The organism is Flavobacterium sp. HJJ, assembly GCF_015351475.1.
In the GTDB taxonomy this organism is placed as follows: Bacteria; Bacteroidota; Bacteroidia; order Flavobacteriales; family Flavobacteriaceae; genus Flavobacterium; species Flavobacterium marginilacus.
Map to the genome: position 1 here is coordinate 1 of NZ_JADKPR010000012.1, position 57,671 is coordinate 57,671.

The 57,671-nt window shown below is 35.6% G+C and carries 56 protein-coding genes and 1 tRNA gene (1 of these 57 running past the window's edge); 15 read left to right on the top strand and 42 right to left on the bottom strand.

What is annotated here, in order from left to right; translation table 11 throughout:
• Positions 1–78 precede the first annotated feature (78 nt).
• Both IRZ80_RS10845 and IRZ80_RS10850 read left to right on the top strand, forming a co-directional pair.
• Positions 79–1,257, top strand: coding sequence for an acyl-CoA dehydrogenase family protein (locus IRZ80_RS10845; RefSeq protein ID WP_194641588.1), 1,179 nt, complete (start codon positions 79–81; stop codon positions 1,255–1,257).
• A gap of 95 nt (positions 1,258–1,352) precedes the next feature.
• Positions 1,353–2,135, top strand: coding sequence for a DUF3050 domain-containing protein (locus IRZ80_RS10850; RefSeq protein WP_194641589.1), 783 nt, complete (start codon positions 1,353–1,355; stop codon positions 2,133–2,135).
• Between the two features lie 133 nt (positions 2,136–2,268).
• Here the strand turns inward: IRZ80_RS10850 and pth are convergent, their stop codons facing one another.
• The 3 genes from pth to IRZ80_RS10865 all read right to left on the bottom strand — a co-directional run bounded on the left by pth (position 2,269) and on the right by IRZ80_RS10865 (position 4,850).
• Entirely contained in the window at positions 2,269–2,895 is a 627-nt protein-coding gene (gene pth / locus IRZ80_RS10855; RefSeq protein WP_194641590.1) for an aminoacyl-tRNA hydrolase, read from the bottom strand.
• A gap of 281 nt (positions 2,896–3,176) precedes the next feature.
• Entirely contained in the window at positions 3,177–3,785 is a 609-nt protein-coding gene (locus IRZ80_RS10860) for a 50S ribosomal protein L25/general stress protein Ctc (RefSeq protein ID WP_194641591.1), read from the bottom strand.
• Between the two features lie 123 nt (positions 3,786–3,908).
• Positions 3,909–4,850, bottom strand: coding sequence for a ribose-phosphate pyrophosphokinase (locus IRZ80_RS10865; protein WP_194641592.1), 942 nt, complete (start codon positions 4,848–4,850; stop codon positions 3,909–3,911).
• Between the two features lie 218 nt (positions 4,851–5,068).
• Between IRZ80_RS10865 and IRZ80_RS10870 the strand changes: the two genes are divergently transcribed.
• Positions 5,069–5,148, top strand: a tRNA-Leu gene (locus IRZ80_RS10870).
• Between the two features lie 227 nt (positions 5,149–5,375).
• Here the strand turns inward: IRZ80_RS10870 and IRZ80_RS10875 are convergent.
• Positions 5,376–5,588, bottom strand: a complete 213-nt coding sequence (locus IRZ80_RS10875) for a hypothetical protein (RefSeq protein ID WP_194641593.1) — start codon at positions 5,586–5,588, stop codon at positions 5,376–5,378.
• Positions 5,589–5,809: 221 nt separating this feature from the next.
• Positions 5,810–7,048: a 3-deoxy-D-manno-octulosonic acid transferase gene (locus IRZ80_RS10880; RefSeq protein ID WP_194641594.1), complete on the bottom strand. Its 1,239-nt coding sequence runs from the start codon at positions 7,046–7,048 to the stop codon at positions 5,810–5,812.
• 263 nt (positions 7,049–7,311) lie between these two features.
• On the opposite strand from IRZ80_RS10880, the gene IRZ80_RS10885 reads away from it, so the two are divergent.
• From IRZ80_RS10885 to IRZ80_RS10895, 3 genes are all read left to right on the top strand, one after another.
• The gene (locus IRZ80_RS10885; RefSeq protein WP_194641595.1) at positions 7,312–8,442 is read left to right on the top strand and encodes a DegT/DnrJ/EryC1/StrS family aminotransferase; all 1,131 of its coding nucleotides are present in this window, start codon (positions 7,312–7,314) and stop codon (positions 8,440–8,442) included.
• Positions 8,443–8,448: 6 nt separating this feature from the next.
• A complete protein-coding gene (locus tag IRZ80_RS10890) occupies positions 8,449–8,892 on the top strand; it encodes a nuclear transport factor 2 family protein (RefSeq protein WP_194641596.1) in 444 nt (147 codons plus the stop codon).
• Between the two features lie 102 nt (positions 8,893–8,994).
• Positions 8,995–9,189: a hypothetical protein gene (locus tag IRZ80_RS10895; RefSeq protein WP_194641597.1), complete on the top strand. Its 195-nt coding sequence runs from the start codon at positions 8,995–8,997 to the stop codon at positions 9,187–9,189.
• A gap of 116 nt (positions 9,190–9,305) precedes the next feature.
• Here the strand turns inward: IRZ80_RS10895 and fabD are convergent, their stop codons facing one another.
• From fabD to IRZ80_RS10925, 6 genes are all read right to left on the bottom strand, one after another.
• On the bottom strand, positions 9,306–10,178 hold the full coding sequence (gene fabD, locus IRZ80_RS10900; protein WP_194641598.1) for an ACP S-malonyltransferase: 873 nt from the start codon (positions 10,176–10,178) through the stop codon (positions 9,306–9,308).
• Positions 10,179–10,350: 172 nt separating this feature from the next.
• Positions 10,351–10,878, bottom strand: coding sequence for a YceI family protein (locus tag IRZ80_RS10905; RefSeq protein WP_194641599.1), 528 nt, complete (start codon positions 10,876–10,878; stop codon positions 10,351–10,353).
• A gap of 367 nt (positions 10,879–11,245) precedes the next feature.
• On the bottom strand, positions 11,246–12,070 hold the full coding sequence (locus IRZ80_RS10910; RefSeq protein ID WP_228520876.1) for a protein-glutamine glutaminase family protein: 825 nt from the start codon (positions 12,068–12,070) through the stop codon (positions 11,246–11,248).
• A gap of 184 nt (positions 12,071–12,254) precedes the next feature.
• Positions 12,255–13,127 (bottom strand): transglutaminase N-terminal domain-containing protein, encoded by an 873-nt coding sequence (locus IRZ80_RS10915; protein ID WP_194641600.1) that lies wholly within the window; start codon positions 13,125–13,127, stop codon positions 12,255–12,257.
• A complete protein-coding gene (locus tag IRZ80_RS10920; RefSeq protein ID WP_194641601.1) occupies positions 13,117–15,702 on the bottom strand; it encodes a circularly permuted type 2 ATP-grasp protein in 2,586 nt (861 codons plus the stop codon). Before IRZ80_RS10920 ends, IRZ80_RS10915 begins: the two co-directional genes overlap by 11 nt.
• A gap of 77 nt (positions 15,703–15,779) precedes the next feature.
• The gene (locus IRZ80_RS10925; protein WP_194641602.1) at positions 15,780–19,196 is read right to left on the bottom strand and encodes a DUF2126 domain-containing protein; all 3,417 of its coding nucleotides are present in this window, start codon (positions 19,194–19,196) and stop codon (positions 15,780–15,782) included.
• Between the two features lie 327 nt (positions 19,197–19,523).
• On the opposite strand from IRZ80_RS10925, the gene IRZ80_RS10930 reads away from it, so the two are divergent.
• The 3 genes from IRZ80_RS10930 (at position 19,524) to IRZ80_RS10940 (ending at position 21,501) form a co-directional block, all read left to right on the top strand.
• Positions 19,524–20,405: a pirin family protein gene (locus IRZ80_RS10930; RefSeq protein ID WP_194641603.1), complete on the top strand. Its 882-nt coding sequence runs from the start codon at positions 19,524–19,526 to the stop codon at positions 20,403–20,405.
• Positions 20,406–20,621: 216 nt separating this feature from the next.
• On the top strand, positions 20,622–20,933 hold the full coding sequence (locus IRZ80_RS10935) for a hypothetical protein (protein WP_228520877.1): 312 nt from the start codon (positions 20,622–20,624) through the stop codon (positions 20,931–20,933).
• A gap of 10 nt (positions 20,934–20,943) precedes the next feature.
• Positions 20,944–21,501, top strand: coding sequence for a sugar O-acetyltransferase (locus IRZ80_RS10940; RefSeq protein ID WP_194641604.1), 558 nt, complete (start codon positions 20,944–20,946; stop codon positions 21,499–21,501).
• Positions 21,502–21,559: 58 nt separating this feature from the next.
• On the opposite strand, the gene IRZ80_RS10945 is transcribed toward IRZ80_RS10940, so the two are convergent.
• The 11 genes from IRZ80_RS10945 to IRZ80_RS10995 form a co-directional block, all read right to left on the bottom strand.
• A complete protein-coding gene (locus tag IRZ80_RS10945) occupies positions 21,560–21,787 on the bottom strand; it encodes a (4Fe-4S)-binding protein (RefSeq protein ID WP_194641605.1) in 228 nt (75 codons plus the stop codon).
• 2 nt (positions 21,788–21,789) lie between these two features.
• Positions 21,790–22,197 (bottom strand): OsmC family protein, encoded by a 408-nt coding sequence (locus IRZ80_RS10950; RefSeq protein ID WP_194641606.1) that lies wholly within the window; start codon positions 22,195–22,197, stop codon positions 21,790–21,792.
• Positions 22,198–22,219: 22 nt separating this feature from the next.
• On the bottom strand, positions 22,220–22,504 hold the full coding sequence (locus IRZ80_RS10955) for a GNAT family N-acetyltransferase (RefSeq protein WP_194641607.1): 285 nt from the start codon (positions 22,502–22,504) through the stop codon (positions 22,220–22,222).
• A 106-nt stretch (positions 22,505–22,610) separates the two neighbouring features.
• Positions 22,611–23,327: a pirin family protein gene (locus tag IRZ80_RS10960; protein ID WP_194641608.1), complete on the bottom strand. Its 717-nt coding sequence runs from the start codon at positions 23,325–23,327 to the stop codon at positions 22,611–22,613.
• Positions 23,328–23,419: 92 nt separating this feature from the next.
• Positions 23,420–24,970, bottom strand: a complete 1,551-nt coding sequence (locus IRZ80_RS10965; protein ID WP_194641609.1) for a vWA domain-containing protein — start codon at positions 24,968–24,970, stop codon at positions 23,420–23,422.
• 181 nt (positions 24,971–25,151) lie between these two features.
• Positions 25,152–25,727, bottom strand: coding sequence for a Crp/Fnr family transcriptional regulator (locus tag IRZ80_RS10970; protein WP_194641610.1), 576 nt, complete (start codon positions 25,725–25,727; stop codon positions 25,152–25,154).
• A 106-nt stretch (positions 25,728–25,833) separates the two neighbouring features.
• Complete coding sequence (locus IRZ80_RS10975) at positions 25,834–26,790, bottom strand: bestrophin family protein (protein WP_194641611.1); 957 nt, start codon at positions 26,788–26,790, stop codon at positions 25,834–25,836.
• Between the two features lie 10 nt (positions 26,791–26,800).
• Positions 26,801–27,523: a hypothetical protein gene (locus tag IRZ80_RS10980; protein ID WP_194641612.1), complete on the bottom strand. Its 723-nt coding sequence runs from the start codon at positions 27,521–27,523 to the stop codon at positions 26,801–26,803.
• A gap of 75 nt (positions 27,524–27,598) precedes the next feature.
• Complete coding sequence (locus tag IRZ80_RS10985; protein WP_194641613.1) at positions 27,599–28,990, bottom strand: sensor histidine kinase; 1,392 nt, start codon at positions 28,988–28,990, stop codon at positions 27,599–27,601.
• Positions 28,983–29,666, bottom strand: coding sequence for a response regulator transcription factor (locus IRZ80_RS10990; RefSeq protein WP_194641614.1), 684 nt, complete (start codon positions 29,664–29,666; stop codon positions 28,983–28,985). The genes IRZ80_RS10985 and IRZ80_RS10990 overlap by 8 nt, the downstream gene beginning before the upstream one ends.
• A gap of 326 nt (positions 29,667–29,992) precedes the next feature.
• Complete coding sequence (locus IRZ80_RS10995) at positions 29,993–30,355, bottom strand: DUF983 domain-containing protein (RefSeq protein WP_194641615.1); 363 nt, start codon at positions 30,353–30,355, stop codon at positions 29,993–29,995.
• Between the two features lie 89 nt (positions 30,356–30,444).
• Between IRZ80_RS10995 and IRZ80_RS11000 the strand changes: the two genes are divergently transcribed.
• Positions 30,445–31,308, top strand: a complete 864-nt coding sequence (locus IRZ80_RS11000; RefSeq protein WP_194641616.1) for a helix-turn-helix domain-containing protein — start codon at positions 30,445–30,447, stop codon at positions 31,306–31,308.
• A 271-nt stretch (positions 31,309–31,579) separates the two neighbouring features.
• On the opposite strand, the gene purT is transcribed toward IRZ80_RS11000, so the two are convergent.
• The 3 genes from purT to IRZ80_RS11015 all read right to left on the bottom strand — a co-directional run bounded on the left by purT (position 31,580) and on the right by IRZ80_RS11015 (position 35,473).
• On the bottom strand, positions 31,580–32,740 hold the full coding sequence (gene purT / locus IRZ80_RS11005; protein WP_194641617.1) for a formate-dependent phosphoribosylglycinamide formyltransferase: 1,161 nt from the start codon (positions 32,738–32,740) through the stop codon (positions 31,580–31,582).
• 394 nt (positions 32,741–33,134) lie between these two features.
• Positions 33,135–34,340 (bottom strand): pyridoxal phosphate-dependent aminotransferase, encoded by a 1,206-nt coding sequence (locus IRZ80_RS11010; protein ID WP_194641618.1) that lies wholly within the window; start codon positions 34,338–34,340, stop codon positions 33,135–33,137.
• A 41-nt stretch (positions 34,341–34,381) separates the two neighbouring features.
• Positions 34,382–35,473 carry a fatty acid desaturase family protein gene (locus IRZ80_RS11015; RefSeq protein WP_194641619.1) on the bottom strand — a complete coding sequence of 364 codons (1,092 nt, stop codon included), beginning with the start codon at positions 35,471–35,473 and terminating at the stop codon, positions 34,382–34,384.
• 107 nt (positions 35,474–35,580) lie between these two features.
• On the opposite strand from IRZ80_RS11015, the gene rsmG reads away from it, so the two are divergent.
• Positions 35,581–36,210 (top strand): 16S rRNA (guanine(527)-N(7))-methyltransferase RsmG, encoded by a 630-nt coding sequence (rsmG, locus tag IRZ80_RS11020; RefSeq protein ID WP_194641620.1) that lies wholly within the window; start codon positions 35,581–35,583, stop codon positions 36,208–36,210.
• Positions 36,211–36,315: 105 nt separating this feature from the next.
• Here the strand turns inward: rsmG and pruA are convergent, their stop codons facing one another.
• From pruA to IRZ80_RS11075, 11 genes are all read right to left on the bottom strand, one after another.
• Positions 36,316–37,944, bottom strand: a complete 1,629-nt coding sequence (gene pruA / locus IRZ80_RS11025) for an L-glutamate gamma-semialdehyde dehydrogenase (RefSeq protein WP_194641621.1) — start codon at positions 37,942–37,944, stop codon at positions 36,316–36,318.
• Between the two features lie 97 nt (positions 37,945–38,041).
• Positions 38,042–38,428 (bottom strand): Co2+/Mg2+ efflux protein ApaG, encoded by a 387-nt coding sequence (apaG, locus tag IRZ80_RS11030; protein ID WP_100842177.1) that lies wholly within the window; start codon positions 38,426–38,428, stop codon positions 38,042–38,044.
• Positions 38,429–38,508: 80 nt separating this feature from the next.
• A complete protein-coding gene (locus IRZ80_RS11035; RefSeq protein ID WP_194641622.1) occupies positions 38,509–39,756 on the bottom strand; it encodes a DUF5103 domain-containing protein in 1,248 nt (415 codons plus the stop codon).
• Between the two features lie 180 nt (positions 39,757–39,936).
• Positions 39,937–42,843 (bottom strand): DEAD/DEAH box helicase, encoded by a 2,907-nt coding sequence (locus IRZ80_RS11040; RefSeq protein WP_194641623.1) that lies wholly within the window; start codon positions 42,841–42,843, stop codon positions 39,937–39,939.
• A gap of 232 nt (positions 42,844–43,075) precedes the next feature.
• The gene (locus IRZ80_RS11045) at positions 43,076–43,840 is read right to left on the bottom strand and encodes a class I SAM-dependent methyltransferase (RefSeq protein ID WP_194641624.1); all 765 of its coding nucleotides are present in this window, start codon (positions 43,838–43,840) and stop codon (positions 43,076–43,078) included.
• 48 nt (positions 43,841–43,888) lie between these two features.
• Positions 43,889–44,302, bottom strand: coding sequence for a GxxExxY protein (locus IRZ80_RS11050; RefSeq protein WP_194641625.1), 414 nt, complete (start codon positions 44,300–44,302; stop codon positions 43,889–43,891).
• Positions 44,303–44,362: 60 nt separating this feature from the next.
• The gene (gene map / locus IRZ80_RS11055) at positions 44,363–45,181 is read right to left on the bottom strand and encodes a type I methionyl aminopeptidase (protein ID WP_194641626.1); all 819 of its coding nucleotides are present in this window, start codon (positions 45,179–45,181) and stop codon (positions 44,363–44,365) included.
• 43 nt (positions 45,182–45,224) lie between these two features.
• The gene (locus IRZ80_RS11060) at positions 45,225–46,613 is read right to left on the bottom strand and encodes a TolC family protein (protein WP_194641627.1); all 1,389 of its coding nucleotides are present in this window, start codon (positions 46,611–46,613) and stop codon (positions 45,225–45,227) included.
• 104 nt (positions 46,614–46,717) lie between these two features.
• Positions 46,718–48,064: an HlyD family secretion protein gene (locus tag IRZ80_RS11065; RefSeq protein ID WP_194641628.1), complete on the bottom strand. Its 1,347-nt coding sequence runs from the start codon at positions 48,062–48,064 to the stop codon at positions 46,718–46,720.
• A gap of 3 nt (positions 48,065–48,067) precedes the next feature.
• Positions 48,068–49,726, bottom strand: coding sequence for a peptidase domain-containing ABC transporter (locus IRZ80_RS11070; protein ID WP_194641629.1), 1,659 nt, complete (start codon positions 49,724–49,726; stop codon positions 48,068–48,070).
• Positions 49,723–50,418 (bottom strand): TetR/AcrR family transcriptional regulator, encoded by a 696-nt coding sequence (locus IRZ80_RS11075; RefSeq protein WP_194641630.1) that lies wholly within the window; start codon positions 50,416–50,418, stop codon positions 49,723–49,725. The genes IRZ80_RS11070 and IRZ80_RS11075 overlap by 4 nt, the downstream gene beginning before the upstream one ends.
• Positions 50,419–50,699: 281 nt before the next feature.
• Here IRZ80_RS11075 and IRZ80_RS21005 point away from each other — a divergent pair, with 281 nt between their 5' ends.
• The 4 genes from IRZ80_RS21005 to IRZ80_RS11090 all read left to right on the top strand — a co-directional run bounded on the left by IRZ80_RS21005 (position 50,700) and on the right by IRZ80_RS11090 (position 52,544).
• Complete coding sequence (locus tag IRZ80_RS21005) at positions 50,700–50,960, top strand: DUF445 family protein (protein ID WP_317174760.1); 261 nt, start codon at positions 50,700–50,702, stop codon at positions 50,958–50,960.
• Entirely contained in the window at positions 50,947–51,159 is a 213-nt protein-coding gene (locus tag IRZ80_RS21010) for a hypothetical protein (RefSeq protein WP_228520878.1), read from the top strand. Before IRZ80_RS21005 ends, IRZ80_RS21010 begins: the two co-directional genes overlap by 14 nt.
• On the top strand, positions 51,135–51,200 hold the full coding sequence (locus tag IRZ80_RS21250; RefSeq protein WP_410504228.1) for a hypothetical protein: 66 nt from the start codon (positions 51,135–51,137) through the stop codon (positions 51,198–51,200). Before IRZ80_RS21010 ends, IRZ80_RS21250 begins: the two co-directional genes overlap by 25 nt.
• A 69-nt stretch (positions 51,201–51,269) precedes the next feature.
• Entirely contained in the window at positions 51,270–52,544 is a 1,275-nt protein-coding gene (locus tag IRZ80_RS11090; protein ID WP_194641631.1) for an acetyl-CoA hydrolase/transferase family protein, read from the top strand.
• Between the two features lie 47 nt (positions 52,545–52,591).
• On the opposite strand, the gene IRZ80_RS11095 is transcribed toward IRZ80_RS11090, so the two are convergent.
• The 6 genes from IRZ80_RS11095 to IRZ80_RS11120 form a co-directional block, all read right to left on the bottom strand.
• On the bottom strand, positions 52,592–53,152 hold the full coding sequence (locus IRZ80_RS11095; RefSeq protein WP_194641632.1) for a phosphatase PAP2 family protein: 561 nt from the start codon (positions 53,150–53,152) through the stop codon (positions 52,592–52,594).
• Positions 53,152–53,550 carry a twin-arginine translocase TatA/TatE family subunit gene (locus IRZ80_RS11100; protein ID WP_194641633.1) on the bottom strand — a complete coding sequence of 133 codons (399 nt, stop codon included), beginning with the start codon at positions 53,548–53,550 and terminating at the stop codon, positions 53,152–53,154. The genes IRZ80_RS11095 and IRZ80_RS11100 overlap by 1 nt, the downstream gene beginning before the upstream one ends.
• A 253-nt stretch (positions 53,551–53,803) precedes the next feature.
• A complete protein-coding gene (locus IRZ80_RS11105) occupies positions 53,804–56,053 on the bottom strand; it encodes a M1 family metallopeptidase (RefSeq protein WP_194641634.1) in 2,250 nt (749 codons plus the stop codon).
• Positions 56,054–56,119: 66 nt separating this feature from the next.
• The gene (locus IRZ80_RS11110) at positions 56,120–56,623 is read right to left on the bottom strand and encodes a DUF6702 family protein (protein ID WP_194641635.1); all 504 of its coding nucleotides are present in this window, start codon (positions 56,621–56,623) and stop codon (positions 56,120–56,122) included.
• A complete protein-coding gene (locus tag IRZ80_RS11115) occupies positions 56,620–57,378 on the bottom strand; it encodes a hypothetical protein (protein ID WP_194641636.1) in 759 nt (252 codons plus the stop codon). Before IRZ80_RS11115 ends, IRZ80_RS11110 begins: the two co-directional genes overlap by 4 nt.
• Before the next feature lie 190 nt (positions 57,379–57,568).
• Positions 57,569–57,671, bottom strand: partial view of a hypothetical protein gene (locus IRZ80_RS11120; protein ID WP_194641637.1) — the final stretch only. It continues 623 nt past the right edge of the window; only the last 103 of its 726 coding nucleotides appear in the window; the start codon falls outside the window, past its right edge; it ends in the stop codon at positions 57,569–57,571.

A 57,671-nucleotide genomic window follows, 5' to 3' on the forward strand; every position in this document is an offset into this window, starting at 1 on the left:
ATAAAATTATTTTACAACATTATGAATTAGTTTTGTTATATTTCTTTGTGTAGATTTGTATCAATAAAATACATTAATATGAGACCCGATTTATTTCAAGCGCCAGATTATTATAATTTAGATGATTTATTAAGTGAAGAGCACAAACTTGTCCGTGATTCTGCGCGTGCTTGGGTAAAACGTGAAGTTTCGCCTATTATTGAAGAATATGCTCAGAACGCTGAATTTCCAAAGCATCTTATAAAAGGATTGGGAGAAATAGGAGGATTTGGACCATATATTCCTGTAGAATACGGCGGAGCTGGATTGGATCAAATCTCTTATGGTTTAATAATGCAGGAGATAGAACGCGGTGATTCAGGTGTTCGTTCTACATCGTCAGTGCAGTCTTCTTTAGTTATGTATCCTATTTGGAAATATGGGAACGAAGAACAGAGAATAAAATATCTTCCAAAACTGGCTACTGGCGAATTAATGGGATGTTTTGGGCTTACAGAGCCAAACCACGGTTCAGATCCAGGGAGCATGATTACCAACTTTAAAGACATGGGTGATCATTACCTTTTGAATGGTGCCAAAATGTGGATTTCGAATGCTCCATTTGCAGATATTGCTATTGTTTGGGCCAAAAATGAAGAAGGAAGAATACATGGTTTAATAGTTGAACGAGGAATGGAGGGTTTTACCACTCCGGAAACGCATAATAAATGGTCGCTTCGTGCATCATCAACTGGGGAATTGATTTTTGATAATGTAAAAGTGCCTAAAGAAAATTTACTTCCTAATAAGTCTGGATTAGGTGCGCCGCTTGGATGTTTGGATTCTGCCCGCTATGGAATAGCTTGGGGAGCAATTGGGGCGGCGATGGATTGTTATGACACTGCTTTGCGTTATGCTAAAGAAAGAATCCAGTTTGATAAACCAATAGCAGGTACTCAATTACAGCAAAAAAAACTGGCCGAGATGATTACTGAAATTACCAAAGCCCAATTACTTACTTGGAGACTTGGAGTTTTAAGGAATGAAGGCAGAGCTACTACGGCGCAAATCTCAATGGCCAAAAGAAATAATGTAGATATGGCTATTCATATAGCACGTGAAGCCAGACAAATGTTAGGCGGAATGGGAATTACAGGAGAATACTCCATTATGCGCCACATGATGAATTTGGAATCTGTAATTACTTATGAAGGAACTCACGATATTCATTTGCTGATTACTGGAATGGACGTTACAGGAATTGCTGCTTTTAAATAAATGATATAAATACTAAAATAATTATAAAATTGATACTAAAGCTTCTTGTAAACAGGGAGCTTTTTTAATTTTGCAGAAAACAATAATAGTCCAAAATGAATATTGAAACAATCAACAATAATATCCAGATTCAAAAACAGCAATTATTAAATCATTCCTTATATGAAAAAATAAAGACTATTGATGATCTGCATTCTTTTTTGGAATGCCATGTGTTTGCTGTTTGGGATTTTATGTCGCTTTTAAAGGCGTTACAAAACAAATTAACCTGCACAGCAATACCTTGGTTTGCAACACCGCATCCAGAAACGAGGTATTTAATCAACGAAATTGTATTGGCAGAAGAAAGTGACTTGAGCATGGACGGGAGACATTTAAGCCATTTTGAAATGTATCTGGAAGCGATGCAAGATTGCGGAGCGAAAACAGTTTATATCGAACAGTTTTTATCAGAGGTTAATTCGCTTCAGAATATATTTGTGGCAATCAAGAAAAGTAGTCTGCATCCAAATATTAAAGCTTTTCTGGATTTTACATTTAAAGTTATTGAAGAAGGAAAGCCTCATGAAATTGCGGCAGCATTTACTTTTGGCAGAGAAGATTTAATTCCTGCTATGTTTACAGAAATTTTGAAGCAGTTTCAGTCCAATTTTCCGAATTATAAGTTAGATAAACTTCTTTATTATTTTGAAAGGCACATTGAATTAGACGCGGACGAGCATGGTCCTATGGCTATGACAATGATAAAAGAACTTTGTGGTGAAGACCCAAAAAAGTGGTTAGATGTGCAGAATATTTCGATTTTGGCTTTAGAAAAAAGAATAGCTCTTTGGGATGCAATCGAAGAACTGATTGTTTCAAAACCCGAAATGGTTTAACGTTGAAAAAAGGAAACTGTCGTCACGCTTTTTTATTTTTCATCGAATAATAAAAAAAACTCAAAGTCTTATAAGGGATTTAAACTTAATAGACTTTGAGTTTTTTTATTGCGTCACTTTGTGAAAGGGCTGTTTATTTTCCGTTGAATGTAGTCATGGTATTTTCTAAACCTGCAGTTCCAAACGATTTTATGATTTCGGAAGCGACTTCCAGCCTTTCGGGAAGTTTTGCTTTCTCGTTGTCATCCCAGTCTCCAAGTACGTAATCGACCTGTTGTCCTTTTTTGAATTCGTCGCTAATGCCAAATCTAAAGCGGGTGTATTCTTGTGTGTTTAAAACGAGATTGATGTTTTTTAGTCCGTTATGCCCGCCGTCGCTTCCTTTTTTTCGGATGCGGATGGTTCCAAAGGAAAGATTTAAATCATCGGTAATGACAAAAATATTTTCAAGCGGAATGTTTTCTTTGTCCATCCAGAATTTGACGGCTTTACCGCTTAAATTCATGTAAGTGTTGGGCTTGAGTAATAAAAAGGTTCTTCCTTTAAATTTGTATTCGGCTAATGCACCCAGTTTTACGGTTTCGAATGAAAGCCCCTCTTTTTTGGCTAGGAAATCTAAGACTTTAAATCCAATGTTGTGTCGGGTGTTTACGTATTCGGAGCCGATGTTGCCTAGGCCTACGATTAAAAATTTTTTCATATTATCTGTGTTCTCTGCTGTTTTTGGTGATGAAAACAGGTCTTGTATCCATTTTATCATGTTGCAAAAATAGGCTTAATTGGATAATTTGTCAATGAGATGATTAGATAATTTGAATAAAGAAAATAGAATAAAGAGGAAAGAATAATTCTAAGAATGTATTATTACTTTTAACTGAGCCCTGATGGAAGGGAAAATCCTTTTATTTTTTTCTTTAGAAAATAAAAGATTTAGAAGGAGAGCGGGAAACCATATCTCCTAGAATGCCTGATCTTTCGCTTTATATCAAAAAAAAAGCACCAACCTTTCGATTGATGCTTTTGATATAGATTGAAAAAGTATTATTTTTTCTTTTTTGCTGGAGCTTTTGCAGCTTTTGCAGCTTCTTGAGCAGCTTTCATAGCCGCACGAGAAATCTTCACTTGACAAATTACTGTATTGTCTGGGTGCATGATTTTGAAGTTTGGCGTTGGCACTTTAGTAACGTATAATTTGTTACCCATGTCAAGAGGAGTGATGTCAGCCTCAACAAAATCAGGAAGGTTAGCTGGTAAAGCTTTAACTTTTAATTTACGGTTGTTAAGACGTAAATCTCCACCTGCCATAACCCCTTTTGAGTTACCGATGATTTTTACTGGAACTTCAATAGTGATTTCTTTGTCATCATGGATTTGAAAGAAGTCAACATGTAAAATTTTGTCAGATACCGGGTGAACCTGGATATCTTGTAATACAGCATTGAATGATTTACCATTCGCAAGCTCAATCACAACTGTGTGTGCGTTTGGAGTGTAAACCAAGTTCTTGAAAGCTATAACTTCCGCTGAAAAATGAACTGCTTGACTTCCTCCGTATAATACGCAAGGAACCAATCCAGCATTACGTAAGGCTTTAGTAGCTACTTTGCCCACGCTTTCTCTTTCTGATCCTTTAATTGTAATCGATTTCATTGTAAATATTTATATAGTTATTAATTAAACTCTTCGTTATAAGCTTTAAGCACTAGGCTTTAGGCTTTTTTGTAATTGATTATTGCATTGCTTAAAGCTTACAGCCTAAAGCTTATTACTTAATTACATTAAAAACTTCCCGCTAATGGAATTATTGTGGTGTACCATGTGCATTACTTCGGCAAAAAGAGGCGCACAGCTCACTACTCTTATTTTGTTTGATTGTTTTTTTAACGGAATAGAATCGGTTACGATTAGTTCCAGTAATTTTGAATTTTCTATTTTTTCATAAGCACCTCCGGATAAAATGGCGTGTGTGCAAATTGCTCTTACACTTAAGGCGCCTTTTTCGATCATTAAATCGGCAGCTTTGGCTAAAGTTCCTCCTGTGTCAATCATGTCATCTACTAGGATTACATTTTTGCCTTCTACAGCTCCAATAAGTTCCATTGTTTCGATAATATTTGCTGCCTTTCTTTGTTTGTAGCAGATAACCACTTCAGAATCCAAAAACTTAGAATATGCATAAGCTCTTTTTGATCCTCCCATGTCTGGTGAAGCAATCGTTAAATTTTCAAGACCTAAACTTTCTACGTATGGTAAAAATATAGTGGATGCAAAAAGATGATCTACAGGTTTTTCAAAGAATCCTTGTATCTGGTCTGCATGCAGATCCATTGTCATTATTCTTGTTGCTCCGGCGGCGTCCAGTAAATTAGCTACCAGCTTGGCTCCAATCGGAACTCTTGGTTTATCTTTTCTGTCTTGTCTTGCCCAGCCGAAGTATGGCATTACAGCTGTAATGTGTCTTGCTGATGCGCGTTTTGCTGCGTCAATCATTAATAGTAGTTCCATTAAATTATCTGCAGAAGGGAACGTTGAGCAAACAATAAACACGCGTAAACCTCTGATAGACTCTTCATAAGAAGGCTGGAATTCACCGTCACTGTAAGTTGACATGGTTACTTTTCCTAATGGAATTCCGTATTCTTTTGCAATTTTTTCTGCAAGATATTCACTTTTTGAACAAGCAAAAATTTTAGCTTCTGGTTCTAGGTGTGACATTTAATTTGTTGTTTTGTAGTTAGTTGTGAATTCCTTTTTTTAGGAGGTGCAAATTTAGAAAATAAAATTAACTCTGAAAGGAAAAATTTAAGTATTTTTATTAGAATGTTTAAATATTTTTTCTACATTTGCACCGTGTTAAAGGAAAAGATAATTGTTAATGCTGATTGTCTCTTTATTGCGTTGAAATAATTGTTTATTATTTCATGTCTAGCTAAGCCCGGATGGCGGAATTGGTAGACGCGCTGGTCTCAAACACCTGTGGGAAACCGTGCCGGTTCGACTCCGGCTCCGGGTACAAAAACCTCTTCGAAAGAAGAGGTTTTTTTGTTTTATGGCTTTTGCTTAATGCTTTTTAAATAAAGAGCGTTGGTTGTGCTTTTTTTTTTTTTTTTTTTTGGAAATCCATAAAAAAACCATCCTTGCGAGATGGTTTTGCGGGTATATTTAAAACTTGAATTTTTGGGTAATTCAAAAAAAAAGCTGCAATAAATGCAGCTTATTTTTTTCTAGTGTAATTTAAAATTACTTAGCTGGAGCAGCAGCTGGAGTAGCAGCAGGTGCAGCAGCAGTAGTGTCAGCAGCAACAGCAGTAGTATCAGCAACTACAGCAGTAGTATCAGCAACTACAGCAGTAGTATCAGCAGCAACTTCTTCAGTAGCAGGAGCTTCAGCTTTTTTACAAGATACAACAGTTAATACAGCAACAACAGCTAAACTTAAAAATACTTTTTTCATCTTAATTTAATATAAAGGTTAATTATTAATTCGTGGCAAAGATATAAAATTTTTAATATGTAAAATATTTTTTCATTTATTTTTTAAAAATATTTTCTATCAGGACGTTAGTATTTTGGTTTATGGAGTGAAAAATGAATAAAAAGTGATTTTTCTTTAAAGATTCTCATTTTTCATTAGGTTTTGTACTTATGTTCCATAGTTTGTTTATTGTCTTTTTATCAATTTTTTATGTCGATAATTTGGCTCAAAATACAATCGGTGGCTCCTTTGTTATTTTGTACAAATTCGGCACAGATTTTTCCTTTTTGATGTCTTGTTTCTGTGTTTTGAATTAGTGTTGAGAAAATGATTTCGAGTTCTGAGAAATTTTTTACCGATGCACAGCCTTTGTTTTCAACCAGTTTAACAGCTTCATCGAAATGTGAAAAATTAGGCCCTATTACTATTGGTATTCCAAATGTGGCAGGTTCTAAAAGATTATGGATGCCCTTTCCAAAACCGCCCCCTACATAAGCAATGTCGCCATAACTGTAAATCTTGGTTAGAATGCCGATGGTGTCTGTTATAAAGACATCAAATTTTGACAGCTCTTTGTTTTCTTTTTCTGAAAATAAAACTGTTTTTTTTGTGATGCTGTTTTGTAACTGCTGAATTTGTTCAGGTTTAATATTGTGCGGTGCAATGATGAATTTTACATCATGCGGACAGGAATTAATGTAGTCTGTTAGTAATGATTCGTCTTTTGGCCATGAACTTCCAATAACTATTGTTGTTTTATTGTTTTTGAACTGTGCAATAAATTCAAGAGTGTTGTCTTTGTCTAATATTGCAGCAACTCTGTCAAATCGGGTGTCTCCAGAAATTGTGACATTGGTTTTTCCTAGCTGGGTAATTAGTTTTTTTGAATTTTCATTCTGCACAAAAAAGTATGTGAAGTTATTCAGTGCTTTTCTGTAAAAGCCTCCGTACCATTTAAAAAATAATTGCTGTTCTCTAAAAATACCAGAAATTAAATAAGTAGGAATCTGCTTTTTTTGCAGCTGATCCAGGTAATTAATCCAAAATTCGTATTTGATAAAAAAGACAAGGTCGGGATGAACTAGTTCTACAAATCGTTTTGCGTTCTGCGGTGTGTCCAAAGGCAGGTAAACTGTCGCATCGGCAATTGTATTGTTTTTGCGTACTTCATATCCTGAAGGTGAAAAAAAGCTGATGATAATTTTATGGTCCGGGTGTTTTTCTTTGATTTTTTCAATTACAGGCAGTCCCTGTTCGTATTCACCTAAAGAAGCTGAGTGAAACCAGATTGTTCGGTCATGAGACGCTATTTTTTGTTTTAAAATTAAAAAAACATCCTTTCTTCCGTCTACAAAAAGTTTCATTTTTGGACTAAAAAGAACTGTGATTTTTACTAAAAACTGGGCTAATTGGGTAGCTAAATTGTAAAGGAAATGCATTTGTAATTTTTTTGTAAAAATACATTTTCTTTATATTATTTTCTCCCGTAAAGAAAGTTTAACTTTTGGATATAAAGAACCCGCTTTTTATTTCATCGAAAAAATACTTTTTGTTGTGGGTTTGATTGGTTTAAACTCATTAAATAACTATTTTTGTGGCGCTTGTCTTGAAGCTGTTAAATTGTAATAAAATTTAAGCTTAAGATGGGCTTGCCTCAATATAATTGATCCTTGTTAAGAGATAGGATATTAAAAAAGAATACATGAAAAAAATACAAATGGTTGACTTGAAAAGTCAATATGATAAAATTGCAGCAACTGTAAACGCTTCTATCCAAGAAGTTTTGGATACTAATACTTATATTAATGGACCACAGGTTCATCTATTTCAAAAAAATCTCGAAGAATATTTAGATGTAAAACACGTAATTCCATGTGCAAATGGAACTGATGCGCTGCAGATTGCCATGATGGGCTTGGATTTAAAACCAGGCGACGAGGTAATTACTGCAGATTTTACTTTTGCAGCCACTGTTGAAGTTATTGCTTTATTGCAGCTGACACCAGTATTGGTGGATGTCGATGTGGAAAATATGAATATTTCTATTGAAGCCATTAAAAAAGCCATTACTCCAAAAACAAAAGCAATTGTGCCGGTACATTTGTTTGGGCGTTCTGCCAATATGGATGAAATTATGGCAATTGCCAAAGAACATAATCTCTATGTAATTGAGGATAATGCGCAGGCTATCGGAGCTAATTACACTTTCGCTGATGGAACAAAAAAGAAAGCGGGGGTTATTGGTCATGTAAGTTCAACTTCATTTTTTCCTTCAAAAAATTTAGGATGTTATGGTGACGGCGGTGCTATTTTTACCAATGATGATGCTTTAGCGCACAAAATAAGAGGAATCGTTAATCACGGAATGTACGAGCGTTACCACCATGATGTAGTGGGAGTAAATTCAAGATTGGACAGTATTCAGGCTGGAGTCTTGAATGCAAAACTACCTTTCCTGAACGAGTACAATACGGCACGCCGATTAGCAGCTTCAAAATACAATGCAGCTTTTGAAGGAAATGAAAATATTGTTACTCCAGCATTTGACTTAAATGGAGATGATCACGTTTTTCATCAATATGTTCTTCGAATTATTGATGCCGATAGAGATGCATTGATGCAGCATTTATTAGATAAAGGAATTCCTTGTGCTATTTATTATCCAATTCCGCTGCATTCGCAAAAAGCATACGTGGATGTACGTTATAAGGAAGAAGATTTTCCGGTAACAAATCAATTGGTAAAAGAAGTAATCGCATTGCCAATGCACACCGAATTGGACGATGAGCAGATTAAATTTATAACTGACAGTGTGAAGGAGTTTTTAAAATAAAACAGCATGAGATATGTCTTTATAATTCTTACCGCAGTTTTATTTCAGTCTATAGGTTTTTCTCAAAATAGTTCCAAATCCAATGAAGAAACAGCAGTGGCTTCCCGTGTGGAGACGCTGCGTCTGGCAATGATCGATGCTGATGGTAAAAAACTGAAAGAACTAACTTCTGAAAGTTTAAGTTACGGACATTCCAGCGGTAATATTCAAAATCAGGCTGTGTTCATCGAAAAAATCGTGAATGGAGAATCTGATTTTGTCACAATTGAATTTCAAAACCAGACTATTGAAATTGTGGGCGATGCAGCAATTGTACGTCACAATTTAGCTGCTCATACCAAAGACGGCGGAGTAGATAAAGATATAAAAATTGGTGTAATGCTTATTTGGCAGAAACAAAAAAACAAATGGTTATTAATTGCCAGACAAGCTTATAAATTGCCTTTATAAACATTAAAATTTAAAACAAAAATCCCAAATTATCAGTCTGATAGTTTGGGATTTTTTGTTTTAATTAATTAGTTGTAAATTCGTTATGTTAAAATGAAAGTCATGAATCCTAAAAAAGAAAATTCGAAAAAAAATAAAGTAGAAGAGCCTTCTGTGGCTTACGAATCTTATAAAATTAAATTCAAAGGGATTGATAGGGATACTTTTGAATTTGATGAAGAATTTAAAAATGGCTATACTGCAGAAGAAGCCAAAGCGGAAATGCATAAAAGAATTAGAAGCTGGTGGGGTAAATAAAATGTAGAGATACACCGCAGTGCATCTGTACAGTAAAACAAAAAATCCCCACAAACATAAGTTAAGTTCATGAGGATTCTGTTTTTATAACAATAATTGCAGTCTGCAATCTGAATTTAAGCGTTCGCTGTAGCAGCTTCTTTATTAATTTTTCCGATTAATCCAGTCAAAACTTTTCCAGGACCAACTTCGGTAAACAAAGCCGCACCGTCAGCAATCATCTGCTGTACAGATTGTGTCCATTTTACAGGAGCAGTCAATTGAATGATTAAGTTTTTCTTGATCTCGTCAGCATCCGAAACGGCTGATGCAGTTACGTTTTGATATACTGGGCAGATAGGAGCAGAGAATGTCGTAGCTTCAATAGCTGCAGCCAATTCTTCTCTTGCCGGTTCCATCATTGGTGAGTGAAATGCCCCACCAACAGGTAATAATAGCGCCCGTTTTGCACCTGCAGCTTTCATCGCTTCGCAGGCTTTTTCTACTGCAGAAAATTCTCCTGAGATTACTAATTGCCCTGGGCAGTTGTAATTAGCGGCAACTACAACTCCGTCGATAGAAGCGCATACTTCTTCAACGATATTATCTGCCAGTCCAAGAACTGCAGCCATTGTAGAAGGTGTTATTTCACAGGCTTTCTGCATTGCTAAAGCTCTTTGTGAAACTAATTTCAACCCGTCTTCAAAAGACAAAGCACCATTGGCAACCAATGCTGAAAATTCGCCCAAAGAATGTCCTGCAACCATTTCCGGTTTGAAATCTTCCAGAGTTTTAGCTAAAATTACTGAGTGTAAAAAAACTGCCGGCTGTGTAACTTTGGTTTCTTTCAATTCTTCGGCTGTACCTTCAAACATAATGTCTGTAATGCGGAACCCTAAAATATCATTTGCTTTTTCGAATAAATCTTTAGCTAATGGAGAGTTTTCATATAAGTCTTTGCCCATTCCTGTAAATTGCGCGCCCTGACCTGGAAATACGTATGCTTTCATAAAATCTTGTTTAAGTTTAAGGTTTCAAGTTGTGAAATTTGAAATCGGATGCAAAAATAGTGTTTTTTTAGGATTTATGTCAAAAGATAAAATTGACATAAAACAAAACCTCCATACTTGCAAATAAAGTATGGAGGTTTTGTATGTATAGAAAATCAGTTTGCAGAATGAATTATAATTTTATCAATTGCAGTTCGATATTCAGTTTTACTTCTTCACCTACTAAAACACCGCCTGTTTCTAGAGCTGAATTCCAGTTCAATCCCCAGTCTTTACGGTTTATTTTGCTGGAAATATTCAATCCTGCTTTAGTATTTCCCCATGGATCTTTCATTAATCCACTGAATTCAGCTGGGAATTTCACAGATTTTGTTATGCCTCTTAAAGTTAAATCTCCAGTCAGTTCATAATCATCACCGTCTTTAGTAAAAGAAGTTGCTTTGAAAGTCAGTTTTGGATGATTTTCAGCATCAAAAAAGTCACCGCTTTTCAAGTGATTGTCTCTATCAGTGTTATTAGTATTGATTGAATTGATATCTGCCGAAAATTCAATTCCTGCATTTTCGAAGTTGTCATCTTCAGTTGTGATTGATGCATCATAAGTTCCAAATTTACCTGAAACATTAGTAAACATCATGTGTTTTACTTTAAAACCAATTTCTGAGTGTGTTGGGTCAATTGCCCATTTTGTAGCTGCCATAATTTTATTTTTATTAATTAAAATTTATTTGTTTAATTTTGATAAGGCAAATTTACAGCGATACTGCCGAAGGGACACTTAACCTAGATTAAGAAATAAAAACGATAGTATTAATTTAGTTAGTGATTTTCAAACTAGATTCCACTATTAATTTTTGGAGCAGAAAGATTAGGTATTTTCAGCCAGCATTAGTCCCGCTATCCGTTACAATCTTGTGAACCGAACCCCGGTTTCACAAGGATTTTCACTTCTATCGGGCTCAAAGGAAATATTTTTGTTTTTTTTGTAATCATTCAAAAAAAACAATCCAAGATTCAATGATAACCAATAATTTCATCCATTGGAGATAATAATCCACTTCTAAGTTCTAATTAAAAGTTTCTATCAAAGAGAATTTTTCCAGCCACTTATTGAGATTCGAAGAATAAATCTCACGGTATTTAGAGATGATCTCCTGATGTTTCATCTGAAAATCGTTATCCATCTCGTAGTTCCAGTTATTGTCTCTAAAAACGGTTTCAAAATTAAAAACATTTCCAGCCAGCATTTTATAATCAGCAGCTAATTCCTGATGCTGTTCTGAATTAAGTATGGGTTTGATTTCGGTATCATAAAAAGTCATAGCTGTTTCGTTCACCGCCAATCCTTTTTCTATCCAATGCTGTTCCAAAGCATCTTCTTCATACTTAAAAAAATCGGTAATATGTTTGTCCGAAAACCAATCAGGAAGTTTTACATTAGGCTGATTTTCATTCGATTCATTAGTATCAGTTTGAAGCTGCGCATTTGTAAGGATAGAAGAATTGTACAGATACCATTCTGAATCCATAATTAAATAAATGAGTTTTTTGGTGTTTAATTTGGCAAGCCAAGTCCTGTATCTAACAATTCCATTTGGAAATAATCCCAAGTCAATAACCATTTTGCGTGCTTTACCATTAATTTTGACCTCAATTACAGGAGCCACATGATAACCCCAATCGATTGTTCCGGTTGGAGAGCTATTTTTTTTATCAATAAAAGAAATCTGCCGGCTGTTTGTAGAAGAATAAACAACAGGGGCAAAAACCCAGATTTTGGCACAATAACATCCTTTCGATGCTAATAACAGTCTGATGTAATGCGAAATATTATGACAGTTAGCCTGCTGATAGCCAAAAGGGAGCCCCGATTTTTTAATTTCTGAAAACAAAGCATTTGCTGTATCTTGATCAAGAACAGAAGCTTTTCCAGGCGTTAAAAGTGGATGCTTTTTGATAATCTTTTGTGTTAAATAATTTTAATGTTATACTACTATTATGGACGAAGTTATAAAAATGATAAAGAGGCGGGCTTATACCAAAATAAGAAATTGTTATAAAATTTTAATTAAAAAATCAAATCACAGGTATTACATCAACCTCAACTTTTACTTTATGATCGCCGGTACTAAAAATAATTCCTTTCATCGGTGACACATCGGCAAAATCTCTTCCATAAGCGGTTACGATATGGCGTTGCTGCGGAATCATATTATTAGTTGGGTCAAACTCGCACCAGCCCATTTCTGGAATATAGACCGATATCCAAGCGTGCGAAGCGTCTGAACCTTCTAATTTTGGTCTGCCCACTGGCGGTAATGTTTCAATATAACCGCTTACATACCGAGCTGGAATCCCCACGCTACGCAGACTGGCAATTGCTAGATGAGAGAAATCCTGACAGACACCTCTTCGTTCTTTGAGGACTGTTTTTAGCGGTGTATTGACATTGGTAGAGCCAGATTTGAATTGGAATTCTGTATATATTTTTTTAATTAAATTTAATACCGCTTCAAAAAGAGGCATCTTTGGAAGCAGACAGCTTTCGGCAAAAGCGGTAATTTCTTCGTCCCAAGTAATGAATTGGCTTGGCAGCTGATATTGTAAAACTTCAATTTTGAGAGCGCGGTCTGTTGTGAATTTTAATCTGGCTTCTTCGCAGGTTATTGGATTTAAAGTTAGCTGTGTCGCATTTTTCAATACTTCGACTTCACTCGAAACAGTAACTTTCAGCGATTTATGCGATTGATGAAGCGAAAAATAATGCTGAATATTTCCAAAATAATCCGTGCGGGAATATATTTTAGAGGGTTTAGGCTCGATTTCTATCTTGAAATTTTTGCATATCTGTTTCGCAGAATTCTGAGGCTGAAGACACAAAATACTCTGGTAATTGTGTACCTCATTGACGTAGGTATAAAGTGTCTGATGTTTTAGTTTATATTTCATCGGATTCGCTATTTTCAAGTGTGTCTAAAACGGAATGCTGGATTACAGAATGATTAAAATATAGGCTGGATAAATTATTGGAAACATCGCACATTAATTCAAAAACATCCGAAAGCGTCTGGTCTAATTCAGACCGGAATTGTGTTTTTTCATCAACTTGTATCAGACTGTCGGCATCAATTAAGTTGATGATTGTACTGGCTTTCAAAGCTGATTTTTCGGCAATACTCAATCGGTTTGGCTCATTGGTCTTTGGTAATTTAGAAAGATAATGAGTGAGAGTGTTTAGCAAAAAAGAAAGTGTGTACGTTAAGTTTTTCTCTAAAAACACCATATTAATTACGGCTTTTAGACTCAAATGCGATTTGTATATATTTCGGTACTGCGCCAGTAAATGATGATTTTCTAATATGGCTTCCATAAGAACAGCTTCGTCTTCCTCGGCTTTTTTATAATTGAAAGCACTACGGAAAACCGAAATCAACGATAAAATCCGTTCTACATTTTTCCCGGCTTCCATCAGATAGAAACCATTGTCACGAGGCAGTGTTTCGTAAATATTTCCATAAAATGAAAAAAGACGAATGTGCAGTTTATCTAAAGAATGATTTACATGATTGATGTTATTGGTTTTTTTAAGCGTAAAATGAATGTCTTCCAGTAAATTAATAATCTGTCGGGTGTCGTTGTTCCATTTTTCACTAACCTGATTAATGGTGTTGAGCAATGACTGCATATTATAAACGACCGAACCTATTTTTTTGGAATCATTAATCAGCAGAAGGAGTTCTGTAATTGGATTTACAAAAATAGCTTCGTTATCAAATATTTCTCCGCCTTTGGCTTCTTTTCCAACAAATCCTGGATAAGTCTGTGTAAGATGTGTCAGTGATTTTAATAAAACGACTAAAAACTCGGGCTGTTCATTGCCGTGTTTAACTACATTTTCGTTGAGTCTGTTCAGAATAATTTTCAGAAAACTGCGCAAAGCCATCGTCCTTTCGCACAAGCGGCCTAACCAAAATAAATTTTCGGCATTTCGGCTCGTCAGCGAATTATTAAGCTGGTTGTTAGTGTTTTTTCGTTCAACTGATTTTTCCTGATATTCCGTTGGAGCATCTGTTATAATCCAAGTGTCTTTTGAAATGCCGCCTAATTGGTTTGAAATTTCAAATTTGTCTTTCACCGCCGAACTTCTGGTCAAACCGCCCTGCATTACTTGGTAATCATCACCGTCTGCTATCAAAAAAGCACGGATTGCAGCATATCGGGGTTCTATAGTTCCATTTATAAATGCAGGAGTTGTGGATAAACTCACTTCTTCCTGAGCGACATATTCTTTAGGATTTTTTTGAATCAGATTTTTTAATTCTTCAAGCTGTTCTTTGTCCAGTAAACGGGCATAAATTGATCTGAAGCCTTGTTTTCGATTGGTTTTTTTTATGATTAATTTGGGCAGATTGGTTAAAACATAATCCAATTCTTTGCTGTGTCCGCACCACCAGGTCGCAATCGAGCTGATTAATAAAGGTTCTTTCAGCAGAAATTTACAGGCATTCTGCATAAAAGCCATTAAGCCGTAATTTTCTAAAATACTGGTTCCGGGAGGATTCACAACGGAAACATTTCCTAAACGGATTACCTGCAGTAAACCGGGAATTCCAAGGAGAGAATCTCTGCGCAGTTCAAGCGGATCACACCATACGTCATCCAGTCTTTTGATAATAACATCAACCCGCTCCAATTGATCGATAGATTTCAGCCAGACAAAACCATCCCTGACTAATAAATCATTTCCCTGAACCAAAGTATAGCCTAAATAAGAGGAAAGATAAACGTGTTCAAAATAGGTTTCGTTTCCGGGTCCGGGAGTCAGGAAAACCACATTTGGATTTTCATTGGAGTTATTTCCTAATGAATCAACTGTTTGCTGTAATTGGCTAAAGTAGGGTGAAAGCTTTTTTCGATAGGTTTTTTTATTGAGTTCAGGTAAAACCTTACTCATTACAACTCTGTTTTCAAGAGCATATCCCGCACCCGAAGGCGCTTGCGTCCGATTGTCCAGCAGCCACATTTTTCCGTCAGGACCACGGGCTAAATCTACTGCATAATTCAGTAATTGTTTGTTCGATTTTTGTTTAATGTCAAAACAAGGCAGTAGAAAACCAGCATTGTCAAAAACTAGTTCAGCGGGTATTATCGCATTTTTGATTAAGGTTTGAGGGCCGTAAAGATCTTTTAGAATTAAGTCTAATAATTGCGCCCTTTGTTTTAATCCTTTTTCAATAGTTTTCCATTCCGATTCGTGAATTAAAAACGGAATAGGATCCAGTTTCCAGGCTCGGTTCGATTCCTGATTTGAATCATAGACATTATACGTAACTCCGTTTTCTTTTAATTTTTTTACAATTTCCTGATTCCGTAACTCTAATTCATCAATTCCAATGGATTCTAAGGTGTCAAAAAGCCCTTTCCAATACGGTTTTATCTCTCCGTTTTGGTCAAGCACTTCGTCGTATGAATTGATTTTTTCTTTATATGAATGGAGCAGTCCCAGTGAAATATCTTGAATCATTTGTTAGTCAGTCAATGGATTACTTTTTTATAATTGGCAAAATAATAGCTTTTAAAGTGAACAGCAATGCAATTATCTTATTCTTTTGCTTTCCAGTAATGCCTTAAATCTAAAGTGTAAGGATATTCGGGATTAATAAGCTCTATAGGAGTATCAAGCCGCAGATCAGATTTTGATTCTATTAAAAAACGAGATGCCGAAGTACTGTTTGAAATCATTTCTTTTTCTTTTTCGATTTCTTCAAGTGCTGTTGAAGGTGTATGTCCAAAATCCCAAAAACGGCTTATTTTTCTTGATTCAGCTTCAAAACTATTGATAGGGAAACTGTCAAAACTTCTTCCGCCGGGATGCGTTACAAAATAGGTACAGCCGCCAATTATTTTATTGTTCCAAGTATCGGCTAAGTCAAAAACAAGCGGTACATCAATTCCGATATTAGGATGCAGTGCCGATGGCGGATTCCATGATTTATAACGGATTCCTGCAACATATTCACCTTTGGTTCCGGTGCTTCTTAATGGGATTCGGCATCCTTTGCATAATAAAATATGGCGGTCGGGAACAATTCCTGAAACTTTTACCTGCAGGCGCTCCAGCGAGGAATCGACAAATCGGGCAGTTCCGGTGCTGGACAGTTCTTCGCCAAGTACGTGCCAAGGCTCTATTCCTAATCTAATTTCCAATTGGACATTGTCAATTGTCACAGTACCGTGATGCGGATATCTAAATTCGAAGAAAGGATCAAACCATGAAATATCAAAATTGTATCCCGCGTCTTTTAAATCGTTTACTACATCAATCATATCCAGATAGGCGAAATGCGGTAACAAAAACTTGTCGTGCAGTTCCGTTCCCCAACGAATTAATTTTTTCTCATATGGGTTTTTCCAGAATTTGGCAACCAAGGCACGGACTAATAAATTTTGAACCAAGTTCATGTGCTTGTGCGGAGGCATATCAAAAGCCCTTAATTCTAATATTCCCAAACGCCCTGTTGACGAATCGGGAGAATATAATTTATCGATGCAGAATTCCGTACGGTGTGTATTTCCAGTGATATCAGTCAGCAGGTTTCTAAAAATCCTGTCCACCATCCAGAAAGGAACTTCTCTGTCTTTTGGTATTTGTTCAAATGCAATTTCCATTTCATAAAGGCGCTCATCACGGCCTTCGTCAATACGCGGTGCCTGACTTGTTGGTCCAATAAATGGCCCGGCAAAAAGGTAGCTCAAAACAGGATGATGCTGCCAGTAGGTAATTAAACTCTGCAGTAAATCAGGTCTTCGCAGCAAAGGGCTGTCTTCAGGTCTTTCGGCGCCTAAGGTTACGTGATTTCCACCTCCGGTTCCGGTATGACGGCCGTCTACCATAAATTTATCTGTGCCTAAACGGGAAAGAAAAGCTTCTTCATATAATGCCGTTGTATTATCTACAATTTCCTGCCAGGATTTGGCCGGATGTACATTTACTTCTATTACGCCGGGGTCTGGAGTAACCATCATTTTCTCCACTCTGTAATCCGTTTTTGGCTGATAACCTTCGATTCGTACAGGCATCTGTAATTTTTCGGCAGTATTTTCGATTGAAGTTATTAAGTCGATATAGTCTTCTAAATAATCAGTTGGCGGCAGAAAAATGTACAGCATCCCATCGCGTTCTTCAACGCACATTGCTGTAATGAAAGTGTCCACTTCAAATATTGTAGGATCTTCTTCTTTTTTAGTCTCTTTTTTGGCTGACACTTTTTTGACTGCTTCAAAAATTTTTGAAATCGTTCCGTAGCGTTTTTTTACTTTTTCAGAATAGTCTCCTAGAGCGGGTAAATCTTCAAATAAACTTCTGTCAACAACCGTTTCTCTCTTATTTTTAGAAGTTTTTGGAAGTGAATCTAAAGGTAACCGCAAACCGATGGGAGAATTTCCGGGAATCAAAAAACAATTTCCTCTCCTGAATTCCCAAGCACAGCTTTCCCAATTGTCCTGAGTATAATTTTTCCGTATTGGCAAAACAAAACCTGACGGATTGTTTAAGCCTTTTTCTAAAACCTTGGCAAGATTATGACGTTCAATAGAGTCCTTGAGATTTACTTTCAGCGGATCTAAATTCACTGGAAGCTTACCTTCTTCAAGAGCCCAGTAGATTGGGTCTTCATAGGCGGGTAATATGTTTTTAGTATCAATTCCTAAAAATTTGGTTAACTCGACAGCAAATTTTTCAGCATCGTGAAAAGTAAATTGAGTTTCACCTTCTTTAGCTACCAAAGCATCGTTTTTCCACAGAGGAAATCCGTCTTTTCTCCAGAATAATCCATATTGCCAGCGGGGAAACAATTCTCCGGGATACCATTTTCCCTGTCCAAAATGCAGTAAGCCTCCGAAAGCAAACCGCTGTTTTAAACGAAGTGCTAAATCGTAAGCTAGTTTTCGTTTCAGCGGGCCGTCTGCGGCTGTGTTCCATTCGGCTCCCTCAAAATCGTCAATAGAAATAAAGGTTGGTTCACCGCCCATTGTCAGGCGGACATCACCTTCAATCAAGTCTTTTTCGACTGCATGTCCTACCGTCATGATTTCTTCCCATTGTCTGTCAGAATACGGTTTGGTTACCCGTGGATCTTCATGAATTCGCGTTACTTTATTTTCAAAATCAAAACTTACGTCACATTTTTCGGTAGCACCAGTTACAGGCGCCGCGCTTAAATAATGAGGAGTACAGCACAACGGAATATGTCCTTCACCTGCAAAAAGACCGGAAGTAGGATCAAGTCCAATCCAGCCTGCACCCGGCAGATATACTTCTGCCCAAGCATGTAAATCAGTAAAATCATTTTCGGGTCCGGAAGGGCCGTCAAGAGATTTTATGTCTGGTGCCAATTGTACAATGTAACCGGAAACAAAACGTGAAGCTAAACCAAAATGGCGTAAAATATGAATTAACAGCCAGGCAAAGTCCCTGCAGGAACCGCTTTTCAGCCTTAATGTCTGTTCGGGAGTCTGCACGCCGGCTTCCATCCTCAGATTGTATGTCAGTGTTTTATAAACCACTTGGTTGAGGTAAACTAAAAAATCATTTATTTCTAAAGAATCATTTACTTTTATGCCTTCAATAAATTTTAAGAATGTCGGACTTTCTTCGCTTAGTTTCAAGTAAGGCACCAATTCCTGTTCGAGAAGAGTGTCGTATTTAAATGGAAATTTCTGAGCATATTCTTCTACAAAATAATCAAAAGGGTTAATGACTTGAAGTTTTGCAATTACTTCGACCTCGACTTTTAATTCTTTGATTTTATCGGGAAAAACAATTCTGGCCTGATAGTTTCCAAAAGGATCCTGCTGCCAATTAATAAAATGATTCTCTGGACTGATTTTAAACGTATATCCTTCTATTGCAGTTCTTGAATGTACTGCAGGACGAAGTCTGAAAACATGTGGGAATAATTTAACGCTGCGGTCAAATTTGTATATTGTTTTGTGGGAAATGGCTATTTTTATGGACATAAGAAAGTTTTTTTTATGACATAATTCCGTTTATACAAATATTGAAAAAAAATCATTGTTTAACGAATTTTAATGATAATAATTTATTAAAAATATGCTTAAATACTTTTAAATAAGTAATTTTAAATCTTTTTATTGATAATATGTTAATGTTTGTGATTGGAAAACGGCTCCAAAAAGTATAAAATGTTACGGCAATGTATATTTATAGTTTACACCGCTTTATTTCATTTTGGCTTTGTAACTTAGTATTTCAATAATTATTACAAATTAATAAGCAGACTGACGAGCATTATTAATATCACAAATTCAAAAAAATAGATAAATATGTCAAACATTGGATTAATTATAGAAGAACGTTCGGCCGATATTGGTAACTTTCTTGTAGGCAGGCTGCTGCCTTTTCGTGAAAAAAGGGCAGTGGGACCTTTTGTGTTTTTGGATCACATGGGACCGGCACTACTTAAAGATTATCAAAATTTAGATGTTCCTCCGCATCCGCATATAGGACTTTCGACACTTACTTATTTGTTTGAGGGAGCCATACTGCACAGAGACAGCGTGGGAACTGAAATGGAAATTACTCCGGGTGCAGTCAATTGGATGACAGCGGGAAAAGGTGTAGTGCATTCGGAACGTACACCCGAATATTTGAGAACTACCGATAAAAGTCTTCATGGACTGCAGATTTGGGTTGCACTGCCAAAGGAAAAAGAAAACATCGAACCCTCATTTGTACATGTAGAAGCCAAAGATATACCCGAATGGCAGCAGGATAATGTTACAATAAAACTGATTGCCGGTGAAGCTTTTGGGAAAAAATCGCCAGTTCCTGTTTACAGCCCGTTATATTTGATTGAAATTAAAAGTACATCCAAAGCAACGCTGGATATCGGCAAAGATCTTTTTGGAGAAAGTGCTTTGTATATTCTGGAAGGCGAAATTATAAATGATGGAAATACCTATGGTTCAAAACAAATTTTGGTTGCCAAGGAAAGCAGTCTCTGCCAGTTCGAAATGAGTGAGAACAGTACGGTTTATATTTTTGGAGGAGAACCATTTCCCGAAGAACATTTCATCTATTGGAATTTTGTTCATTCAGATAAAGCCGTCATTGAAAAAGCAAAGCAGGACTGGATCGATCAAAAGTTTTCAAAAGTTCCCAATGAAACAGAGTTTGTTCCCCTGCCGCAGCCCAGAGTGAGATAGTTTATTTTTTATTTACGGACTATTAAAAATTAGGGCATGACCGCAAGGGTCGGGCTTTCCACTGTATCTTTTCTTTTCCTAAAGAAGGAAAAGAAAAGGATGCCGTTTCAATCCCTCATGTAAATCCTATTTTCATAATAACTTTTCCGAATAACAGAAGAATATTTGGTATAATTATTTTTAAAAAAAACTGTTTTCCGTACTTTTTCTAGAGCAATGCGGCGCTATTGCATTGGAGCTGCACTATTTGATCTGGATGACCCGTCCAGGGAAATAGGAAGACTCGCGAAACCTTTATTAGCTCCTTTAGAAGAAGAGAGGGAAGGCTATGTGCCAAATGTGGTATATTCCTGTGGTTCCATAATTCACAATAACAGTCTTATACTGCCTTATGCCGTGTCCGATTATTCGTCTACTTATGCTGTAGTTGATATGACCGAACTGCTCGAAGCATTACTGAATAGTAAAAATAACTGTATATGGAGTTACCCAAAACTTAGTTTATATACTATTTTTATGGTTTCTTAAAAATATTAAAATGACTGAAAAAGAAAAAATGCTTTTGGGCGAAATCTATTTTGCCAATGATAAACAACTTACCGAAGAACGTGCAAGAGCCAAAAGACTATTGCACAAATTGAACGTTACCGAATATTTGATGAATGGAAAATCACGGGCAATTCTTCGGGAACTGATGCCAAATTCTCATAAACGATTGTATATAGAACCGCCGTTTCATTGTGATTATGGGTATAATATTCATTCGGGGGAGAATGTCTATTTTAATGTTAACTGCGTGGTTTTGGACACTATGAAAGTGACTATTGGCAACAATGTTTTCTTTGCGCCAGGCGTGCATGTTTACACAGCAACACATCCGCTCAATGCCGTCGAAAGAAGAACTGTCGAAAGTTCAAAACCTGTTTCTATTGGCGATGACTGCTGGATAGGAGGGAATTCGGTGATTTGTCCGGGAGTTACAATTGGTAACGGCTGTGTAATCGGTGCGGGATCTGTGGTAACAAAGGATATTCCCGAGAATTCTTTGGCAGTTGGGAATCCCGCCAAAGTGATTCGGAAATTGAATGAGGATTAGGAGAGTTAAGAGGGTTTAAAAGTTTAAATTGTTTTAACAGTTTAAAACTCTTTTCTAATCACTTCTTGTTCATATAAAAACTCAACGCTCCCGATGGACATTTATTGATAGTTTCGATAATTTTTTCAGTAGTTGAGTTTTCTGGTAAAATCCACGGTTTCTCTTTTGGATGAAAAACATCTGGATTGTTCTTAACACACATCGCAGAATGTATGCATTTTCCAGATTGCCAAACAATGGTTACTTCTCCATTGCTGTATTCTTTTTTGATGTCTTTTGGATCCATGACTAAATAGATGTGTTGATTAGTATCTTATTTTTTAAGATTTTAGAAATCGGACATTTTTCGGCAATAATTAACAATCTGTTTTTGGTGTCTTCGTCAACTGTACTCGGAAAACTAATTGAACGGCTAATGGTTGTCGTTAATTCCGAATCGTTTTCTTGAGAGATATTTAGGGAAATATTTATTTCTGGAATATCCCAGCCCTTTCTATCAATATACATTCTCAAAGTCGAAAGTGTACAGCCTGCCAAGGAAGCTAATAATGTCGAAAATGGATCTGGTCCTAAATCATTTCCACCAACATTTTCAGGTTCGTCCATTAGTAATTTGCCATTGCGCCAAGCAATAGTGCACAAATATTTTTGAGTACCAATATTTCCTGTGATATTATTTTCTAATAGATTTTCCATAAAATATGTTTTTTGATGAGGATTATAAAACGTCTCTAAATTCGGGAGTTTTGTCAAACACTTTTTTTGCAAAAGGACAAAGCGGAATAATTTTGATGTTTTTTTCTCTTGCAAATTCTACTGCTTTAGCTACCATTTTTTTGCCGTAGCCTTTTCCGTTATTGCCTTCGTTTACTTCGGTATGGTCAATAATGATTTTATCTGGACCTGCAAAAACAAAAGTCATTTTGGCTTCGGCTTTGCCATTAATATCGATGTGGAAAAAACCGTTTTTGTCGTTTATCTCTAATTGTACTTCTTCGTTCATTTTTTCTTTAAGTTTCTAAGTTACAAAGTTGCTGAGTTTCTAAGTTTTTTTAAAATTTCTAAGATTCTAAGTCTTTTCTTAGTGACTTAGAATCTTAGCAATTTAATTAATAACCCATCGGAATCTCCATTAATAAAAATTTTGCGTCAGTGCTGGCTTTGATGTCCAATGTTTTGAAATCGGTTATACCTAAACCATCACGGGTTTCCAATTCCTGACCGTCAATAGTTATGTTTCCGGAGATTACAAAAGCATAAAGACCGTTTCCTTCTTTTTTTAATTCATATTGTTTTTCAAATCCAGCTTCAAAATCAGCCAAATGAAACCAGGCATCCTGATAAATCCAGACTCCTGCATCATCAGGATTTGGAGATAATATTTGGGCAAAATTGTTTTTTTGCTCAGCAGTGTCCAAAGTGATCTGCTGGTAACGAGGTTCCACATTTCTCACTTTTGGAAATAACCAGATTTGAAAAAGTTTTGTTCTTTGGTCAGCATTTGGATTGAATTCACTGTGCTGAATTCCAGTTCCTGCGCTCATTACCTGTACATCGCCGGTTTTGATAGTTTCAGCATTTCCCATACTGTCTTTGTGAGCTAAATCTCCTTCCAGCGGGATAGTAATAATTTCCATATTGTCGTGAGGATGTGTTCCAAAACCCATTCCCGCTGCTACGGTGTCATCGTTTAAAACGCGTAACGCTCCAAATTGTACTCTATCTGGATTGTACCAGCTTGCAAAACTAAAGCTGTGGTAAGCGTTTAACCATCCGTGATCTGCGTGTCCTCTTGTATCTGCTTTGTGTAAAACTGTAGTTGCCATGATATAAATGTTTAGTGATTTTTGTTATACAAATTTACGTCAGATGTAAGCAAAAAGCACTTAATGTAGATTAAGAAGTTATGCCAATGGTATTATTTAGCACTGTCAGCAAGTCTTATGAATTCAGCTTTATATCCGTCTTCATCATTAGATAAGCCTGATTTAGCTAGGTTTTTTATTTCTTCAATAGAGGTGTTTGTAATTAGCTTTGATTCTTTTAACTTTAAACCAAACCAAGCTACAGCAGTGCTGAATTTAAAATCCGAAGAGGCATTTCTTAATCCAATTGATGAATTAGTAATGGTTTGAATCATTTCTATGCTTTTTTCTCCATCGGGTTTTTTATATCTAAATTTTACGGTTGCCAGTTCATCATCATAGTTTACTGCTGCCGTTTTATTTTTCGTATATTTTAATTCATCAGGGATAAAATTACTTTTAACGCCTGTTGGAATTATTTCGTATAAGGCCGTAACCGTATGCCCGCTGCCTAATTCACCAGCATCAATTGCATCATTTTTAAAATCTTCAGCTTTCAGTTTTCGATTTTCATAACCAATCAGTCGATACGCCTGCACATGCTTTGGATTGAATTCTATTTGAATTTTTACATCTTTTGCAATAGCAAACATAGAACCTTTGAATTCTTTGCCTAGAAAACGGCTGGCTTCTTGCATGTTATCAATATAGGCGTAATTTCCATTTCCTTTATCCGCCAAAATTTCCATTTTACTATCTTTATAATTGCCCATTCCAAATCCTAAAACGGTTAAGAAAACTCCTGATTTTCGTTTTTCTACAATTAAATCTTCCATGTCTTTATCCGTAGAACTTCCAACATTGAAATCCCCGTCAGTTGCAATTATCACTCGATTATTTCCTTCTTTTATAAAGTTTTCTTCTGCCAGTTTATATGCTAATTCAATTCCTTCGCCGCCGGCAGTGCTTCCGCCGGCATGTAATTCGTCAAATGCATCCATAATAACTTTTTTTTCATCACCCGATGTTGGAGGCAAAACAACTCCGGCAGAACCAGCATAAACCACAATAGAAACCTTGTCTTTGGCTCTTAATTCTTTGACTAAAATCCGCATTGATTCTTTTAGCAGCGGCAGCTTATTTTCTTCATCCATTGATCCAGAAACATCAATAAGAAATACCAAATTGGATGTTGGTAAATTCGTCATTGGGATATTTTTTCCTTGTAAACCTATTTTTAATAATTTATGATTTTCATTCCATGGACAGGCGCTGTATTCCGTATTGATGGAGAAAGGATTACTGTCTTTAGGCTGAGGATAGCTGTATTTAAAAAAGTTCACCATTTCTTCTACGCGGACCGCATCTGCTGGAACTTTTTGCCCATTATTTATAAATCTTCGAATGTTGGTGTAAGAGGCATTATCGACGTCTATCGAAAAAGTGGAAAGAGGAGCTGTTTTTGGAGATTCAAAAGGGTTTTCTTCTACTTCTGCATAGCTTTCATCGTTCGTTTCGGCAGCAGGTGTTTCTAAAAATTCTTCGGCTGGTGCTTCACTCACAACGACTGCATCGACAGCAATCTCTTCTGTACTTTCTGCTTTTTTACAATTGGTTAATAATAGCAATACAAATGATACTAAAATAAAATGTTTTCTGTTCATTAGGAATGTTTTAGAAGTTAAAAAAGGGTGGTTTAAACAGGAATTAATCATCAAAAATTATAAACTGAATTGTTTTAATAATATTATATTTTAGTTGTTAAATCTTGTTAAATTATATTTGAATAGAATAGGAATGTACCTGCTCAATAGATTAAGAACTAAAGATATAATAATTTTAGTGCTATTTCCGCAGCATTTTACTTTTCATCTTACTAAAAAACTCAGGAGTTACTCCCAGATAAGAAGCAATTTGTTTTTGAGGGACACTATAAATTAAATTGGAGTATTTTTTGCAGAATTTATCAAAACGCTCTTCGGCGGTTAAACTTAAATTGTCCATTAACCGCTGTTGGTGTGCTACCAATGAATTTTCGGTTAAAATCCTGAAAAAACGCTCTAGCTGCGGTATTTCTTTGTACAGGATTTCCTGGTTCTCTTTGGATAATATTACCACTTCGGCATCTTCTATTACCTGAATAAAAAGGTTTCCAGGTTTTTGCGAAAGCAGACTGTACATATCACTTATCCACCAGCCGCTGGCCGCAAAACTTAAGACATGTTCTACAATATTGTCATTGATATTAAAACTTCGGATTACACCCGAATTAACAAAATAGGATTGTCTGCATATTTCGCCCGCATTGAGCAGAATAGTTTTGGCTTTGTATTGCTGTGTTTCTGTTTTGGACAGAAAAAGTTCCTGTTCTTCAGGAGTTAAAGTAACGTGCTTGCTGATGTTTTCGAGGATCGCCTTCATTCTCTCAAAAGTACAATTATTTAGCTGTCTATAAAATAATAAGCATAAAAAAACCTGCAGGGAACTCAGTTCCTGCAGGTCTTGGGAGAAGACATAATTATTTAACCTATAAAATATAAAAGTCTTCTTTGCTTTTTTTTGTTTGTATGCGATGTGTGTTCGACTCGAAATGCTCTGATGTATTGGAATATTCATCATTATATTCATTGACCATCTGCATTAAATTTTTCTCAATGTTTTTGGCAATTGCAGAAACAGGAGTATCAGTTGGTTTGTTTTCGAATGGATCCTGCAGATGAATTGCCATTTTTTCTACCAAGAAAAATGCTGCCGCTATTATAGTTACAAGTGGTATTTCTAACCATCGCAGCATGGTAGGTAAACTAAACGGCAGCAGTATGATGAATAAATAAATGGTCATGTGAATGTACAATCCGTATGTTGTTGGGAATATAGTAGTTTTTATACGTTCGCATTTTCCCATGTGGTCGCAGAAATTGGTCAGCGTTCTGTCTAATTCAATTTGCTGAAAAGCATTTATTTTTTCTTCACGGAGGGCATCTTTCAGGTCTTTTCCGTGCAGTATTAACAATGCATTAGGCACGTGCTTGTGTTTTTGAACATAATCAAATTCTTCTGGCGTTAATAACCCTTTGATGGGTTTGTATGCATTTTCCCCTCTCAAGGCATTTCCTAAAGCATAACACCACGCTGCTTGTCTTTTTGCCATTTTTTCAATGAAATTATTAGCCTCAATCGAAAAAATTGGGTCTTTGTAATAGGTAATAAGCTGTCTTATAAATGATCGTGAATCGTTGGTTACCGCTCCCCATACTATTCGTGCTTCCCACCAGCGGTCATAGGCCTGGTTGGATTTGAATGCAAGTAATAGTGAAATTACCGTTCCGATTACTGAAGGTATGGCTATCGGAATTTCGGTATTCAGTTCGGGATTAAGTCTGTGAAAAATATCAAAAAGGCAGGTGTATACCAATACTATTGCAAGTTCAAATTTAATTTTCCCTAATATATAGCTTAGCGGTATTTTCTTTTTTAGTAACATGATGCTTGTATTAAACGGTTTCTTCGTGCAGTGATAAAATTGGGATGTCAAAATGCTGATTTAATTGACTTTGTTTTTTGTTTTTAATTGTTGACCGTTCGGAGGTGCGGGTTTCAATTACAAAATCAATATCGTTTTTAGATAAAACTTCTTTTAGCAGAAAATGGATATATTCTGAAGTTTCCTGTTCTTTTTTTAAGACCTGACTGATTTTTTGCAGCGGAAACTGGTCCTGCATGTATTGCTGAATATCATCAATATTTAATCGGGAATAGACGTTTTCTAAATAAATTGCCTTGTTCAGCTGTGTAGTCTGATCGTTGATTAACCTTAAAATGGATATTTTTTGGTTCTCAATAATCTGCACCAAATTTGTATGTACCGTTTTTTTGCTTGTAATTACTGATTTGGTCAGCAGCACTAAATCAATAGAATGAAACTGCAGAAAGTTTTTTAAAAGTGGTGCAGTGATTCCGGACTGACGCTGGAATTCTAATTTGCAATTTGGAAAATCCGCAATTAAGTCACGGCAATTGTCTAATACGGCTAATTCTTTGTGGGTTATCTGGCTGTCTTGTTCTCTCAGGTATTGAGCTGCTGAGAACGAATTAATTTCATCAGTAACTAAAAAAAGAATGATTTTTACATTTTCATTTTTAGAATGATTAATGGCTGTTTTAACTGCTGCTATTGTGTCAGAAGTTAGTCGTGTAGGGATTAAAAAGTTTTTCATAAGTACGTTTGTTTTTTGTACTTACAAAGTAAATCCTGCTATATTAGAGCCAGTTTAAAAGAACATTAGAAAATTCTAAGAATTCACATTAGAATTTTTAATGTTGGTCTTTTTGAACAAAATAGTTACAATTGTCCCTTTGTTTTTTTCGGACTGGATCTGTAATTCACCATTGTGCATTCGGATGATTTTCATGGCTAATGGCAGTCCCAGTCCGTAACCAATATATTTACTGGCCTCTTTTCCTCTGAAAAAGGGTTCGTAAAGATGCGGAATATCTTCGGATGGAATTCCAATACCGATATCGCTGATTACAATTTTGATAATGTCCTTGGTTGCACTAAGATTAACAAAAACTTCCTTGTTGTCCGAGTATTTTACACCATTTGCGACAATGTTGTTGATAGCCAATTCCAATAAATTTTTATTGCATGGAATCGATAGATAATTACTGTCTTTTGCAGAAACATCCAGTTTGATGCTCACTTTATTATCTGGGAAGAAAGTGTCCAAATCTGTTTTTACTTCAAATAATAAATCGTCCATACGAACCACATTTTGGACTTGCTTAGTACCGTCGTAGCCGGTTTGGGTAAGTTTTAAAAGGCTTTCGGTCAGGCTTCCTAATTTTGACGACTGTCTGTAAATGTTTTCCAGTGAAGTGATGTATTCCTCTTTTTCTCTTTCTTTCAGAAGCATAATTTCCGCTTCGGCAATGATGGTCGTGATTGGTGTTTTTAGTTCGTGGGAAGCATTATTGATGAAGTTCGTCTGAATTTCAAAAGACGTTTCCAGCCGGTCCAGCATATCATTAAAAGTCGAAGTCAGATCGGCTATTTCGCCAGTGTTTCCTTCATTCTGCAGTCTTCGGGATAAGTTGGAAGCACTGATTCTTTTTACCTCCTTGGCAATATTCGAAACTGGAATGATTACTTTTTTGGCTAATAATCTTCCCAGAAATAAAGATATAATAAAGAATACGGCAATTCCAATAATCATAATTCTTGAAATATAAACCGTTGTCAGATGCCCTTTTCGGTCTACGGCTGCGATGATAACAATGTATCTTTGATCATTTTCAGTAAAAATCTGGCCTAAATAATATTTGTTGTCTATTTCAAAGGATTCTTTCCCGTTTTTTAAAACATTGGTATAAAACTCATTGGGTAAGTTTAATTTGGTATTGTATTCAAAAGTGTTCTGGCTGTTTACCTTAAGCACAAAATCTTCTTCTTGAATTAATTCTTCCAGCCCATTTTTTTTAAGCTGTTTGTAGTATTTAATTTTTTCAGGATCCTTTTGAAAATGAATAGAAGCAACAATTTTTGCACGGTCTTCCAGACGTTTCAAAAAGTAATATTGGTTGTTGCTTCTAAATAAGAAGAAAACCAAAACACAAAGCAGAATGGTACTGACAGTCGAAAGAATAACGTACGAATAAGTAATTTTCTTTTTTATATTATTCATTTTCAGTTTGTAATAAATAACCAAAACCTTTGATGGTCTGAATCATTTTGGTGTTATAAGGTTTGTCGATTTTTTTGCGAAGATAGTTAATATACACATCCACTACATTGGTGTTCATGTCAAAACTGATGTCCCAGACATTGTCAAGAATCTGATTTCGGGAAACGATTGTTCCTTTGTTTTTGGCCAAATAATAAAGCAGTCTGAATTCTTTGTGTGTTAGGAGAATAGGATTGCCGTTTCGGTGTACCATTTTGGTTTTGCCGTTTATTTCTAAATCTTCGAGTTTTATGATGTCTGGTTTTTGAGTATCGAGATTGGCTCTTCTTGCCAATGCCATTACTCTTGCATTGAGTTCGGTGAATTTAAACGGTTTTACCAAATAATCATCGGCTCCGTTTTCCAATCCGTTTACAATATTTTCAGAAGTTCCCAAAGCAGTCAACAAAAGGATGGGAACAAAGTTTTTGATTGCACGTAATCTTCGGCAGATTTCGATTCCGTTAACTTTCGGGAGCATAACATCCAGGATCACAACATCAAAATCGTTGTTCTGGATCATTTCCAAGGCAGTTTCTCCATCAAGACAGACACTTACCTCAAAGTTATTTTCGGTAAATCCTTTTCTTAAAACGGATAACAGATTGGGTTCGTCCTCAACAATCAATAATTTCATTTACAAGTGTTTGTTTTTGCAAACATAAAAAAATGTAAATGTAATTTTCAGTAAGTTGGGATTTCTTAAGGTTTTTTTTAGAAATTTTTTCGAAATGATGCTTTATTGTGCAGAAATTTTTTGCCACAAATTACACAAATGAGCACAAATTATAACTTGTTTTTTAATTTCACGAATTACTAAAGCTAATAGAATTTGTGACTCGAGCGATAGCGAACAGGCGTAGCAAATTTGATTTTATTTTTTTTGATATGATTAGCGATAATTAGTGCAATTGCTTCGCCTGTTCGCTATTGCTCGGGTTGTGGCTAACTTTTTTTTAAAGTTTAAATAGAATAATTTTTAAACATATAAATCCATAACAATCTTGAAAGGCGGATGTTAAACGAAGCCATAACTAAAATCACTGCAGTTATAATGCCAATGATTCGTAAATCGAATGTTTCGGCAAAAAACTGATGCGCAATCAAGTAAGTTGCAATTCCTTGCGCCACAGTCAGTCCATAGTTTACATACATCGCACCAAAAAAATAGCCAGGTTCTTTCTCGAATTTATAATGGCAGTGCGGGCAATATTGATTCATTTTTGGGAAACCAATATTAAAAAAGATATTTTTTTCGTTAAATACTTTTCCTTTATTACAATGCGGGCATTCGTTATTTAGGATTTGGACAAGTGTATGTGACATGGTTTTATTTTTTTCAAAGGTATTTCATATTCGTGTCACAGCTATTTTCTATATTCGCTAATTATAGCACAAAAAAGACATTGGTAATTATGAAAAAGTATCCTGTATATTCTATTGAACGGTTTAACTGCAATGCAGTTAGCAGTGATTTTTATATTAATACCTTCAAAAATCATTTAGCTCATCACAGTTTTGTCGAGGAACCGCATAGACATAATTCGTATGTGCTGGTGCTTTTTACCCATGGATCAGGCACACATGATATCGATTTTGATGTTTTCAGTATTAGACCTGGGAGTATGTTTTTCCTGCAGCCCGGGCAGATGCATCATTGGAGTTTATCTGATGATATTGATGGTTTTGTGGTTTTTTATTCGCAGGAAATGTACAATCTGTATTTTGGACAAAAAACTATAGAGGTATTTCCATTCTATTCTGCACTGGGAAATTCGCCCGAAATGATTTTTGATTCCAATGAATTGAATGGGATTCGGCCTTATTTTTATGCGATGCTGGAAGAATCTCAGGGAAATAGAATCATGAAACATGATAAAATTCTGAATCTATTGGATAGTATTCACATCGAAATTACAAGAAAATACAATGAGCAGTATGTTTTGGAAACCCATTCGTATAATTCAAGAATCAAGGATTTTTATCTGCTTCTGGAAAAACATTTCTGGACAGAAAAAGCACCTTCTTTTTATGCTTCCCAGCTTCACATCACGTTAAAGCATCTGAACAGAATCTGCAATGAAATCTTGAAAAAGACAACTACTCATGTCATTACCGACAGAATTATTCTGGAAGCCAAACGAATGCTGATGGATAAAAAAAGAACAGTCAGCGAAATTGCTTCTGAGTTAGGTTTCGATGACTATTCTTATTTTGTCCGATTGTTTAAAAAGAATGCAGGAATGACACCTACAGCTTTTCGGGTTTCTAAGAAATAATTAATAATAGGAATCAAGAGTTGAAAATCTATTTTTAATATCTCAAGGGTACATTCGAATCACGGCATTCGCTTTTAAAAGTTTCTGACACTAATTACACTAATCTGCACGAATTAAGATTAAGATTGCTATTTAATTACACAAAATATTCGAAACTGTAAAAGTTGTAAAAGTTGATATCAATTTTGATAAGAATTAGTGTTAATTGGTGAAATTCGTGTTTGTCTTTTTTTAAATGCGAATACCGTGCATTCGAATTCTTTGGGTCGTATTAATAATGTATTTTGACTAGTTTGGCAGCTTCTTTTGCTTTTGCTGTTATTTCTTCAATATTTGTATCAAGAGTGTCATTGACTAAAGCTACTCCCATGCGGCGGTAGGGTCTTGAGGTTGGTTTCCCAAAGATCCGGAAATCTGTTTTGGGTAAAGCTGCGATTTTTTCTATTCCTGTAAATGTTGGATTTCCCGAATTTTCCGAAGCTAGAATTACTGCACTGGCACCGGCTTTTTCTAATGTAATTTCAAAAATTGGCAGACTCAGAACAGCACGAAGATGCAGTTCGAATTCATTAAAGTTTTGAGTTCCTGCCAAAGTTACCATTCCGGTGTCGTGTGGCCTTGGAGATAATTCAGAAAAATAAACACCATCATCGGCAAGGAAAAATTCCACGCCAAAAAGTCCCGCTCCGCCTAGAGCTTCGGTCACTTTTTCGGCCATATCCTGTGCTTCGTATAAATCCTTTTCGGATACTTTTGCAGGCTGCCAGCTTTCCTGATAATCGCCTCGCTCCTGTCTGTGACCGATTGGCGCACAAAACAGGGTAGGATTGCCGTTTTGTACCACTGTCAATAAAGTGATTTCCGAATTGAATTTGACAAAGGCTTCGACAATCACTTCTACCACATCGCCACGGGAGCCTTCTACAGCATATTGCCAGGCTTTGTCGATATCGGCTGCAGTTTTTATCGTCGATTGTCCTTTTCCAGAGGATGACATTAATGGTTTTACTACGCAGGGCATTCCCACGGCTTCAACGCCTTTGTGTAATTCCTCGGCAGTTGTGGCATAGCGGTAATTAGCGGTTCGCAAACCCAGTTCTTTAGCTGCCAAATCACGGATTGCTTTTCTGTTCATCGTAAAGTTGGCCGCTTTCGCAGAAGGAACTACGGTAATCCCTTGTTTTTCGTAATCATAGAAACGCTCCGTTCTGATAGCTTCTATTTCTGGAACAATGAAATCAGGCTGGTGCTTGGCAACAATCCGATCCAAAGCTTCGCCATCAAGCATGTTGATGACTTCGTAACCATGTGCGACCTGCATAGCGGGTGCGTTTTCGTAGCTGTCAACAGCGATTACGGTCTGCCCGATGCGCTGTGCTGCGATTGTGAATTCTTTTCCTAATTCGCCTGAGCCGAGGAGGAGTATTTTCATTGAAAGTAGTTTAGTAGGTTTATGAGGATTATTGCCTTATCCAGTTGTAAATTATTGTAACAAAAATACGGTTTTGTGTGCGAATCTTTTGGAATATTTTCTGGTATTTGTTCGTTATTCTGAAAAATTTGAGCAGTTATGGTTTATCAGTTTTCCTGTCTGAGGGAAAGAGGCCAATGTTATTAAGTTAGGCTTATTTCACTCTCGCAAAGACGCTGAGACGCAAAGTTAAGATCGGATTCCTTTGCGTCTTAGTGCCTTTGTGAGAGCTGTATTTAAATGAAAACTTAGCAAGAAAATCTTAATTTAGTGGTGTATTTAAATAAAAAAAGTTTCAGATTTCAAGTGGTAAAACTTGAAATCTGAAACTTTTAAAACTTTAAACTATTTTTATTTATGCTGTTACTTCAGAGAAAGACAATGCTTCTTTAATTCTGCGTAATGCTTCTTTTAATAAATCATCGCTGGTTGCATAAGAGAAACGGATACAGTTTGGATTTCCAAAAGCATCTCCTGTTACTGTAGCAACGCAGGCTTCTGCTAAAAGATACATAGAAACGTCGTTTGCATCTTTGATTTCAGTTCCTTTTAATGTTTTTCCGAAGAAAGAAGAAACGTCTGGAAATACGTAGAAAGCTCCTTCTGGAACGTTAATTTTGATTCCTGGGATTTCTTTCAATAATCCAACCACTAAATCTCTGCGGCTATGGAAAGCCTGAACCATGTGGTTCAATACGCTTGGATCAGCATCTACAGCAGTAATTGTAGCACGCTGTGCCACAGAATTTGCTCCTGAAGTTACCTGCCCTTGGATTTTTGTACACGCTTTTGCGATGAATTCTGGTGCTCCAATGTAACCAATTCTGTATCCAGTCATAGCAAATGCTTTTGCTACTCCGTTTACGGTAATAGTTTTTTCTAACATTCCAGGGATTGAACCAATACTGCAGAAAGTTCCTGAGAAATTGATGTGCTCATAGATTTCGTCAGCAACTACATAGATATTTGGGTGTTTTTCCAATACTTTAGCCAATGCTGTCAATTCTTCTCTGCTGTAAACAGATCCAGAAGGATTACATGGAGAAGAGAACCACATCATTTTTGTTTTTGGTGTGATAGCTGCTTCCAATTGTTCTGGAGTGATTTTGAAATCAGTGTCTACAGAAGTTGGAACTTCTACAGGAACTCCGCCAGATAATTTTACGATTTCAAAATAAGAAACCCAGTAAGGTGCCGGTAAGATAACTTCGTCACCGTCGTTAAGCATTACCTGAGCAATGTTATATAAAGATTGTTTAGCTCCTGTTGAAACTACGATTTGTGATGGTTTGTAATCCAATCCGTTGTCTCTTTTGAATTTTCTGCAGATAGCTTCTTTTAAATCCTGGTATCCATCAACTGGAGAATAGGTGCTGTAGTTTTCATCGATTGCTTTTTTTGCAGCTTCTTTGATGAAATCTGGGGTGTTGAAATCTGGTTCACCCAAACTTAAACTGATGATGTCTTTTCCTTGCGCTTTTAATTCTCTTGCCAATGCAGCCATCGCTAATGTCTGCGATGTAGCTAAATTGTTAATTCTGTCTGAAAGTGGATTGCTCATTAAATTGTAAATTTTTTGGTTTATTCTCTATTAGATAATTATTATAATGCGGGCTTTAGTCCCAATGTTCTTAAGTGTTTGAAATGTGCAACAACAGCTGCAGTCATTGTTTTGTATTCGTAATAAGGTAATTGGCATTCCTTAGCCGTTTCTTTTACGATTTTTGCAATTTTACCATAATGAACATGGCTGATGTGCGGAAAAATATGATGTTCAATCTGATGGTTCAGACCGCCGGTATACCAGTTTACGATTTTGTTTTTTGGTGCAAAATTCACCGTGGTGAATAATTGGTGAATCGCCCAGGTGTTTTCCATTTCGCCAACTTCGTTTGGCTGTGGATTAGCAGCTTCGTCAACTACGTGTGCCAATTGAAATACAATACTAAGGATTAATCCGGCTGTGTAGTGCATAACAAAAAAACCAACGAGGACTTTCCACCAGGTGATACCAATGATCATTGGCAGCACAATCCAGATTCCCATATAAATGATTTTGGTGATGATTAATGTTGTCCAGAGTATTTTAGGACTTTTTGGCTCTCCGTACGATAATTTTCTTTTCAGGTAACTGCTCATTTGTTTAAAATCAGTTGTAATCGCCCAGTTAAAGGTCAATAAGCCATATAAAAATACAGCGTAATACTGCTGGAATCTATGGAATTTATGCCATTCAGCTTCTTTAGAAAAGCGCATGATTCTGCCTGCTTCCAAGTCTTCGTCATGACCGATTATATTAGTGTATGTATGGTGTAATACGTTATGCTGTACCTGCCAGTTATGTACGTTTCCAGCCAGGACATAAATAGTTCCTCCCATAAATTTATTAACCCAGCTTTTGGTAGAATACGATCCGTGATTAGCATCGTGCATAACGTTCATTCCTATTCCGGCCATTCCTATTCCCATAACAATAGTTAACAGTAAATGCACCCAAAAAGGCATGTCTAAAGTAAGTATCAAAAAGTAAGGAACAAGAAAAACAGTAAATAGAATTACGGTTTTTAAATGGATTTTCCAGTTACCTGTTTTCTCAATGTTATTTTCTTTAAAATAGCTGTTCACACGAGAATTTAATGTTCTGAAAAATTTTAAATTGTCTTGCTTAGCAAATGTAGGTGCTGTATTACTCATATAATTTTTTGAATGTTTGCAAAGGTAACTAATATAAATTTTCAACATACAATATTGAGTTAAATATTTATAAGTGAAAAGCAGTACTTTTGTTAAAAATTTTTAAGATGGACGAGATTATAAAGTATTTTCCCAACCTGTCTGATAACCAGATAGAACAGTTTCGAAAACTGGATTTTTTATACCACGATTGGAACGAAAAAATCAACGTTATTTCACGCAAGGATATTGACTCATTATACACCAAACATATATTGCATTCATTGGCTATTGCCAAAGTAAATAAGTTTGAACCGGGTACTTATGTACTGGATGTGGGAACAGGAGGCGGATTTCCCGGAATTCCATTAGCTATTCTTTTTCCAGAAACCCGTTTTTATCTTATAGATGTTATTGCGAAGAAGATTAAGGTGGTAAAAGCCGTTGCCGAAGCTTTGGAATTAAAAAATGTAAAAGCAGAGCAAATCCGAGCCGAAAATGTGAAAGGGGATTTTGATTTCATTGTAAGCCGTGCAGTGACCAATATGCCTGATTTTGTTTCGTGGATAAAAACCAAAATCAAGAAACAGCACAAACATGAACTTAAAAACGGAATTCTTTATCTGAAAGGCGGTGATTTAACCGAAGAACTGAAAGATTTCCCAAAAGCTACAGAATATAATATTGCTGATTTCTTTGAAGATGAATTTTTTGAAACCAAAAAAGTGGTGCATCTGCCATTGAAGTTTGTGGTGTAAAGTATCAAAGTTGAAAGAAAGATATTTAAAACCCCACAAAATTTCAAAATGCTTTGAATCTTGTGGGGTTAAATCTTAAATCGTTAATCTGCAATCATAAATCTTTTATTCTCCTAAAAACGGATATCTATAATCAGTTGGAGTTACAAAAGTTTCTTTGATAGTTCTTGGGGATGCCCAACGTAACAAGTTCAATGCAGAACCTGCTTTGTCATTAGTTCCGGAAGCTCTTGCTCCGCCAAAAGGCTGCATTCCTACGATTGCTCCTGTTGGTTTGTCATTGATATAGAAGTTTCCGGCTGCGTTTTGCAAAGCTGTAGTTACTTCTTCAATTGCATAACGATCCTGGCTGAAAACAGCTCCTGTCAAAGCATATTCAGAAGTAGTGTCAACTAATTTCAAAGTTTCTGACCATTGAGCATCTTCGTAAACATAAATCGTGATTACCGGTCCGAATAATTCGGTTTCCATAGTAGTGTATTTTGGATTTGTTGTTACAATGATTGTCGGCTCAACAAAATAACCAACGGATTTGTCGTAATTACCACCAACGATAATTTCAGCATCCGCATCTTTTTTGGCTTGGTCAATAAAACTTGCCAATTTATCAAAAGATCCTTCGTGAATAACTGCTGTAATAAAGTTTCCAAAATCTTCTGGAGATCCCATTTTCATAGATTTTGTATCTGTGATTAATTGTTCTTTTACAGCTGGCCATAAACTTTGCGGTATATACGCTCTTGAAGCTGCAGAACATTTTTGTCCTTGGAATTCAAATGCACCACGGATAATTCCTGTAGCTACTTGTTTAACATTGGCACTTGGATGCGCAATGATAAAGTCTTTACCGCCGGTTTCTCCAACAATTCTTGGGTATGTTTTGTAATGATGAATATTAGTTCCAATTTTTGCCCAGATATCTTTGAACACATGAGTTGAACCTGTAAAGTGGATTCCGGCAAAATCACGGCTTGCCAAAACAGTATCAGTAATCATTAAAGCATCTCCAAAAACAACGTTGATAACACCGTCTGGAACTCCTGCTTCTTTGAAAACATCGATTATAACTTTAGCGGAGAATACCTGACTGTCACTTGGTTTCCAAATCACAACATTCCCCATCATAGCAGCACTTGCAGGAAGATTTGCAGCGATTGCTGTAAAGTTAAACGGCGTAACCGCATAAACAAAACCTTCAAGCGGTCTGTATTCTAAACGGTTCCACATATCAGATGATGATTTTGGCTGATCAGCATAAATCTGAGTCATAAATTCTACGTTGAAACGTAAAAAATCGATTAATTCACATGCAGCGTCAATTTCGGCCTGGTGGATATTTTTGGATTGGGCAATCATTGTTGCCGCATTTATTTTTGCTCTGTAAGGACCAGCGATTAATTCGGCTGCTTTAAGGAAAATGGCCGCTCTTTGTTCCCAAGCCATATTTGCCCAAGCTTCTCTAGATTCTAATGCATTGGCAATGGCACTTTCAATATGTTTTTTTTCAGCTAAATGATACGTTCCAACAATATGTTTGTGATCGTGTGGAGCAGTCATGTTTCTGGTATTTCCAGTTCTGATTTCTTCGCTTCCGATGTATAATGGAACATCGATTGTAGAATTCCACATCGTTTTATAGGCTGATAAAACTGAGGCCTTTTCTGGAGAATTTGGAGCGTAACTTTTTACAGGCTCGTTTACCGCTTTGGGCACATTAAAAAATCCTTTTAGCATGTCTTTTGTAATTAATTAGTAAGCAATTAAATAATTTGATGCAAAAGTACAAAGGAAAGATTGAAATTATGCTAAAAATGTTATAATTAAAGTCAAATTAATTTAGTGCAAAAGGAGCGCACATTCTAAAAGTAGGAACAATTACTCTAAAAGATTTAGTAGTAGTAAAATTAATCATATTGAAATAACCTTTCATCGCACCATACGGAGATGATAATAAACAGCCGGAACTGTAAGTGTGCTGTTCGCCTGGTTTTAAAACTGGTTTTTTCCCAATAACGCCTTCTCCATCTACATATTCTAAATCATTTAAAGAATCGTAGATTTCCCAATGACGTGAAGTCAATTGAACAGAATCCTTACTGTGGTTCTCAATTGTAATTTCATAACTAAAGGCAAAATGTATCTTATAGTTTTTGAAGTACGTTCCCTCAAAACTAGTCAATACCGAAATTTTAATGCCTCTTGTTATTTGTGAAACCATGTTAATGAGCTAATTATGTGCTGTATGTCGGCAAATCTACAAAAAAAATGAATAATTTTTTTAAAATTTTTTAAAGTTTTCTAATTTGTTATATTTAATGAATTTGCAGCACCTTTACCAATAACTTTTACGTATCTGTCTGTGTTTTCTTTGTAGTAAACCAATACGGTATAATCGTTTTCTGTCTGATAGAAATTTCCATCAATTGCGTTCTCTGAATCGATTATTCCTTTATTATTTACCGTTAAATATTGATAGTTTGTAAATCCCTGTTTGATTAAAATTGCTTTTTCATAAATCCCTTTTTCAGTGTTAAAATCCATTTTATTTTCAGGAGTTGTACTGTAATTATTGAACATTCCCACTATATAAACAGAAGAATTCGGATTTACTAAAGGAGCTGAGAGGCTAAAATAAACCCATGAATAATCAGCTTCGATTGTGTTGTTTTCGCCGTCTAGTTTTCGGATCGAAAAATTACCGTTAAGATCAGAATAGCTGCTGTAAGGGAAACTGGCTTTGGCATTATTGGTAAATAAATGCGTGTTGTAAATACCGCTGTCGGAATTAACGAAACTCACATAATTATTTGCGTTTTTGATGTCTTTGGAATCAAAATTTAAAAATTCATTACCAGCCCAAAACTGCGTTTCCATATCGTATTTATAAACAAAAACATTGCCTAGGTTGTATTGCGGTACAATATTTTTAATTGCAGTATTGAAATTGCCGTTTTGCAGCAGTACTACTTTTAGATTTTGTGTTGGATTCTGTAATAAAAAATCGTCAGTGTTGATTTCGAAATTCAGATTGTGTTTTGAATAAATGTTTTTTACAGTTCTTGGTCTTTTTACTTTTAAAGCAACTGACACTTTATCTTCATATAATACAAAATATCTTTTCAAAACAACTTCTTTGTCGGAGTTTAAAATGGTCAGCACATAATTACCGCTTAATTTTATTTGTGTGTAATTATTCGGAATTGATAATTGGTAATGTGTAAAAATCTGTAATGTATTAAATGAATTGACATATTGTTGGATTTTTTGACTGTCAAAACCCGTTAGGTAATCACTTTTCGGAATATCGGTCGGCACCCAATTGTAATCGCAATGTGTAATTTCGAAGTAGTAATCGGCTTCATTACCAAATAAATCATCAAACTGAAAATCGAATGATTCACCTAATCTAAAAATGGGAACTACGTTTTGATTGTTTTGGACAAACGAAGCAGTTTTGATGTTGTACGGCGGAGGAATTTCGGTTTCGACTTGGGCGGTTACGCTCAGGCAAAGGAATGAAAGAAGTATAACGACTATTGATTTCATTGGCAGCTTTTGTTCAAAAATAGTAAATATACAAATTATTGTGAAAGCTAGTCTACGTCTTTGCGAGGAACGAAGCAAACTCACTGACAAAAATCAAGTCCAGCTGCTATTCGAATGGACATGCTGGATGAGATTGCTTCGGGTCTAGCAATGAAACACGAATCGAAAATACAAAAACTATTATTCTAATATAAAGCTCAGATTTTCCTCAATTTCATCACCAATAAAATTTTCGTCTAAAAGCGAATCGGATAGCAGTTTTTTACTTTCCTGCAGACGGATAATTTTTTCTTCAACCGTATTCTTAGCAATAAACCGAACTACATTGACTTTGTTCATCTGTCCAATGCGGTGCGCACGGCCAATACCTTGTTTTTCTGAAAAAGGATTCCACCATGGATCTAAGAAAATGACATAAGAAGCCTTGGTGATATTGAGTCCAACACCTCCAGCCTTTAAAGAAATGAAAAATAGTAACGGTTTTTCCTGCTCCTGAAAACGGTTGACTTGGTATTCGCGTTCTTTTAAAGGAGTTTCGCCGGTGAGTTCGCAAAAATCGATCTTGTTTTCTTTACACCATGTTTTGTAAAAATCCAAGTTGGATGTGAACGAACTAAAAACAATCGTTTTTTGGTTGGATTGTACTAAAGTTTCCAGATAACGGGTCACGGCAATGTATTTACCTGAATCCATTTCGGACTTGGAATCGATCATTTTTGGGTGATTGCTCAATTGTCTCAAGCGCATCAAAGTGTTGATGATATTGATTTTATCGGCAATGTTTCCATCGGTTTGCAGCAATGAATTACGTGCTTTCGATTTTTCTTCTTCGTATAATTTCTCTTGTTCGGGTTCCATTTCGCAATAGAAAATCTGTTCGGAGAGTTCCGGTAAATCTTTTAAAACCTGCTCTTTGGTGCGTCTTAAAATAAACGGACTAATAAGATTTTTTAGTTCCAATAAACTGTTTTCATCTTGTTTTTTCTCAATCGGGAATTTATAATTTTCGGCAAAGAAAGCATAACTTCCCAATATATTCGGATTGATAAACTGCATTTGTGACCATAGATCATCGAGCGAATTCTCTATCGGGGTTCCGCTCAGCGATATTTTGGAACTGGCTTTTATCTGATTAATCGCCTTGAAAATTTTGGAGTTTTTGTTTTTGATGTATTGGCTTTCGTCCAAAATCAAATACCTGAAATTGTATTTTTCCAAAATCGAAATATCTCTCGAAACTACAGCGTAACTCGTGAAAATCAAGTCGTATTTTTCGAGTTTTTTCGAAAGTATTTTTCGGTCGCTGCCAATGTATTGCACCCTGCGGAAATGCGGAGTGAATTTTCGGGCTTCGGTGTACCAATTGAAAACCAAGGAAGACGGCAGAACAATCAATGCTTTTAGGTATTCCTTTGCCATCGGAATTTCGTTTCCAAACAAATCCAGCTGAATATTTTCGGCTCTTTCATAATCCAACTGTTCTTGTACGGCAACTAGTGTGGTTAGGGTCTGCAATGTTTTTCCCAATCCCATATCGTCGGCAAGGCAGGCACCAAGACCATTGTTGTAATGTTCTAAAAGCCATTTGACTCCTTCGATTTGATAGGGTCTCAATGTTGCTTTTACCAAAGGGGAAGACTGATATTCTATAACTGCCTGCAAATTAGCAGAATCTTTGAGTTCGGGAATTCCTTCCAAAATCGCAAAATTGCTTTTGGGCAAAACAAGATTTCCGTTTTGGATTTTTGCCAATTTTACCATTGGGGCGTATAGCGTCATCCATTCAATTGGAATCAAAAAGCAGCTGCCATTAGGTAAAAGGAACAGTCGGTTTCGATTTTTTATATTTGGAATAATTTCAGTGAAATTAAATTCAAAAGCATTGCAGACGACTGTCATTTTTATGTCAAACCAATCGCTTTTCACTTCATTCGAAAATTGAATCGTTACTTTTTGAGTATTGATTTTTTTACTGTCGATTTTTAAATCTTTAACCGAAAAACCATTGGATTCAAGAATTTCCTGATTTTCTATTGCCCATTGAATTGTTGAGTAAGGATCTTGTTTTTCCACTTTTGGCGAAAGCCCAAAAAATCCATTTTCGGTTTTAGACAAACCAAGTTCTAATAGTTTGCTTTCAAATGAAGCTTCTTTAGCTGTTCTTTTATATTGAATCACTTTGATTTCGTCCAAATTGCGGGTGTCAATTTCAGAATGGATTTTCTTGGTTTTACTATTATCGAAAGTGAATCCGTCATAGTCGAATAAAAGGTTGATAAAATAGCTGTTTTTAAAAAAATCATGTGTCAGCTGGAGTGAGCAGGCAGTGATTTTATCTCTTAATTCTACTGCAAATCCAGTGGCTTTTATATCTGCTTTTTTGGCAACATCCTTAATGAATTTTTCAAAATATTCAGAAACCATTTTTGAAGGAATTTCAATAGTTTTCTTCTTCAAAAACGGAATAATTTTTTTAGTATTGATGTCTTTTAGCAGGTACAATTTATGGTGTGCAATCAACCATCCCGGCTCATCCAAAAGAAGTGTGATTACGGTATCTGTTGGGTGGAAAGTCGTTGTTTTGTCTTTTAAAAGTAAAGTATAGGAAATTCCGTTTTCGTGTTTGTCAAACTGGAGGCTCGTTCCTAATGCTGGATCTTCAGTAGCAATCCGGCTAATCCGAAAATCTTTTTCTTTTCCCAGATTCAAAGAAAGTGGAAAATTCTCTTGAGAAACGACACTATAAAACTGTTCTAAATTCGTTTTTATGAATTGTCTGATTCCAAATTCCAGTTTGCTGTCTTTCAGTAAGTCCTCAATGTTCTTTGATGATTTACTGTTTTTACCGAATTTCTTAAAAATGACTTCGGGTTTGAGTGCTTCGCAAATTGATAACACTTTTCTGGTGTTGCTGTCTAAATTTTCAATAATTACCCCAAAACTTTGAAGTACCTGGGGGCTTGCTTTCTTGTCTAAATATGTTATTGCGTCAGAATGATCTACTATATAAGCCGTCGGAATATATGTGTTTAGCCTTTTTTCTAGGTTAATATCAAAGCAGAATTGAAAGGAGTTTTTAGTTTCCAAAAGCATTTAGTTATTAAAGCAATCCGTTAAAGTTTTTAGCCACAGATTCACAGATTTCAAAAAAATAAAAAAGAAATTTGATCGAATAAAAAATCATAGATTAAAAATACTTGCAGCGTTTGTCATTCCGTAGGAATCTCACAAGTGCTCGATTTCCTTTAGCATAATTTTAAAGGAATCAGTAAGAATCTGTGAATTTACGGCTATTTTTTTTATTAGCTATAGTGTTTTTTTACTTGAAGCAGACAGGAATGATTTCGCCTTTTGCCAAACAATATTTCTCTACCAATTCGGGAGCAATTTTGTTGGTGTAATCTTCTTCGACAACGGTAAAGCCAATACTTCTTAATTTGTCAAAATAGTCACGTCCATAAATACGAACGTGGTCGTACTGACCAAATATTTTGGCACGTTCTTTTTGATCAGTGATGCTGTCATCTGCAAAAGTTATGTCTCTTTTCAAATCCTGTGGAATTTGAAGAATCGCCATGCCGCCCGGTTTCAAAACACGGTACAATTCCTGCATTGCTTTTGTGTCATCCGGAATGTGTTCTAAAACGTGATTACAAAGAATAACGTCGTATTGATTATCCTGAAAAGGTAAATTACAGATGTCTGCCTTTACATCCGCCAATGGCGACAATAAATCGGTAGTCGTGTAATCAAGGTTTTTTTGCTTGCGGAACAATTTATAAAAAGCCTGTTCCGGAGCAAAATGCAATACTTTCTTCGGAGCCGTGAAAAAATCAGTTTGTTCGTTTAGGTATAACCAAAGCAAACGATGTCTTTCTAACGAAAGTGTACTTGGTGAAAGAACATTATTACGCTGTGTTTCGTATCCATAAGGCAGGAATGATTTGAAACTTCTTCCGTCGATTGGGTCAGTGTACTTGTCTCCCTTTAATGAAAAAGCAATAATTGGTCTTGCCACATAGCTCAAACGGATTAATAATGGACGAGGAATTGTATTGAGTATAAGTTTAAAAAGTTTCTTCATTGTTATTACGCAAAGATTCACAAAGAACACATAGAGATTCGCAAAGTTTTAAAAATCAGATGTTGAGTTTATGAATCGTTTTATATTGTTTTTTAAGATTTTAGAATTGTAATTGATTAATAATCCTAACGGATAGTTGCCTAATTTTAAATAGGTGAGTATTTGTGCAAAATGAACTGAAGTGAAACTTTCGACAGTCTTTAATTCAATAACTAATTTATCTTCAATAAGTAAATCAATTCTGTAACCTTGATCAAGTTGGATTTCTTTGTAAATTATCGGAAGAGTAATTTCTTTTTCAACTTTGAGCCCCGCTTTTTTAATCTCATAAAAAAGACATTGCTGATAAGCCGATTCTAATAAACCTGGGCCTAACTCTCTATGAACTTCAATTGCTAAACCAATGACTTTATATGAAAGCGCATTTAATTCTTCGCTTAATTCTAGTGTGTTATTTTCCATGTTATCTTTACAAAACTTCGTGTATCTCTGGGTTATCTTTATGAATCTTCGCGAAATTATTTAAACAACCAATGGCACTTTTCTAAACTCATCCTCTTCATTGCTCACGATTCCCAATTCTTTGTAGATATAATAGAAAGTGGATAAGATTTCAGGTTTTCCGTCTATGATGGCAACGTCGTGTTCAAAGTGGGCAGATGGTTTTCCGTCTGCGGTGGTGATTGTCCAGCCGTCTTTGTGCTGTTTAATGTTTTTGGTTCCCATATTAATCATCGGCTCGATAGCGACCACCATTCCTTCGATTAAAAGTTTACCACGGCCTTTTTTACCATAATTAGGCATTTCTGGATCTTCGTGCATTTTTTGTCCAACACCGTGGCCAACTAATTCACGAACCACGCCATAACCATGTCCTTCGGTATATTTTTGGATGGCGTTACCAACGTCTTCCACACGGTTTCCGGCACGTAATTCCCGGATTCCTACGTAAAGTGATTCTTTGGTAACCTGCAATAATTTTTTAGTTTCTGGGGCGACATCGCCAATTTCAAAAGAATAAGCGTGGTCTCCGTGAAAACCATTTTTGAAAGCACCACAGTCCACAGAAATTACGTCACCGCTTTCAAGAGGTTTGTTGTTTGGGATTCCGTGTACTACCTGCGAATTTGGACTCATACATAAAGAATTCGGGAAACCGTAAAGACCTAGAAAGCTAGGTACAGCTCCATGATCTCTGATGAATTCTTCGGCTCTTTTGTCTAAGTATAATGTAGTGACTCCTTCTTTTATTTCAGAAGCAATCATTCCTAATGTTTTTGATACGATCAATGCACTTTCGCGCATTAATTCTATTTCCTCAAGGGTTTTTTGAATAATCATATTTTCGAATTTTCAGAGTGCAAAAGTACACTTTTAAAATTATTTAATCTGGATTCGCCATAATTTTAAAAAGTTCTGAATTCGAAATAAAATATCTATTGGTCAAACTAATTAAAGATAATTTTGCACTTACGAGATTGTTTTCGCGAGTATTGATTAAAAACAAAGAGCTTTCACCAAATGAAAACAGACGCTCTTCTGAATTTAGCATCGTTAGATTATCTTTGGCTAAATCTTTTACTAAAACCAATTGTTTGTTTAAAGATTCTATTTCTATTTTTTGCGCTTGAATTTTGTTTGACAATTGCAGTCTTTCTAGTCCAATGCTGTATTCGGCTTCCTGAATTTTGAATTTGGTTAATTTAAGTTTGCCTCGTTCTTTTCTTAAAAATAAAGGAAACGACAAATCAACTCCCAATTTGTAATTATCGGTGTTGTATTCATCATAATATTTGGGTTCTGATAAAAGAGAATACCCCAAATTAATTTTAGGAAGCAATTCGTTGGCACTTAATTTTCTTTCAACATTCAAAATATCAATTTTGCTTTGCATCGCATTTATCTTAGGGTGATTGTCTATCGAAGTTGGCTCAGCCGTAAGATTATTAGTTTTCAACGTTTCCTGAATCGTGATTTCGAGTTGTGTCTCTGGTATAAGATCATCCGAAATTTCCATCGGGATCGTATTGTCTAACCATAAAAAGTTAGATAATTCCAGTTTCGCTTTGGTTAATTTTAATTTGGAATCTTCTAAACTCAGCAAGCGGTTTTTTACATTAATTCCGGCTTCGCTACTATCAACAGCCGGTTTGTCACCCTGTTTGATTGATGTTTTTATTCCTGTAAATCGGATTTTGGCATTTTCGGAATATTTTTCATAAAGCTGTACTTCTTCGTAGTTTTTCTTCCAATTAAAATAAGCCAAAGAAGCATCGTATAGAACTGCAACCGCTTGAAGTTTTACTTCGGATTCACTTAGTTTTATCTGCATTTTGGCCATGCTTAAATCGGCCATACGTTTATTAATCCATAAACCTTGACCAACAGGAACACTAATTTCCAAAGAGGCTAAACCCTGTTCTGGCGTTGTGTGTTCCGGATTTAAATAATAACCGTCATTGTTTTCAAAACCTCCTTTAATTTCGATTCCGTACCAAGTTGGAATCTTAAAACTACTGTTCAAAAGGGAGTAATACTCTTTGTCTTTAAATTGTTTTTGAGCGTAATCGACTTCTATTTTGGGATCAAAAGCTCCTCGCGCCATCATCAAATTGGTTTGCGCTTTGTTCAGAGTAAGCTGGGCATTTTTTACCAAAGGATGAAACTTTTTTACGTAACCTAAAAACTCATTGTAGGTAAGTTCCTTTGAAATCGTTTCTTGTCCTGTAACAGCAATAGAAAACAGTAATAAGAGATAGAATATCTTTTTCATGTGTAGATATTTATTGTTTTTTATCGGTCTCCCGATAGTTATCGGGAGTAATTTGCATATCATCATTGGTGTTAACAACCAATTTTTGAATGATGCTCATTTCATTATTTCTTTTCTTTTGTCGTTTTTGTTTCTTGTTTGTAATAATTTGGAGGGAATCCATTTAAAACTCGCCAAATTTCAAACCAAATTGGCACATTGTCCAATAAAGCCAGAGTTTGCGCACCAGAACCGATACTTAGTTCTTTTGGCCATTTTGCTTCTTCTTTATCGGGAGCAATTAGAACTCTGTATTTTCCGTTAGGGCTAATGAAATTTTCAATAGCTACTATCTTACCGCCAAAGGTTCCGTATGAAATATCAGGCCATCCCGAAAATACGATTGTTGGCCATCCGTCAAACCAGACACGAACTTTTTCGCCTCTGTGAATCAGCGGTAAATCGATAGGATCAACATAAGTTTCCACCGCAATTTCATACGACGAAGGCATAATCGTAGCAATTGCGGTACCTTCTTTTACTGTTTCTCCAATCCCTGACTGCAGCGCTCTATTGATGTAGCCGTTTTGAGCCGCTTTGATATAGTACATGCCATTACGGATGCTGTAATTAGCATACTGGTTTTCTAATTTATTAACTTGAGCTTTGGCATCGTATTGACTGCTCAGTGCAGTAAACTTATCACTTTGTGATTTTGAGGCTTTTTCAGAATATTCGGCAACGATTCGGCTAATTTCAACTTTGGAGTTAATTAAATCATTTTTGCTGCTCAATAATTTGTTTTCCTGATTGATTATTTTAGCCTCTGCTTCTTGTAATTTTAAGCGCTTTTCTTCAACATCCGTTAAAGGTTTTAGTCCCTCTTTATTGAGTTGGAGCGTACGATTAAATTGGGTATTGGCAATTTTCAGCTGGGTATTTACTGCAACCAAATCAATACTGTCGCTTTTAATTTTTAAATAGGCTTGTTTAATTTTATTTTGAGCCTGTTCTAATTTTAATTTTTTTTCAGCTTCAATAGCTCCTAGCTGATTGGATAAACTCACTACTTTAGCCTCGTATGATTCTACAGCACTTTTCTTAGCCTCTACTTGGTTTTTGGTGTTTTCAACTAAATTTGGATCCATGTAATCTTCCTTGATTTCAGAGATAAATAAAATGGTATCTCCTTTTTTTACATAGTCTCCTTCCTGAACGTACCATTTCTCGATTCGGCCCGAAATAACACTTTGTATCGATTGTGGGCGCTGGTTTGGTTTAAGAGTTGTTACCGCTCCAGACCCCGAAATATTTTGCGTCCAGGGTAAAAATAATAGCGCTACTGCTACTATTGAAACGCCAAGTATAATTTTGTTTAAAATTTTATAATGCGTTTTGTTTTCAAGTGTCTGCACGGTCTTAAAATGTTCAGACGATTGATTTGGTTTTCTGTTGTCGGATATATTCAGCATTTTTTATTTTTTTGAGTCAGATATTACTTTACCGTCTTCCATTGTTATAATACGATTGCTCTTCTCTTTCCAATATGGATTTTTAGACGAAACAACGATGGTCCAATTGTGTTCTTTTGCTGTTAAGAAATCAATAATTTCTTTAGCTACATTTTCATCCATTGTATCGGTTGGGTCTTCGTAAAAAAGAACTTTAGGCTTATGTATGATACTTCGGGCCAATAGTATTTTCTGAACATTTGAAGAACTTAACTGTTTTGCTTCGGGAAAAATTTGAGTTTCAATACCATTTGGCAGTGATTTAACCAAACTGTTTAGCTGTAATCCAGTGATTGCCCATTTTAAATCTTCGCTGGTTATTGTTTTGTCATTAAATGTAATATTATCTAAAATATTTCCCTCAAATGGCGTCTCACCATGAATAATTGTACCAATCTGCGAACGGTATTGTCTTAGATTTATCTTTTTGAAGGTGTCATCATTAATGTAAAAAGAACCCGCAGTGTGTTGCAACAAACCCGAAAGTATTCGAATTAGTGTTGTTTTTCCCGAACCGTTTTTTCCCTCCAAAAAGATATGTTCCCCTTGATCAATTTTTAAGCTGATCATGCTTAACGTTTTTTGTTTTGAATCAGGGAATCGAAACATTAGATTTTCTGTCTCGAGACTAATATTAGTATAACAATTATCATAAGGTTCAGCTGTTTCTTCTTCTAATTCCATATCGGATACCTGCCCAATTTTTTCGGTAGCAGTCAATACATCATAAAAAGTTTCTAATCCCAAAATGATTTTCTCAACGGAATTAATCACTAATAAAATAATGATTTCTGCAGCCACAAACTGACCGATATTCATTTGTTGTGATAGTACTAAATAGCCTCCTAAAGACAATAAAGTTGCCGTAATTAAAACTTTAAAACCTATCAATTGAATGAACTGTCTTTTGATTACGTTGAAGTGTTTTTCACGATAATCAATATAACCGGAAACGATATCATCATTTTTTTTCAAGGCATAATTGTAATTGAGATCGTTTCTGAAACTGAAATTATTACGCGCAATTTCCTGCAGCCAGCTAGCCACTTTGTATTTGAATTTAGATTCTTTCAAACTGGTATCAAGACCAGACTTGTATGAGAATTTGAAAATGAAGTACAATAAGAAGAATAAAAGTATTCCAAAAACAATAAAGAACGGATGATACAGCGACAAAAGGATTAATCCGAATGCAATTTGTAATAAGGCGGCCGAAAAATCAATTAATAATTTTGAAGTTCCTTTTTGAATTGTTAAAGTATCAAAAAAACGATTGGCAATTTCTGGCGGATAGGAATTGTATAATGCTTCGAATTTTATTTTCGGCAAACGGGCTGCAAATTCAAAAGAGGAACGAATGAATATTTTCTGCTGTAAATTTTCGGTTATTCGAAGCTGCATTAACGAAAGTACCCCCACAAGAGCAACACCGATGATCACAATAATTGTTAAAACTATCCAGGAAACACTGGCGTGTCCTGATTGTATGAAATTAATAATTGCCTGAATACCCAAAGGCAATGATAAGCTCAATAATCCTGCAAAAATTGCGTAGAAAAAAATTTGTACAACGTCTTTTTTGTCTAATTGAAGTAAATTATAAAATCGCTTTAGTGGTGTCATAAGGAAAAATTATGGTTTTGTTTTTGTAATACTCTTGTCGCTAAATCCAGATAAAATGAAGTCACTGTTGTGGTTTCACTAGAGTCAGTTATTGTTTTTAAATGATCATTGAGGAAATGCTGGTGTAAACTTCCTTCGATAATTGTCGAGGCTAAACTTTTAGAATATGGATAATCCGGATTAGTCTCATTAATAAAATGTGCCAGTCGGTTTATTACACTTTTGTACACTAAAAAATAGCCCTCTTTGTTATCTTCATCAACTTCTTTGGTGTACAAAGCTTTGCTGAATTCGGATATAATGATTTTGTTTAAAATTGCTTCGTTGATATGTTTTGTACTGTCATCATCTATGATTTTTTCGGTAACAACCGTTATGGCTTTTGTTAATTTTTCGATAGAATTCTCAATGTTATTGGTTGCAAAAAGGAGTTTGTATTCCATCCAGCTCCAATACCAAGTCGATAAGTAAATAACGAGTTTGTGTTTGTTTTCAAAATACCGATAAATAGAACTTTCGTTGGATTGTATACGCTCGCCAAGTTTCTTAAAAGTGAAATGTTCCAATCCAATTTCTTCGATCAATAAAATACTGTTCTGAATAATTTTTTTACCTAATTCTGATGTTTCAGGATCTTTGATATACAGTTTTTCATTGACTTTTATTTTTAAATTTTCTATCAAAGTGCTCATGGTCAGCTGTTTTTTATACAAAATTAATAGTAATACTTTTGACTTAGTGATTTTAACATTTAATTATGTGAAAAATGATCATTTTCTAATGTTGTTTTAATGTTGGACTTATTTTGTATGTAATTACTTTAGTTTTTTGTAAAAAAGAAATTGGTAAATTAGCTATTGATAAAAAAATACAATGATATCGATGGAAGATTCAACAGATTTAAAGAAGCAAAATTTAGACAAAATGAAACAAGTTGCTTTGGCCGTTTTAGCATTGGCAATAATTGGCTTTTGTGGCAAATCATTATAAAATTGGCTGGTTAAAAGCTTTAAGCGAGGCTGCGATGGTCGGAGGCATTGCCGATTGGTTTGCTGTTGTGGCGCTGTTTCGGCATCCGTTGGGGATACCGATACCGCATACGGCTTTGATTCCTAGCAATAAAGACAAAATTGGGGAGAACCTCGGGAATTTTGTTTCGGATGAGTTTTTGACAAGAGAAAAATTGGAAGTAAAAATTGAGAATTTTAATGTCGCTGTAAATGATGGCCGATAAAAATGCTGATCTTGCAGCTGGTTTGATAGCCGATAATGTGATTTCCAGCGTCTTAAAAACAATTGATGATTTGATAGCTTCCACAGTAAAAGACTGGAACACTGATGAAGTTTCCGAAAAAATGGAACTTGAAATAGGAAAGATCTTCAATACATTCGGATTAATGGTACGCTTGTGGGCGGTTTGGCAGGGCTTCTGATCTATGTCGTTGAGAATGTACTGCACAGTTTTATTTTGTAATCTGGATATGAGCGTTATCATATTTCAATTTTTCTAATTGCTTTATTTTTGTTCTAAATTTAAGATTTTATGGGAAAATATGTTACTGCAGAAGAAGCTGTAAAGGCAGTAAAATCAGGTGACAGAGTATATCTTCAGGCCGCCGGAGCAACACCGACAATTCTTGCTAATGCATTGGCTGAAAGAGCTTCGGAGCTTCGCAATGTAGAAATATGCCATCTGCATACTGAAGGCGAAGCACGATACGCCAATCCTGAGCTTGCAGAAAGTTTTCATGTCAATTCCTTTTTTATTGGCGGGAATGTCCGGCATACTTTAAAGGCGGGGAATGGCTCTTATACTCCTGTCTTTTTGAGTGAATTGCCACGTTTGTTTCGGAGAAATGTATTACCGCTGGATGTTGTTTTTATTCATGTTTCGCCTCCCGATAATCATGGGTATTGTTCTCTTGGAGTTTCGGTGGAAGCTTCGATTGCAGCGATTGAGAATGCAAAAATTGTGATTGCACAGGTAAATCCGCAGATGCCGAGAACTTTTGGCGACGGGATTCTTCATATTTCAGAGATAACGTATTTGGTAGTCGTGGATGTCCCGATTTATTCTCATGAAGAGGAGCCTTTTACTGCCGAAGAGGATAAAATAGGAGATTATATTGCCTCTTTGATTGAAGACAGAAGCACGCTCCAAATGGGAATCGGATCCATTCCAAATGCCGCTTTGAGCAAATTAGGTAATCATAAAGATTTAGGCCTGCATACCGAAATGTTTTCGGATGGCGTGATTGATTTAATCGAGAGCAATGTGATAAACTGCAATTATAAAGGTTCGTTGAGAGGGAGAGTGCTGTCCACTTTTGTTTTGGGATCGAAGCGTCTGTATGATTTTGTAGATAATAATCCGTTTATAGAATTACGGGAATCTTCAACGGTTAATGATACCGCCCGAATTCGGAAAAATCCAAAAATGATTGCTATCAATTCAGCAATAGAAGTTGATTTGACTGGACAGGTCTGTGCCGATTCTATAGGTCCAAGAATGTATTCGGGTGTTGGAGGACAAATGGATTTTATACGCGGTGCATCTTTGAGTGATGGCGGAAAAGCGATTATTGCCCTGCCGTCTACCACCAAAAACGGTGTGAGTAGAATTGTTCCTTTCTTGAAGCATGGAGCAGGAGTAGTTACAACAAGAGGCCATATTCAGTATGTAATTACCGAAAATGGAATTGCCGATTTGTATGGTAAAACTTTAAAACAGCGAGCTGTAGAAATGGTTAAGATTGCTCATTCAGACCATCAGGAAAGTATTGAACGGGAATATTTTTATCTGCTGGAAAAAATGTAGCTCATCGAAAGCAAATCTGAAATAAAAAAAATATTATTCTGTGAATTTTAAATTTTTTCTTTTCTGACTGCCCATTGGTAGATTTTATACATGCCGTAACCAGTAATTAAACCGCACAAATAACCTGAAAGGATATCTAATGGATAATGAAGGCCTAGATAAATTCGGCTGTAAGCGAAGATTAATGGCCATAAAAACAGTAAACCAAAATATTTGAACTGTTTTTTGAAAATAAGATATAAAAAAGTCGCTACAGCCATTGTATTTGCTGCATGGCCTGAAAAAAAGCTAAAAGAAGTACGTGACTGAACAATTCTTATAATAGTGTTTATTTCGGGATTATTACAAGGCCTTGCACGCTGAAAGGTATATTTAAACAAATTGGTGATCTGATCTGTTGCCAATACTAAAACGGCAACAAAAAGCAGTAAATATCCCGTTTTTTTTATTCCTAATTTAGTGTAAATAAGATAAAACAGCAACAGGAAAAAGGGAATCCAATTGGTTTGTTTGGTAATAATAAGCCATAGCTCATCATAGGTGTCGGATCCTAAACCATTAAGATAAATGAATAATTGAGTATCTAGCGCAAGTATTTTTTCTAGCATTACATCTGGCGTTTTACCGGTCCGGTTATATCGTCTAAAATTGAAGAACCGTCTGGATTTGTTATTCCGCTTGCTATACTTTCTTTGGTTTTATTTACTTCGGAAGTGAATGTGTCTGTTATTCCATTAAATGTGTTTGAAGTATTGCCCAAAAGACTGTTTTTTGCTTTATTAATTTCAGAATTAATACCGCCAGTCAGTTCATTCAAGGTTTGCTGGTCAAAACCATTGGCTTCGGCTCCTTTTTGAATTTCACTTTTGATATCATTGGTTGCGTTTTTAAGCTGTGCCATAGCTTTACCCATAGTACGTGCCATTTCAGGTACTTTATCGGAACCAAAAAGCATCAATACGATAAACAAAATAAAAACTAATTCGCCTCCTCCTATTCCAAACATATTTTTTGTATTTAAACGACAAAGATATTAAAATTTAAAACTTTGTCTTTTAAAATTGTCTTAAAAAGCTAAAAAGACACTAAGTTTCTGAGGTACTAAGCTGCTAAGTTCCAAAGTCCTTATTTAGAATTAAAAATATTAACGAATTCTCATCTTACTCTTAAAAAAAATGCTAAGCCTCTAAGATGCTAAGCTTTATTCGCTCAAAAAAACCTTAGAAACTCAGCATCTCAGAAACTTAGTATCTTTTAACCTAATCAAACTTAGATTTTATCTCTGTTTTTGGCCATGAATTATTGGTTACATCAATATCAGCAGTTTCTAATTTTGGATCTATCTGAATTTGTTTTATTGCTTTTGAAACTGCATATACTTTCTTTGCTGTTTCATTATTTTGTCTCCAGATCTGAGCTGGGTATTTATAATTGTCAGCTGTTCCGTCTTCATAAGTAATCTGAACAATAATAGGCATTGGCATGCCTCCAGGCTTATTGAATTCTACCTCGTAGAAATATTTAGGATTCTTTAAACTTGTTTTTTCCTCTGGGGCAACATTTTGATCTACATAATCAGAAAGCAGTTTTACTTCCTCCAGTTTCATTGGTTTTTTTGATGAAGAATCTAATTCTGAATTATCACCTTCAACTAGATAAACAAACGGTCCTTTTTCAAAACCAAAACGCCCTTTCTTTACTTTAGCTGCTTTTAAGGCAGCAGTAGGAGTTTCGGTAACAAAATATTGTTTTACACTGTTAATTCCAATATCTACAAAGTCTGTTGAATAAAACCATCCTCTAAAAAACCAGTCCAAATCCACTGCCGATGCATCTTCCATCGTTCTGAAAAAATCTTCTGGAGTTGGGTGTTTGAATTTCCATCTGTTGGCATACATTTTAAATGCATAATCAAACAATTCACGACCCATAATAGTTTCTCTTAATATATTTAGCCCAGTGGCAGGTTTCCCATAAGCATTATTACCAAACTGAATAATGTTTTCAGAATTTGACATAATAGGTTCTAAAAGTTTTTGATCTAAGCTCATATAAGGAATAATATTTTTGGCAGGACCTCGTCGGGAAGGGTAATTTGTGCCTAATTCCTGTTCTGCCATATATTCCATAAATGAATTTAAACCTTCGTCCATCCAAGTCCACTGACGCTCATCTGAATTCACGATCATTGGGAAAAAGTTATGCCCCACTTCATGAACAATAACACCAATCATTCCATTTTTAATTTGTTCACTAGCCACTCCATTTTCGTCAGGACGGCCATAATTCCAGCAAATCATAGGGTATTCCATACCTTGATCTTCTGCAGAAACGGATACTGCTTTTGGATAAGGGTAATCAAAAGTATGAGATGAATAACTCTTTAAAGTATGGGCGACAGTTTTTGTTGATGTTTCACCCCAAAGCGGGTTTGCCTCTTTTGGATAAACCGATTCGGCCATAACCACTCTATTTCCCATCTGCACGGCCATAGCATCATAAATAAATTTTCTTGAAGCCGCAATTCCAAAATCCCTTACGTTTTTGGCGCTAAATTTCCATGTTTTCTTTTTGTCCGAAAATCCTTTTTCGGCAGCTTCGGCCTCGGCTTGTGTAACAATAACGACAGGTTTATCGAAAGATTTTTGAGCCAGTTCATATCTTTTTAGCTGTTCAGCAGTAAATACTTCGCTTCGGTTCATTAATTCTCCAGTCGCATCAATAACATGATCTGCCGGTACTGTAATATTCACATCAAAATTCCCAAATGGCAGAGCAAATTCACCAGCTCCCCAAAACTGCATATTCTGCCATCCCTCAACATCATTATATACAGCCATTCTAGGATAGAACTGGGCTATAACATATAATCTGTTTCCGTCTTTTTCAAAAAATTCATATCCGGAACGTCCATTGCTGGTTTCTTTCTGATAGTTATTGATGTTGTACCACCACTTTGTTGAAAAAGTAATTTTTTCACCGGGTTTCATAGGAACAGCCAGATTAATACGCATCATAGTTTGATTGATGGTGTAGGACATTGGACTTCCTTTTGCATCTTTTACATATTCTATATTAAAACCACGTTCTAATTCTTGTTTTAAATATTCATCAGTAAATTTAGCTGGAGTTAAAACGGGTTCTATTTTTTCATTTTTAACTAATGGTGACTGAGAGTTTTTCGCCGCTTGGTTTTGATCCAATTGCACCCACAGATATTCTAAAATATCAGGAGAGTTGTTATAATAAGTAATAGTTTCTGATCCGCTTAGCCTTGCATTCTTGTCGTCCAGCTCTATGTTGATATCGTAATCGGCTCTTTGCTGATAATAAGCAGGACCGGGAGCGCCGGATGCAGTACGAAACATATTGGGCGTTGCCAATAAATCATACATCTGGCTGAATTTATTTGTATCGTATTTACCTGGCTGTTTAACGGCAGGAGTTGCTGCTTTTTCCTGTGCCAATAAGATTGTCGGAAGAATGAATAAAAGTGAAATTTTTCTCATAAACTAAAACTAGAGTGGTTTTAAAGCGGTGAAAATAATAATTTTTAACAAAATTGTTGCTAACCATTAATATTTTAACACTTGTTTAGTGGATGTTTCTGAGAAAAGAAAGCTTTTTTTGATATTAAAGGCAGTTACATTCACAATATTCTGCTGTACTGCAAAGCAGTCAACCAATACGGAATTATAAATTTCAATCGTATTTATTTTCGAAATATCTTTAATGCTTATATAACAGACCAGTACATCGCCATCTATTTCTTTACTTAAGAAATTCATGGTTTTTGACTGTCCGTTAACTTTTAAAGAAAAATTCTCTGCTAGGTATTTTTTTAATAGTTCTATAGATTCAGGTGTTTCTTTGTTTGTTCCCAAAAAAAGTTTTTTACCGTATTTTTTTTCTAAAGCCTTATCAATATCGTCTACGAAAATTCGTGCAGTAATCTGAAGCATTTTCTTTTCGGGAGCATAATTAATCTGATAAATAGCCATGTAAAATTTATGCATGGCAAAACTGCTCATCGAAACGATAAAAACCAGCAAAAGAACTGAAACTACTCTTTTTTTCATTTTTCTACAGTAGCAATATGCTTGAAAGTATCATATTTATTAATTAAAAAATCCATTATCGCAAACTGCTGTTTGGGGTCAAGATAATTTTTTGATTTTGGGTCATTTTCACAGTATAAAAGAAAAAGCCCAATCTGATCATCCTTGATTTTCAATTTATTCGTAAAAAAAGAATAACTAACACTATGCATCGCAACGTTCGTGAAACTGACATCAGAAATGAAATCAGATTTTTCAGGATTATTTTTGAATAAATTTTTAAAGATTTTATTATACACACGGATAACATCCATTGCATTAGGATCTCCTGTGCCTGTAGGCATCATCAAAATGTTATTTGGAGACGATAGATTGTCATCATAGTACTGGGTATCAACAATTTTTTGGGTGTTTCCTAATCCAAGCTGCGGAACATGTTTAGCATATACAACTACATTTAGTAATTCATTAGCAACTGCATGCAGTTTTATTCTGTAAAAAAAAGAATTAAAATCCGAGGCTTTAAGCACTACTTTTTCACTTTTAAAACCTAAACTTGTAATCACTAAAGTATCATTGATTTTGGCCAAAATAGCGAACATTCCTTTACTGTCAATTAAATCGCCTGTCTGTGAATTTACATTAAAAACCAAACCGCTTTCAATCGCTGTAGAATCATTTACTATTTTTCCATGTAATGCTTTTCGGGTCAGCATTTGGCTAAAACAAAATTGACAGCTTAAAAACAAAACTGAAATTTTCAATATACTTTTCATTTATAATTACTTAGGTGATTAACTTGTTAGAAGATTCTTAAATCCAAAACTACGTTTTTTTACCTATTAAAATTACAACTTTATTTAAAACTTAAGTTTAAGATATATGATTATTTTTTATGAAATCCACATCTAAAACAAAAGTTCTAAACACCTTTTTTTATAATTATAAAGAAAGATTTTCTTTGTGTTACTCCGTTTTTTCGGTTCTGTTTTGATTATAAACCAATGCTAAATTTGTCATCAGGAACATGCTCATTGTTTTGTTTTTAACATTTAATGATTTTACGAAT

Excerpts from the sequence above, each read along its gene's own strand:
- IRZ80_RS11115 (WP_194641636.1), bottom strand. The coding sequence starts at position 57,378 with ATGAAAAGTATATTGAAAATTTCAGTTTTGTTTTTAAGCTGTCAATTT.
- IRZ80_RS10850 (WP_194641589.1), top strand. The coding sequence starts at position 1,353 with ATGAATATTGAAACAATCAACAATAATATCCAGATTCAAAAACAGCAA.
- IRZ80_RS11070 (WP_194641629.1), bottom strand. The coding sequence starts at position 49,726 with ATGACACCACTAAAGCGATTTTATAATTTACTTCAATTAGACAAAAAA.
- IRZ80_RS10905 (WP_194641599.1), bottom strand. The coding sequence starts at position 10,878 with ATGGCAGCTACAAAATGGGCAATTGACCCAACACACTCAGAAATTGGT.
- IRZ80_RS11045 (WP_194641624.1), bottom strand. The coding sequence starts at position 43,840 with ATGAAGAAACTTTTTAAACTTATACTCAATACAATTCCTCGTCCATTA.
- IRZ80_RS10930 (WP_194641603.1), top strand. The coding sequence starts at position 19,524 with ATGTCAAACATTGGATTAATTATAGAAGAACGTTCGGCCGATATTGGT.
- IRZ80_RS10915 (WP_194641600.1), bottom strand. The coding sequence starts at position 13,127 with ATGAAATATAAACTAAAACATCAGACACTTTATACCTACGTCAATGAG.
- IRZ80_RS11110 (WP_194641635.1), bottom strand. The coding sequence starts at position 56,623 with ATGAAAAAAAGAGTAGTTTCAGTTCTTTTGCTGGTTTTTATCGTTTCG.
- IRZ80_RS10890 (WP_194641596.1), top strand. The coding sequence starts at position 8,449 with ATGAGATATGTCTTTATAATTCTTACCGCAGTTTTATTTCAGTCTATA.
- IRZ80_RS10975 (WP_194641611.1), bottom strand. The coding sequence starts at position 26,790 with ATGTTACTAAAAAAGAAAATACCGCTAAGCTATATATTAGGGAAAATT.
- IRZ80_RS11105 (WP_194641634.1), bottom strand. The coding sequence starts at position 56,053 with ATGAGAAAAATTTCACTTTTATTCATTCTTCCGACAATCTTATTGGCA.
- IRZ80_RS10940 (WP_194641604.1), top strand. The coding sequence starts at position 20,944 with ATGACTGAAAAAGAAAAAATGCTTTTGGGCGAAATCTATTTTGCCAAT.
- purT (WP_194641617.1), bottom strand. The coding sequence starts at position 32,740 with ATGAAAATACTCCTCCTCGGCTCAGGCGAATTAGGAAAAGAATTCACA.
- IRZ80_RS11010 (WP_194641618.1), bottom strand. The coding sequence starts at position 34,340 with ATGAGCAATCCACTTTCAGACAGAATTAACAATTTAGCTACATCGCAG.
- IRZ80_RS10995 (WP_194641615.1), bottom strand. The coding sequence starts at position 30,355 with ATGTCACATACACTTGTCCAAATCCTAAATAACGAATGCCCGCATTGT.
- IRZ80_RS10865 (WP_194641592.1), bottom strand. The coding sequence starts at position 4,850 with ATGTCACACCTAGAACCAGAAGCTAAAATTTTTGCTTGTTCAAAAAGT.
- IRZ80_RS11095 (WP_194641632.1), bottom strand. The coding sequence starts at position 53,152 with ATGCTAGAAAAAATACTTGCGCTAGATACTCAATTATTCATTTATCTT.
- IRZ80_RS10955 (WP_194641607.1), bottom strand. The coding sequence starts at position 22,504 with ATGAACGAAGAAGTACAATTAGAGATAAACGACAAAAACGGTTTTTTC.
- map (WP_194641626.1), bottom strand. The coding sequence starts at position 45,181 with ATGATTATTCAAAAAACCCTTGAGGAAATAGAATTAATGCGCGAAAGT.
- rsmG (WP_194641620.1), top strand. The coding sequence starts at position 35,581 with ATGGACGAGATTATAAAGTATTTTCCCAACCTGTCTGATAACCAGATA.
- IRZ80_RS10860 (WP_194641591.1), bottom strand. The coding sequence starts at position 3,785 with ATGAAATCGATTACAATTAAAGGATCAGAAAGAGAAAGCGTGGGCAAA.
- IRZ80_RS11075 (WP_194641630.1), bottom strand. The coding sequence starts at position 50,418 with ATGAGCACTTTGATAGAAAATTTAAAAATAAAAGTCAATGAAAAACTG.
- IRZ80_RS10895 (WP_194641597.1), top strand. The coding sequence starts at position 8,995 with ATGAATCCTAAAAAAGAAAATTCGAAAAAAAATAAAGTAGAAGAGCCT.
- IRZ80_RS10960 (WP_194641608.1), bottom strand. The coding sequence starts at position 23,327 with ATGGCAACTACAGTTTTACACAAAGCAGATACAAGAGGACACGCAGAT.
- IRZ80_RS11100 (WP_194641633.1), bottom strand. The coding sequence starts at position 53,550 with ATGTTTGGAATAGGAGGAGGCGAATTAGTTTTTATTTTGTTTATCGTA.
- IRZ80_RS11090 (WP_194641631.1), top strand. The coding sequence starts at position 51,270 with ATGGGAAAATATGTTACTGCAGAAGAAGCTGTAAAGGCAGTAAAATCA.
- IRZ80_RS10980 (WP_194641612.1), bottom strand. The coding sequence starts at position 27,523 with ATGAAAAACTTTTTAATCCCTACACGACTAACTTCTGACACAATAGCA.
- IRZ80_RS10990 (WP_194641614.1), bottom strand. The coding sequence starts at position 29,666 with ATGAAATTATTGATTGTTGAGGACGAACCCAATCTGTTATCCGTTTTA.
- pruA (WP_194641621.1), bottom strand. The coding sequence starts at position 37,944 with ATGCTAAAAGGATTTTTTAATGTGCCCAAAGCGGTAAACGAGCCTGTA.
- IRZ80_RS11065 (WP_194641628.1), bottom strand. The coding sequence starts at position 48,064 with ATGCTGAATATATCCGACAACAGAAAACCAAATCAATCGTCTGAACAT.
- pth (WP_194641590.1), bottom strand. The coding sequence starts at position 2,895 with ATGATAAAATGGATACAAGACCTGTTTTCATCACCAAAAACAGCAGAG.
- IRZ80_RS10965 (WP_194641609.1), bottom strand. The coding sequence starts at position 24,970 with ATGAACAGAAAACATTTTATTTTAGTATCATTTGTATTGCTATTATTA.
- IRZ80_RS11060 (WP_194641627.1), bottom strand. The coding sequence starts at position 46,613 with ATGAAAAAGATATTCTATCTCTTATTACTGTTTTCTATTGCTGTTACA.
- IRZ80_RS10985 (WP_194641613.1), bottom strand. The coding sequence starts at position 28,990 with ATGAATAATATAAAAAAGAAAATTACTTATTCGTACGTTATTCTTTCG.
- IRZ80_RS10920 (WP_194641601.1), bottom strand. The coding sequence starts at position 15,702 with ATGATTCAAGATATTTCACTGGGACTGCTCCATTCATATAAAGAAAAA.
- apaG (WP_100842177.1), bottom strand. The coding sequence starts at position 38,428 with ATGGTTTCACAAATAACAAGAGGCATTAAAATTTCGGTATTGACTAGT.
- IRZ80_RS11000 (WP_194641616.1), top strand. The coding sequence starts at position 30,445 with ATGAAAAAGTATCCTGTATATTCTATTGAACGGTTTAACTGCAATGCA.
- fabD (WP_194641598.1), bottom strand. The coding sequence starts at position 10,178 with ATGAAAGCATACGTATTTCCAGGTCAGGGCGCGCAATTTACAGGAATG.
- IRZ80_RS21010 (WP_228520878.1), top strand. The coding sequence starts at position 50,947 with ATGATGGCCGATAAAAATGCTGATCTTGCAGCTGGTTTGATAGCCGAT.
- IRZ80_RS10950 (WP_194641606.1), bottom strand. The coding sequence starts at position 22,197 with ATGGAAAATCTATTAGAAAATAATATCACAGGAAATATTGGTACTCAA.
- IRZ80_RS11050 (WP_194641625.1), bottom strand. The coding sequence starts at position 44,302 with ATGGAAAATAACACACTAGAATTAAGCGAAGAATTAAATGCGCTTTCA.
- IRZ80_RS11015 (WP_194641619.1), bottom strand. The coding sequence starts at position 35,473 with ATGAGTAATACAGCACCTACATTTGCTAAGCAAGACAATTTAAAATTT.
- IRZ80_RS10875 (WP_194641593.1), bottom strand. The coding sequence starts at position 5,588 with ATGAAAAAAGTATTTTTAAGTTTAGCTGTTGTTGCTGTATTAACTGTT.
- IRZ80_RS10935 (WP_228520877.1), top strand. The coding sequence starts at position 20,622 with ATGCGGCGCTATTGCATTGGAGCTGCACTATTTGATCTGGATGACCCG.
- IRZ80_RS10845 (WP_194641588.1), top strand. The coding sequence starts at position 79 with ATGAGACCCGATTTATTTCAAGCGCCAGATTATTATAATTTAGATGAT.
- IRZ80_RS11035 (WP_194641622.1), bottom strand. The coding sequence starts at position 39,756 with ATGAAATCAATAGTCGTTATACTTCTTTCATTCCTTTGCCTGAGCGTA.
- IRZ80_RS10880 (WP_194641594.1), bottom strand. The coding sequence starts at position 7,048 with ATGCATTTCCTTTACAATTTAGCTACCCAATTAGCCCAGTTTTTAGTA.
- IRZ80_RS10925 (WP_194641602.1), bottom strand. The coding sequence starts at position 19,196 with ATGTCCATAAAAATAGCCATTTCCCACAAAACAATATACAAATTTGAC.
- IRZ80_RS10945 (WP_194641605.1), bottom strand. The coding sequence starts at position 21,787 with ATGGATCCAAAAGACATCAAAAAAGAATACAGCAATGGAGAAGTAACC.
- IRZ80_RS10885 (WP_194641595.1), top strand. The coding sequence starts at position 7,312 with ATGAAAAAAATACAAATGGTTGACTTGAAAAGTCAATATGATAAAATT.
- IRZ80_RS10970 (WP_194641610.1), bottom strand. The coding sequence starts at position 25,727 with ATGAAGGCGATCCTCGAAAACATCAGCAAGCACGTTACTTTAACTCCT.